Origin of the sequence: Roseateles rivi, assembly GCF_043555845.1 — a bacterium.
Classification (GTDB): domain Bacteria; phylum Pseudomonadota; class Gammaproteobacteria; order Burkholderiales; family Burkholderiaceae_C; genus Roseateles; species Roseateles rivi.
This window is the reverse complement of record NZ_JBIGHZ010000002.1, coordinates 674,917-723,004: the sequence shown is the minus strand read 5'-3', so window position 1 is coordinate 723,004 and position 48,088 is coordinate 674,917. Positions and strand designations below refer to the sequence as shown.

The following is a 48,088-nucleotide window of genomic DNA, read 5'->3' as shown; positions in this document are numbered from 1 at the left end:
CAGTGATCAGCGAAGAGGCGAGATTTTGTCTCACCATCAACTTCTTGTCAAGCACTTTTTGAAAATTCTTTTTCAAAACTCGGCAGCTCTTGCAAACCACCTCTCGCCTGACCTTCCGTCAGCCGCCAAACACATCAGTGATCAGCGAAGACTTAGACTGTAGCACAGGCTGAGGAGGCTTTGAGGGCATATACCTACGCGCGTTCGCCAATCGCACCGAATGCGCTGGCATGAGCGAGGCAGCCGGCAGCCTCCTGCGGGGAGTCGCTTTGCAGCACCTGGGGCAAAACTTCCGCCAGACGCGCAGTGTCAGCGCGCAGGATGCGCTGCTTGACGGATGGGATTTGCGACGGGTGCATGGAGAACTGGGTCAGACCCATGGCCAGCAGCAGCTCAGTGAATGCGGTGTCACCGGCCATCTCGCCGCAGACGCTCACCGACTTGCCTGCTGCACGCGCTTGAGAGATGACCTGCGCGATGAGTTGCAGCACGGCTGGGTGCCAAGGGTCGTAGAGGTGCGCCACAGCCTCGTCGGCGCGATCAATGGCCAAGGTGTATTGAATCAGGTCATTGGTGCCGATGGACACAAAGTCGACTTGGCGCAGCAGCAGCGGCAGCATCAGGGCGGCGGCTGGCACTTCAATCATGACGCCGAGTTCGATATTGGTGGCCAGAATGCCTTCGTCGGCGAGCTGCTGGCGCACGCTGCGAATGGCTTCTTGTATCTGACGCACTTCAGACAAGTGCGCCACCATGGGGATAAGCACGCGCACTTTGCCAAAGGCGCTGGCCCTGAAGATGGCTCGCAGCTGTTGGCGAAACATATGGGGCTCGGCCAGGCTCCAGCGAATGGCGCGCAATCCCATGGCGGGATTGAGGGTGTGCTCGTGGCGCAGCTCAGCCAGCGTCAGACGTTCGAGTGGCTTGTCGGCGCCAACATCCACGGTGCGAATGGTGACGGGAAGGCCTTGCATGCCCTCCACGGCTGTCTTGTAGGCGCGGAACTGTTCTTCCTCGTCAGGCAAGCGGCCGCCGCGGTTCATGAAAAGGAACTCAGTACGAAATAGCCCTACACCGGTGGCGCCTGCGGCCAAGGCTGTCGAGGCGTCGTCGGGCAGTTCGATATTGGCGTGCAAGTCAATGCGCACGCTATCGAGGGTGATGGCCGGTGTGTGCCGCAGGCGCGCCAAACGTGCGCGCTCAAGCTCGGCTTGGCGCTGCCGGAACCGATATTCCTCCAGGATGATGGGGGACGGGTTGACGATGACCACGCCCGCATCACCGTCGATGACGACCCAATCGTCTTGCTGGATCAGGCGCGAGGCCTCGCGCGTGCCGACCACGGCAGGGATGTCCATGCTGCGCGCCACGATGGCAGTGTGCGAGGTCTTGCCGCCGATGTCGGTGATAAAGCCTTGGAAGACGCTGCGTTTGAACTGGATCATGTCTGCCGGAGAGATGTCCGCAGAGACCAGCAGCAGCGGGTCTTCGCCCGCAAAGTCGCGCTCGGCCACACCCAATGCACCGGCGTTGTTCTCGTCCGTCAAGGCCGAGAGGATGCGCTCCACGACTTGTTCCAAGTCGGCCTTGCGCTCGCGGAGGTAGTCGTCCTCCATCTCGTCAAACTGGCGCGCCAACACCTCCAGCTGCGCAGACAGGGCCCATTCGGCGTTGTAGTGCCGCTCGGAAATCCACTGCTGGGCAGCGCCGATGAGTGCATCGTCTTGCAGCAGCATGAGGTGAACATCCAGCAAGGCTGCGAGCTCATGCGGCGCATCGTCGGGGAGTTCGTTCTTGAGCGTCTCGAGCTCATGGACCACCGCATCGCGTCCGGCCTCGAGGCGGCGACGCTCAGGATCGACATCGTTGGCGGCAATGAAATAGTGGGCGACGTCCACGCGGCTGGACGCCACCAACACGGCGCGCCCGATCGCGACACCCTTGGATACGGCAATGCCAAAGACTTGGAAGCTCATGCGAAGCAAATGTAGCAGCGCGCTGCACCCACTTCCGCCCCGCCTCGCTGTCAAGCGAGGGGATGTCATCAAGCGGTCATGACTCAGACATGGGGAAGTCACGCAGTGAGCCGAACATGCCCAGCACTATGACCAGTGAGGCCTCCATGCGGGATGTTCCGACTCCGACCTTCGCACTGCACGACTTGCCCTCCACCCCTCGAGCCTTGGGCGCATTTGGGCGTCTCAGCCGCCCCCAAAAGGGCACGAGCGGATGGCGCGTGGACTGGGCACAAAGCGAGGCTGACGTCCGGCTCGCGCAGCGGCTGCGCTACCGCGTCTTTGCCGAAGAACTGGGAGCCCGACTGAGCCCCCCACCCAACACGCCTGCGGGCTTGGATGTTGACACCTTCGACCCCTTTTGCGAGCACCTGCTGGTGCGCTTGGAAGACGAAGACGGCAAGCCCGGAGAAGTGATTGGCACCTACCGCGTGCTGACCCCGGCAGCAGCCAAACGCGCTGGCGGCATGTACAGCGAAACAGAGTTCGACCTGACGCGCCTGCGCGCCATGCGTGGCAGCTTGGCGGAGCTGGGGCGCTCTTGTGTGCACCCGGACTACCGCCACGGCGGTGTGATCCTGGCGCTGTGGAGTGCCTTGGCTTCCTTCATGCAACGCAACCAGCTCGAGGCCATGTTGGGCTGCGCGAGCATGAGCATGCGCGATGGCGGCCACATGGCAGCCAGCGTGTGGACCCGACTCAAAGACAGCCATCTGGCGCCAATTGAAAGCCAGGTGCGACCGCGCCTGCCGCTGCCAGTCGAAGCCCTGCAGCAAAACCTGCAGGTCGACCCGCCAGCCTTGATCAAAGGCTATTTGCGCTGCGGCGCCAAGATTTTGGGCGCTCCGGCCTGGGACCCCGACTTCAACACCGCCGATCTGCCCATGATGCTGCGGCTCAAAGACCTGCCAGCGTCTTACCGGCGCCACCTGCTGGCGCCCTGATCGAACTTAGATGGCGAGGGCTACTGGCCTTCGCCAAACTTGTCGTTCACCAAGTCGGTGAGCGCCTGAGTGGCCAGCGCTTCGTCCTCGCCCTCGACTTCCAGCTCAATCTGCGTGCCCATGCCCGCAGCCAGCATCATCACCCCCATGATGCTTTTGGCATTGACGCGCCGACCGGCACGGGTCAAAAACACCTCGGACTTGAAGCTGCCCGCAAGTTTGGTGAGCTTGGCCGAGGCGCGCGCATGCAGGCCCAGTTTGTTGCTGATGAGTAGTGTGGTCTTGATCATGGCAAAGAGGGTGAGGCCGCCTGTGCCGCATCGATGCCCCGATGTCCGCCTTCGGACGCGCGCGTCCACAACTCATCCAGCGAGAGACCTCGATAGCAAAGCGTGCGCCACAACATCGGCACGTTGACGCCGGAAAGCACCCTCACGCGCGGGTGGGTCTGGGTGGCCAGCTGCAGTGCGGCATTGCAGGGCGTGGCGCCGAACACATCGCACAACACCAGCCATTCGTCCTGAGGCACCGAGGCCATCAGTGCGGCAGCGGCAGCAGCCACCTCGTGAACATCCTGCTGAGGCAAGACATCCAGGGCCATCAGGTCCAGTGTGCACTCCGGATAGGTGTGCTGGGCCACTGACTTGAGCGCCGTCGCCATGGGGGCGTGGCAGAGGAGAAGCAATCCGGACATGGCACTCATTATCTGCGCGCCAGCGACCCTCAGCTGCGGGGCAGCACGCGCAGTGCGCCGCCGAAATGCAACCAGTGCTCACGAGCCTGCTCCCAGTCGCTCCCGCCCAGCAGGGTCACTTGGTAGACACGCAGGCCATAGGCAAAGCTGGCCACGGCGGCAAACGCCTCGCCCTGGGCTGGACCTGGCTGTGCTCTCAATTCCCATTGCAGGGCTTGCTCATGAGGTGTCGCGCCAGCCACCTCAAATGGACGACGACGCTCGGGCGCGCGGTGCAGCTTGTCGCTGAAGGCCTGGCGCACGGCTGCCAGCGCTTCTGGAACCCGCCGAGGGTCGTCCAAATCCACCCACGACACGCTGAAACGTTGTCCTTGCTGCTCGCAGCTGAGCAAGCCCATCGCGACCGACCGACCACCCGGCGCGGGCAGGGTTTGTGTGGCCAAATCCGGTCGACAGGGAAAGGCCAGATGCAGGCCTGCCGCCGAGGAATCCATCTCCCGCCAATCCAGCGGCGCACTACAAGCAAGCAGCACGCAAGCTGTTGCAAGTGCACCAAACCGGCGCAGCGGGTAGACCAGTTCGGTAAATTTCCTCAGAGATTGCATGGTTTGCACAAGCCGGTTTTGCAGGAATTGTCCCGACACGGGCCTGCCGCCCACAATGTTGGCATGAACACGACTGCCGCTGCCTCCTCACTTCCCCCTGGCGCCCTCGCGGGCGTGCGCGTGCTTGACCTCTCCCGTGTGCTGGCCGGCCCTTGGTGCACCCAAACGCTGGCAGATCTGGGTGCAGATGTGATCAAGATCGAGCGCCCTCCCACCGCACGCCACCCAGGCGGGGATGACACCCGGCGCTGGGGCCCGCCCTACCTAAAGGACGACGCGGGCACTGACACCACCGAAGCCGCCTACTTTCTGGGCACCAATCGCAACAAGCGCTCGGTGGCCATTGACCTCGCCCACCCCGAGGGTCAGGCCCTGATCAAACAACTGGCGCTGCAGGCCGATGTGCTGGTAGAAAACTTCAAAGTGGGCGATTTGGCGCGCTATGGCCTGGGGCCCGAAGACATGGCACAGATTCACCCGCGATTGGTGTACTGCTCCATCACCGGCTATGGGCAAGACGGCCCCTACCGCGAACGGGCTGGCTACGACTACGCCATCCAGGGTCTGGGTGGACTGATGAGCGTGACGGGGGAGCGTGACGACCTGCCCGGCGGTGGCCCGCAAAAAGTGGGCGTGGCCGTGGCCGATCTGTTCACGGGCATGTACGCCACGGTGGCCATCTTGGCCGCACTGCGCCACCGCGACCTCACCGGGCAAGGGCAGGCCATCGACATGGCGCTGCTGGATGCTCAAGTGGCCATGCTGGCCAATTTGAGCGCCAACTACCTGTGCTCGGGCCAAGCGCCCAAGCGCATGGGCAACGCCCACCCCAACATCGTGCCCTACCAGGTGTTCCAGGCCTCAGACGGGTTCTTCATCGTCGCGGTGGGCAACGATGGGCAGTTCGCCAAGCTCTGTGAACTGGTGGGCCACCCGGAATGGGCCATCGACCCGCGTTTTGCCACCAACAGCGCGCGCGTGAAGCACCGCGATGAGCTGACCCCCATGCTCGCGGCCGTGTTTCCCGCCCACCCGCGCCAGCACTGGCTCGAGGCCATGCACGCGGCGCAAGTGCCGGGCAACCCCATCCAGGATTTGCAAGAGCTGTTTGAAGACCCCCACGTGCAGGCGCGCGGCCTGGTCGAGCACATCCCCCACCCCTTGAGCGATCAGCTCAAACTGGTGGGCAGCCCGATCAAGCTTTCGCAAACACCAACCCGCACGCACCGCGCACCACCCCTGCTGGGCCAACACACCGATGAGGTGCTGCACGCGCTGGGTCACGCGCCTGAGCAAATCGAGCGCTGGCGCCGCGACGGCGTGGTGGGGTAGAGCGAGCCGCAACGGTCGACGCTGTGAAAAGTTCACGCGCCCCGCCACGAACAGCGCTCAGCCCCCTTTGCTAGGGATGGACTCCAAGCGCCTGACCCTCAAGGATGAGGGAATTGATGTGCCAACGCCTTGCACCTACCCCGCCCATGAGTTTTCTTGACCCCACCCAAACCAAGGCCGTCCCTGACGCCCAGAGCCGTTGGGCCGAAACCCGTTGGGGCGGCTTGATCCAGCAACTCGGGCAAGAGGTTGCCTCCCCGTTGGGTGACGCACTTGAACGCATCCAGCACATGGTGCAGACCGGCAAGATCGACCGGCGCGGCCTGCAGGCCCTCAAAGCCGATGTACGCCGGGCTCGCGAAGCTGGGCGCGTAGGTCAACAACTGGGGCGCTTGGCCTGTGGACGGCTGCCCGTGAGCCATGACACGGTCAACCTGCAACCCCTGGTGAAGTCCGTGCTTGATCAGCGCGACGCCGAGTACCGCGCAGCAGGCATTGTGGTGACCGAGCATTTGCAACCGCTCAGTGTGGATAGCGATGGAGCACGGCTCTACGACCTGCTGCACACCGCCATGGATTGGCTGCTGCCACGTTGCCGCTCGCACCTTGAGGTGAGGCTGGAGCAGGACCCGATGGCTGGGTGCGCGCGACTGCACTGGACTTACGCCCCACAAGTTGGCGCCGAGGCTGACGCCAGCCAAGGCGGCCCTGGCGCGCCCATCGTTTGGCATTTGCTCGACTACACGACGCGCGCCCTGGGCATCCCACTACAGCACCAACGCGAAGGCATGCGGCTGCGCTTGACGCTGAGTTTTGAACACCTGGTCGCAGCCCCGCTGTTGGAGCCCGACAGCGGACTGGCGCCCTGGGACGCCCCCAGTTCGGCCCACGCCAAGCCACTGGCGGGATGCCAGGTGCTGGTGGTCAGTGCCAACGACAGCGTGCGTGCCAACATCGCCGCCGTGGGCACCGCGATGGGCTTGATCATTGATTGCGTGGCAGACATGAACGAAGCGCAGAGCTTCTGCGCTGATGGTCTGCCTCACGCCATCGTCTACGACGCAGCGCAGCGACAGCCCCCCTTTGACGTTCTGCGCCATCGCTTGCTGAGCGAGGCCTCCGGCCTGTGTTTCATTGAAATTTCAGACCAAGATCGGCCTTCGCAACTCTCCACGGCAGCAACCGACAGGATTGCGCGGCTGAGCAGTCTGCGCCTGGCCGACGCACTGCCGGCCATGCTGCTGTTCGAGCTCTCACGCGCCCTCTAAGCCCAAGCCCCACACCTACACTAGCGGCATGAAGCTGTCACCTTGGATGATGCGCGCCGCTGCGGTGGCGGCCCTGCTCTTGGCCGCTGGAGGGCTTTACTGGTCGCTCAACGAGCGCCCACAAGCCCCCGCAGTCACCTACACCCTGCTCGACGGCAGCCGCCACAGCTCGGCAGACTGGGCCGGCAAGGTGGTGCTGGTGAACTTCTGGGCCACCTCCTGCAGCTCCTGCGTGGCCGAAATGCCCGAGCTCAAAGCCACCTACCAGCGCTTCAAAACACGCGGCTTTGACACCGTGGCCGTGGCCATGAGTTACGACCCGCCGGCCTATGTGTCGCAGTTTGCGCAAAGCCGCCAACTGCCTTTTGGCGTGGCCATCGACAACACCGGCGAGGTGGCCAAGAGCTTTGGCAAGGTGCAGCTCACACCCACCACCTTTGTCATCGACAAAAAAGGCCGCATCGTGAGCCGCTATGTGGGGCCGCCGGACTTTGCGGCCCTGCACCAGCAGATCGAACGTCTGCTCAGCGAGGGCTGATGCTCCGGGGCCTCAGGCCCCCACCACGCCCGCGTGCTCGGCCTGCTTGTCCGCGTGGTAGCTGCTGCGCACCATGGCACCCACGGCGGCATGGCTGAAGCCCATCTTGTAGGCCTCGGCCTCGAACATCTTGAAGGTGTCGGGGTGCACATAGCGGCGCACCGGCAGGTGGTGGCCGCTGGGCGCGAGGTATTGGCCGATGGTCAGCATGTCGATGTTGTGCTCGCGCATGTCGCGCATGACCTGGAGGATTTCCTCGTCAGTCTCACCCAAGCCCACCATGATGCCGCTCTTGGTGGGCACGCCGGGCACTTCTTCCTTGAAGCGCTTGAGCAGGTTCAGGCTGAACTGGTAGTCCGAACCCGGACGCGCCTCTTTGTACAGACGCGGTGCGGTTTCGAGGTTGTGGTTCATCACATCGGGCGGTGCGGCCTTGAGGATGTCCAGCGCGCGGTCCATGCGGCCGCGGAAATCAGGCACCAGCACCTCGATCTGGGTCTGGGGGCTGAGCTCGCGCACCTTGGTGATGCAGGCCGCAAAGTGGCCCGCGCCACCGTCACGCAAATCGTCACGGTCCACGCTGGTGATGACCACGTACTTGAGCTTGAGCGCCGCAATGGTCTTGGCCAGATTCTCGGGTTCGTTCACATCCAGCGGATCGGGGCGGCCGTGGCCCACATCGCAAAACGGGCAGCGGCGCGTGCACTTGTCGCCCATGATCATGAAGGTGGCCGTGCCCTTGCCGAAGCACTCGCCGATATTGGGGCAGGACGCTTCCTCGCAGACCGTGTGCAGCTTGTGCTCGCGCAGGATTTCCTTGATCTCGTAAAAGCGCGTGCTTGGTGAGCCGGCCTTGACGCGAATCCACTCCGGCTTTTTGAGCGTTTCCGCCGGAACGATCTTGATGGGGATGCGCGCCGTTTTGGCTTGCGACTTTTGCTTAGCAGTGGCGTCGTAGTCGGCGCCGCTCTTGGCTTCGTGGGTGGTGTTCTGGGTGGACATGGCGCGCATGCTGCCAGGAAGGCACTCAGGGCGTCAGCAAGGCCTGCAGGCGCTCACCCAGCCGCTGCGCCACTTCCGGCCAATCGGTCAAAACCCCAAGTGTAGCGAGGTCCACCGTCTCCAGCCCGGCATAACCGCATGGATGGATACCTCTGTAGGGTGCTAAATCCATGGCCACATTCAATGCCAGCCCGTGGTAAGTGCAGTGGCGCGAGACCTTGATGCCCAGCGCCGCAATCTTGCCCAAGCCCGCAAAGGGGTCGTCCGGGCGCGCCGGGCCGCTGAGACGCGCATGGGCGCTGGGGTCTTGCAAGCGCACATAAATGCCCGGCGCACCCGCCACACGCAGGCCGGTGACGCCATAGCCCGCCAGGGTTTGGATCACGGCCGTCTCCAGCCGGAACACATACTCTTTGACAAAAATACCCTGGCGCTTGAGGTCCAGCAGCGGGTAAGCCACCACCTGTCCAGGCCCGTGATAGGTCACCTGCCCGCCACGGTTGGTCTGCACCACCGGAATGCTGCCGGGCTGCAGCACATGCTGGGCTTGGCCGGCTAGACCTTGCGTGTAGGTGGGCGGGTGCTCGCACAGCCAGAGTTCATCGGGCGTGTCCGCAGCGCGTGCTTCGGTGAAGGCGCGCATGGCCGCTTCAGTCGGCGCGTAGTCCACACGCCCCAGGGTGCGTATCAGCATGGCGGCAGCCGCTCAGAGCACCACTTTGACCATGGGGTGCGTGGTCAGGGTGCGGTAGAGCTCGTCGAGTTGCTCGCGGCTGGTGGCGGTGATGGTCAGCGTCAGACCGAGGTAGTTGCCCGCTTTGCTGGGGCGCTGCTCGATGGTGGCGGCGTCGAATTCGGGGTCGAAGTTGCGCGCCACGGCGGCCATGGCTTCGACAAAGCCCTCCACGCGCGCGCCCATGACTTTGATGGGAAAGCGCGAGGGGTATTCAATCAGCGAGGCTTCGGGGGGGATGTGTGGGTTCATGAAGGTGTGAATTCAAACAGGCGCTCACAACAGCGGCTGGCGTTTGTGCTGTTGGTAGGCCTCGTACAAACGGGCGTAAACGGGGCCGGGCTTGCCGCGCAAAGCGCCGTGGCCCACCGGCTCGCCGTCCAGGGTGGTGACCGCCAAAACTTCTTTGGTGGCGGAGCTCAACAGCACCTCGTCGGCGGTGGCGAGTTCGCGCTCGGGAATGGGGCGGCGGTTGAAGCCCAGGTGCAGTTCCTCGCACAACTCAGCCAGCAGCTCGACGCGCACGCCTTCGAGCAAGTGGTGGCTGGCGGGCGGGCCGATCAGGGCGCCGTCTTGAACAATCCAGACATTGCTGGACGAGGCCTCGGTGAGGTAGCCCTCGCGCACCATGATGGTTTCGTAAGCGCCCTGGTCCACCGACATCTGCCGCGCCAGCACATTGCCCAGCATGGAGATGCTTTTGATGTCGCCGCGCTCCCAGCGGAAATCGCGCGCGGTCACGCAGCTCACGCCGCGATGGCGCACTTCGCTGGGCACGGTCGGAAAGGGCATGGCGTAGGCGAACACCGTGGGCGGCACGTCGATGGGCATGGCGTGCTGGCGCATCGCCACGCCGCGCGTGACCTGCACATAGAGGCATTGATCGGCATGGTCTGGCAGCCGTGCCACCAAGCCGTGCAGCAAGGCCGCCCAGCCCGCGCGGCCCAAGGGATCGTTGAGACGCGCCGCCGCCAGGCTGCGCGCCAAACGGGCCAGGTGCGCCTCCAGGCGAAAGGGCCGCCGGGCATAGACCGGGACGACGTCATAGACGCCATCGCCAAAAAGAAAGCCCCGGTCCATGACCGAGACCTGGGCGCACCCCAGGGTGGTTTCTTGGCCGTTGAGCACGCAAGGCAGGTCGGTCCAGGTCGTCATCAGACGCTCCTCAACTACATCCGCATGCTGCACTGTACGCCCCTCAAGCGCGGCTGACCATGCCAGAGCGCACGCGCTATGGGCTTACTGAATCCACAGCCGCATGGCGTCCCAGGCGCGGCCGACGATGCCTGCCAGCGGCACAGCCTCTTGCACCACCAGCGGCACTTCGGCCACAGGAGCGCCCGCGGCGTTGCGCACCTTGAGCGTGCCCACGCGCTGGCCTTGCGCCAGCGGCGCGACCAGCGGGTCGGTGCGCTGCACCTCGGTTTGCAGCTTGCTGCCCTCGCCGCGCGGCACGGTCACGTAGATGGCACCCAGCGCGCCGAGCTTGGCCTGGTCTGCGGAGCCCTTCCAGACCTTGACCTGGGTGACGGCTTGGCCCTTGTCGAAGAGGCGCACGGAATCAAAGGCGGCGTAGCCCCAGTTCAGCAGCTTCTGGCTTTCGTTGGCGCGGGCTTCTTTGGAGGCCGTGCCCATGACGACGCTGAGCAAGCGGCGCTTGCCGTTGGGGAAGTCACGCTGGGCGCTGGCCACGAGGCAATAGCCCGCGGCATCGGTGTAGCCCGTCTTCATGCCGTCCACGCTGGCATCGCGCCCCAGCAGCAGGTTGCGGTTGTGCTGGCGGATTTTGTTGAAGGTGTATTCGCGCTGCGAGTAGTAGCGGTAGTACTCGGGGAAATCAAGAATGATGCGCGTGGCAATGACGGACAGATCGCGCGCGCTGCTCTTGTGCCCGGGCTCAGTCAGGCCGGTGACGTTGCTAAAGCGCGTGTTCTTCAGGCCCCAGGCCTGGGCTTGGCGGTTCATCATGCTGACAAACTGCTCCACCGTGCCGCCCACGGCCTCGGCCAGCGCCACGGTGGCGTCGTTGCCCGACTGCACGATCATGCCCTTGAGCAGCTCGTCCACCTTGGGGCGCATGGTGGTGTCGATGAACATCAGCGAGGGGTCGCCCTTGCGCTCATCCCACGCGCGCTGCGACACCGCCACGGGCTGCTCCAGCGTCAAGCGCTTTTCTTTGAGCGCGTTGAAGACCAGGTAGGCCGTCATGAGCTTGGTCAGCGAAGCGGGGTCGTTGGGCACATCGGCGTCACGCTGCGCCAGCAGCTGGTTGGAGCTGAGGTCCACCAGCACATAGCTGCGCGCCGCCACTTCCGGTGGCAGCGGCGCCTGGGCCCAAAGGCTGGAAGCCAGCGCCAGGCTGACCACGGAGACAAGTACTCGTTTCATACGTCTGTGAAGCAGTCTCAAGAGATTGACGCTGCCGTGTGCCAACTGCGCACGACCAGCGTTTTGAGCAGCGGCAGCTGCCCGTGGAAAAAATGTCCGACCCCCGGCACCACCGTCACAGGCAGGGCCTGTGGGCGGGCCCAGTCCAGCACCGCAGAGAGCGGCACCACATCGTCGACTTCGCCGTGAATGACCACGCTGTCTGCGGCCACGGTGGTCATGCCAAAGCGGCTGGCCGCCGGGCCCACCAGGCACAGGCGTTCCACCGCAACACCCTCGGCCGCCAGGCGTTGCGCAGCATGGCTGCACACATAGCCGCCGAAGGAAAACCCCGCCAGCGCCAGCGGCAGCCCCTCTTGGCGAAAGGCCTGAGCCACGGCCACAGCGTCGTCCACCTCACCCCGGCCTTCGTCCCAACTGCCCTCAGAGCCCCCCACGCCACGGAAGTTAAAGCGCACCGCCCGGTAGCCCAGCTGCACAAAGGCCCGCGCCAGCGTCTGCGCCACTTTGTTGTCCAGCGTGCCGCCCTGAGTAGGGTTGGGGTGGCAAATCACGGCCACGCCGCGCAGGGGCATGCCGGTGGGTTCATCAACAGCACAAGCCAGCGCTCCGGCTGGCCCAGGCAGCATCTGCCTCAAGGTCTGGGCATTCATCGCAGTGTTGTTTGGAGATGGGAGGGGCGAACGGCGCTCAGCGCCCGACGCTGTCGGGCAGCACCAGACGCTCGACCACGCGGCCTTGTTGCAGGTGCTGATCGACGATCTCGTCGATGTCGGCCTGGTCCACAAAGGTGTACCACACGGCCTCGGGGTAGACCACCGCCACCGGCCCGCCAGCGCAGCGGTCCAGGCAACCGGCCTTGTTCACGCGCACACCGCCTTTGCCTGCCAGCGCCAGCGCTTTCACGCGCGCCTTGCAATGGTCAAAAGCGCTCTGAGCCGCCAGCTGCGCACAGCAAGCCTCGCCGTTGTCGCGTTGATTGAGGCAGAAAAAGATGTGGCGCTGGTAATAGCTCATGCGCCAGATTGTAGGCGTCGCGCTTCAGGGGCGCGAAGCGGTCTGGGCACGGGACTCAGCCTGCGTCACGCCCCACATCAACCACGTCAGCGCCGCAAACGGCCAGCACAAACCCAGCCACTGCGCCAGCCCATACATATTGACAAAGCGCCCCTGCTCCCAGGCCTGCATGGTCTGGCGCAAAAACGGGTCGGCCGGCGCCTGGCTGACCAAGGCAATCAGCGCCGACAAGCTCACCAGCCCCCAGGCCGCACAAGCACGGCGCGACAGACAGGCTGCCACCAGGGCCAAGGCCCCACCCAGCGCAAAGCCCGGCCAGACCGTGGGCGTCACCCAGGCCCAGGCGTGCTCCGGACCAAAGTTGAAGAGCGCCGCAGCCAACAGCCCGCCCAGCCCCAAGCCCATCAAGACCGCCACCAGCAAGCCGCGCCGCCAGCCGCGCCGCGCCACCGACAGCACCAGCAAACAAGGCGAGAGCAGCCCCAGCGCGGTGGTGAGCAACTCCAGCTCCGGCGGCCAAGCCAGGGGCACGGCCTCCAGCGCCGCTTCGCCAGCACTCGCCAAGGCCCAGGGCGTGTCCTGCAAAGCCAGCACCACCAGCGGCTGCAGACGCGGCAACAAATAGCCCACACCCAGCGGCACCGCTGTGGGAAAGAGCAAGGCCAGCGGCCACAGCGCCACCAGGGCCAGCGCGCCAGCGCTGTCGGGCACAAACCAGCGCTCGCGCCAGCCTTCCCAGGGTGCCAACCAGCCCAACCTTGCCACCGAGCAACCCACCACCATGCCCAACGCAGCACCGGTGCAATTGAGCACCCAGTCGGCACTTGAAGGCACGCGCCGCGGCAAGGCGTGCTGCAGCACCTCCATGCTCAAGGACAGCAGGCACAGCCCCAGCGCTGCCAGAACATAGGCCGCCCAGTGCCGCACGGCACTGCGCGCCAGCGCCACAGCCAGCAGCAATCCCAGCGGGAAATAGCCCACGGCATTGGCCCAGACGTCAAAACGCCCCCAATAACGCGGCCAGGGCAAATAAATCAGATTCGGCCAACCCAAGCCGGGCGGCCAATTCCAGGGCACAAAGGGGTAGAGGCTGGCGTAGACCACCAGCGCGGCATAGGCAGCAGCCAGCCAGGTTGCAGAGCTGCGCCGCCTCGTCATGATCAGAAGGGCTTGACCACGACCAACACCACGATGCCCGCAAAGATGAACACGGAAACCTCGTTGAAGACGCGGAACCAGCGGTGCGAGCGCTGCGGCACTTGGCGCTCAAAGCCGCGCAGGAAGCGGCGGCACACGTGGTGATAGCCCACGGCGGCCAGCACCAGCGTCAATTTGGCGTGCATCCAGCCGTTGCCAGGACCCCGGCCAATGCCATAGCCCAGCCACAGATACAGCCCCAACCCCAGGGCCAGCAGCATGAGGCCGGTGCTGAATTTGTAGAGCTTGCGCCCCATCAGCAGCAGGCGCTCGCGCTCGGCCACGCTGTCGGCCGGCACCTGGGCCAAATTGACCAAGATGCGCGGCAAATAGAACAGGCCGGCAAACCATGCGGCCACGAAGACGATGTGGAAGGCCTTGATCCAGAGCATGCGTCATTATCCCGCCCAGACAGGGCTGGGCACTGCTGCGTCAAATCAGGATACGCTCACGCGCCGGGCAAAAAAAACCCCGGCAATCACTGCCGGGGTGGTAAAGCCTTACCGCTGTCATCACGTTAAGGCTCCTGCTCAGGGAGGAAAAGCAGGGAATGACCACCCATCGGGCTATCATTCAGAATCAAGTTTAACAGAAGTGTCGTCTTTGCAAGTTTGAGCACCCAGCCCACCCCATATTTACGGGGTATCCACTGTCGCTTCAGCATGTTCCATATTCCACCCTTCCCCACCAGTCGCCCACGCCGCCTGCGCCGCGATGCATTCACCCGAAATCTAGTCAGAGAGCATCATCTGCGCCCATCTGACTTGATCTTGCCGGTATTCATTCACGAGGACAGCACCCCCCACGCCATTGATTCCATGCCTGGCGTGTCGCGCCTACCGCTGGATCACCTGCTGCGCACGGCGGAGGAAGCGGTGGCGCTGGGAATTCCGGTACTGGCACTGTTCCCAGCGATAGACCCAAAGCTCAAGACGGTCGACGGCGCCGAGGCCTTCAACCCAGAAGGCCTCATCCCCCGTGCGGTGCGCGCCCTCAAAGCGCGTTTTCCGCAGCTGGGTGTGCTCACCGATGTGGCGCTAGACCCCTACACCAGCCATGGTCAGGACGGTTTGCCGGACGACACCGGCTACCTGCTCAACGACGCCACGGTGGAGCTGCTGGTGCGCCAAGCCCTCACACAAGCAGAAGCGGGCACCGATATGGTGGGCCCCAGCGACATGATGGACGGCCGCATTGGCGCCATCCGGCGCGCACTGGACAGTGCGGGCCACATCCACACGCGCATCATGGCCTACAGCGTCAAGTACGCCAGCAGCTTCTATGGCCCTTTCCGCGACGCGGTGGGCTCCAAGGGCGCGCTGGGCAAGGCTGACAAAAACACCTATTACGTCGACCCTGGCAATAGCGACGAAGCCTTGCGCGAAGTGGCGCAGGACTTGGCCGAAGGCGCAGACATGGTCATGGTCAAACCCGGCATGCCTTACCTGGATGTGGTGCAGCGCGTGAAGTCGCAGTTTCACGTACCGACCTTCGCCTACCAAGTCAGCGGCGAGTACGCCATGATCCAAGCCGCCGCCGCCCAAGGCTGGCTCAACCGCGATGCGGTGATGATGGAGTCTCTGCTGGCCTTCAAGCGCGCGGGAGCCGACGGCATCCTGAGCTACTTCGCACTGGACGCCGCACGGCTGCTCAAGCAACAGAGCTGATGCGCGTCTTACACATCACCGATCAGCACCTGGCGGAACTCAGCGAACTGCCCGACGCCCTGCCCGCGGGCGGCTTTGTCTGGGTGGGTCTGACGCGCCAGGAGCTCAGCGAGTGCCTGCCCTCGGTGCAGGGCTGGCTCATGCGCCAGGGCTGCGGCGCGGTGATGGAGCTGCACGTCTCCGATTTGCTCAACCCCCAGCTGCCTTCGCATTTCGACACCACCAGCCTCTACGACATCCTGGTCTTTCGCCGCCTGGCGACGGCGCAAACGCAGGCAAGTGCCGAGCCCGACGCTGTGACGCACGAGCACCTGGAGCGGCGCATGGACACCAGCCCGGTGGGCATGGTGGCTTTCGATCGGGTGCTGCTGTCTGTCCACCCGCAGGACTGTCTGGTGCGCGACTACTTCGCCGCCAAGATCGAGGCGCTGCAAAACCAGCACGATGTGCGCGGGGTGAGCCGCATGCCGTCGAGCCCGGCGGACCTGATGCTGCGCATGGTCAACCACATGGTCGACAGCTATCTGGACCTGCGCCGCGTGCTCACGCGGGATCTGACGGCGCTGCAACATGTGCTGCTCAATCCGCGCGGCCAATTCCGCAACTGGAACCTGCTGCTGGCCGCACGCGATGCGCTACACCGGCTGGAAGAACTGTGTGAGGACCAGCGCAGCGCCGTGCAAGAGTGGCTGGACGCCATGAGCGAGTGGCCCGTGGGCGACGAGGGCTCGGAGCGCGAGCGCGAACTGCTGCGGCTGCGCTCACGCGATGTGATCGAGCATGTCGAGCGCGTACTCAGCCATGTGCGGCGCTTGGAGAGCACCACGGAGTCGGCCATTCAGATGCACTTCTCACTCACGGGCGAGCGCACCAACAACATCATGCGCACGCTCACGGTGCTGACAGCCATCTTCCTGCCGCTGAACCTCATCACCGGGGTTTTTGGCATGAACTTCGACGCTCTGCCCCTGATCCACAGCGCCGTGGGCTTTTGGATTGCCGCTGCCCTCATGGGCGGCGTGGCCGTGACGCTGGGTTGGTATTTCTGGCGCAAACGCTACCTGGGCACGCAACAACCGCGCTGAAGGGCGCAAGCCGGCAGCTTCAGCGCGCCGCGTAGGGGTCGGCAAAGCCCAGGGCCAGCAGAATCTCGCTCTCGCGCGATTCCATCAGCTCAGCTTCGTCGTCCTCTTCATGGTCATAGCCCTGGGCGTGCAGCACGCCATGCACCAGCATGTGGGCGTAGTGCTCGGCCACGTCCAGGCCCTGCTGTTGGGCCTCCTGCTCCACCACTTCGGCGCAGATCACCAAGTCCGCCACCACCACGGGCTCGTGGCTGTAGTCGAAGGTCAGCACATTGGTGGCGTAGTCTTTGGCGCGGAACTCGTGGTTGAGGGCGCGGCCTTCTTGCGCATCAACAATGCGCACGGTGATCTCGCCCGGCAGCTCCAGCGCCGCACGCATCCAGCGCAGCACCTTGTGGCGCGGCAGCAGGGCTTTGTGCCGAGGGTCGGCAAACTGCAGCGACAAACTCAGATCCGGGCGGCTCATGGGGCACTCCCTTCTTGCGCGTCACGCGCCGTCTGTCTGGCCTCGTAGGCGGCGACGATGCGTGCCACCAGCGGGTGGCGCACCACGTCTGCCGGCGTGAAGTGCGTCATGGCCACGCCGGGCACGCCTTGCAGCACGCGCTGCGCATCCACCAAGCCGCTGGTGGTGCCACGCGGCAGGTCCACCTGACTGACATCGCCCGTGACCACGCATTTGCTGCCAAAGCCCATGCGCGTGAGAAACATCTTCATCTGCTCGGGCGTGGTGTTTTGGGCTTCGTCCAGAATCACAAAGGCGTGGTTGAGCGTGCGCCCGCGCATGAAAGCCAGCGGGGCAATTTCCAGCAGGCCTTTTTCGAAGGCCTTGGTGACGCGGTCAAAACCCATGAGGTCGTACAGCGCGTCGTACAGCGGGCGCAGATAGGGGTCGACCTTTTGCGCCAAATCGCCCGGCAAAAAGCCCAGGCGCTCACCAGCCTCCACGGCTGGGCGCGTGAGGATGACGCGCTGCACGCTGGAGCGCTCGAGCGCGTCCACCGCGCAGGCCACCGCCAAAAAGGTTTTGCCCGTGCCTGCCGGGCCAATGCCAAAACTGATGTCGTGGCTCAGGATCTGGCGCAGGTACTGGTGCTGGTTGGGCGTGCGGCCCGCCAAATCCGCACGGCGGGTGTGCAGCGCCACGGCAGGCGCGGTCTCAGCACCGTCGGCAGGCACTGGGCTCAAGCCCCCGGCTTCCACCAAGGACAGCTGCAATTGCTCGGCGGTGACAGGGCGTGAAGCCAGGCCGTAGAGCTTGTCCAACAAGGCCACAGCGCGCTGCACCGCTTCTTTGGCGCCCTCGATTCGGAAGTTTTCTGAACGCCTGCTGATGCGCACGGTCAGTGCAGCTTCAATGTGGCGGAGATGCGCGTCCATGGCGCCGCACAAATGCGCCAGCCGCTGGTTGTCGCATGGTGCGAAGGTGTGTCTGTATATCAAGTGGTAGGTGCCCAGGGCTTTTTCACGTCACCCCCCATTTTCGCGCGGGTTGCCGCACACCGTGAAACCAAAGGGCTACTGCACAATCTGCGGCCATGACCACTCCCTGGGACCGTCGTGCCCCGACGCTTTGGTTCGTCCTGCTCCTGCTGGCCGCCTACCTGTCTTGGCATTCAGCTGCGGCAGCGGCTACGGCAGAGGCAAATTGGCTGCAAGCCCCACCGGGCGCGGGGTCTGCCAGCGCCCGGTTGACCCTGTTCTCGCAGGCCCTGCTGCTGGGGCTGGGCATTGCGCTGGTGGTGCTCAACCGCGGACGCAACGCTACGGGACAGACACCCTGGTTGGTGATCTCGCTGTGCGGTTGGGTAATGCTGCCCTACCTCTACCACCTGCCCTGGTTTTTGCCTGCGCTCAACACCTTCGGCACCACCGCAGTAGGCTACGCCTGCCTGCGCTACATCTTGATCGAGGCCCGCATTCAGGCCTCAACCACGTTGTGGCTGCTGACAGCACAAGTCCTCATTGCCTGCTTGCAGGTGACGGTGTGGCCCGACTCGGCGCCCACCTGGGTGTGGATCGTCGGCATCGAATTGTTGCTGGCGCAAACTTGGCTGGTGGTACAGCGCTGGCGTGCTTTGCAGCTGCTGGAACGCGACTGGCCCTTGCCGCGCATCGAAGCCGCACTGCAAGTCCTGACCTTGTTGCTGGGGTTGCTGGGGCTGTGCATCCACCCCTGGCAGCCCAGTTTGGCCGTGGTGTTGGCGTCCTTGGCCATCCTCACGCAATGCAGTTTGCAGATCTACCGCATTGGGCAAAGCCTGCAAGTCGCGGAGTACCAGCGCGTGCAGGCCGAACTGCGCCTGCAAGAGCGCATTGCTGAGGTCGAGCAGTACTACAGCCAGCAGGCTGAGACACGGCTGGAGCAGGTGACGGAGCGCGAGCGCAAGCGCATCGCAGCTGACTTGCATGACGACCTCGGCGCCAAGCTGCTCACCATCGTGCACACCAGTGACTCCGAGCGCATCTCCACACTGGCGCGTGAGGCGCTGGAGGAGATGCGCTTGTCCGTGCGTGGGCTCACCGGGCGCCCGGTGCAGCTCATGGACGCCATCGGCGATTGGCGCGCCGAAGTGGTGTCGCGCCTGGCGCAAGCCAATATCAATGCGGAGTGGAAGTCCCCTGCCGAGGAGGTTCAGCACACCTACCCGGCACGGGCCTATGTACAAACCACTCGCATCATCCGCGAAGCAGTGAGCAACATCATCAAGCACAGTGCCGCCACCAACTGCGTGGTCACCTGCGGCGTGCAGGCGGGCTACTTCAGCGTGGTCATCAAAGACAACGGCCAAGGCATTGCCATGGACGTGGAAGGCCGCCTGGACCGTGGCCACGGCATGGCCAGCATGAAGGCGCGAGCCAAACAACTGCTGGGGCAATGCTTGGTGGAGTCCGCCGTCGGCCGTGGAACCGTGATCCGCCTCACGGTACCGCTGTAATTGTTGGCAACCCAAGTACTCAGGGGATGGTGCTTTGAGCGGTTCGACGCTACTGTCGGCGGCAAGTGTCTCTACGCATCAACGGGCGCCACACCGCCCGCCGCCTTATGAACCATATTTTGTTGTTGGAAGACATCCCGGAAATTCGGGCCTGGCTCAAGGCACTGATTCGGCAGGTCTTCGCCAATGCTGTCATCACGGAATGCTCTCGAGTGCAGGACGCCCTGCTGCAGGTCAACTCTCAGCGCTTCACGCTGGCATTGCTGGATCTGGGTCTACCTGACGGCTCCGGTGTTGACGTCGTGGCTGCGTTGCGTGAGAAGCAGCCGGAGGTCCAGTCCGTGATCGTCACCATCCACGACGACGACGAACACCTCTTCCCCGCCCTGCAGGCCGGCGCTTTTGGCTATTTGCTCAAAGAGCAGTCTCGCGAGCTGCTGGTGGAGCACTTGCAGCGCATCAGCCAGGGTGAGCCGCCACTGTCGCCATCCATCGCGCGCAAAGTCATCGCCTACTTCGCCTCGCAGCGCCGCCCGCAGGCCACAGTGCCACTGCACGAGGTGTCGCTCACCGACCGCGAGTCCGAAGTGCTGCTGCGTGTGGCCAAGGGCTTCACGCTGCCAGAGATTGGCGTGCAGCTGGGCCTGTCGCGCCACACCATTGCCGACTATGTGAAGCAGATCTACCGCAAGCTCAACGTGAGTTCGCGCGCAGAAGCCGCACTGGAGGCTCAGCGACTGGGTCTCTTCAGCCGCAACTGAAGCCGCCACACACGGCCATGGGTCCGCCACGCCGCACGGATAATGTGGCCCCATGATCGGCAGACTCACAGGCGTCATCGCGGAGAAATCGCCCCCGCAACTCCTCATCGACGTGCAGGGCGTTGGCTACGAGGTCGACGTCCCGATGAGTACCTTCTGCAATCTGCCCAGTCTGGGTGAGCGCACCACCTTGCTCACCCATATGGTGGTGCGCGAGGACGCGCAGCTGCTCTACGGCTTTTTGACCAGCGGCGAGCGCGATACCTTCCGTCTGCTGATCAAAATCAGCGGCGTGGGGGCCCGCACCGCACTGGCCATTCTCTCGGGCCTGCAAGTCAGCGAGCTGGCCCAGGCCGTTGCCCAGCAAGAAGCTGGGCGCCTCGTCAAAGTGCCCGGCATTGGCAAGAAGACCGCCGAGCGCCTGCTGTTGGAACTCAAAGGCAAGCTGGGCCCCGACCTGGGCCTGCCCCAACACCCCACCAGCGACCACCACGCCGACATCCTCCAGGCCCTGCTGGCCCTGGGCTATAGCGACAAGGAAGCCGCCGCTGTCCTCAAAACCCTGCCTGCCGAGGTTAGCGTGAGCGATGGCATCAAGCTGGCCCTCAAAAACCTGAGCCGCTGAGCCCCCCATGAGCATCCAAACCGATGACTTCGGCAAAACCGCCCCCCGGGTGGTCGCCGCCGCCACCAGCTCACCCCAGGAAGAGGCGCTGGAGCGCGCCCTGCGCCCCAAACAGTTGGACGACTATGTCGGCCAGACCAAGGCGCGTGAACAGCTGGAAATCTTCATCGGCGCGGCCAAGAAGCGCAACGAGGCCCTGGACCACGTGCTGCTGTTTGGCCCCCCAGGGCTGGGCAAGACCACGCTATCGCACATCATTGCGGCCGAGCTGGGCGTGAACCTGCGCCAAACCAGCGGCCCCGTACTTGAAAAGCCCAAAGACCTGGCCGCCATCCTGACCAATCTCGAGAAGAACGATGTGCTGTTCATCGACGAGATTCACCGCCTCTCGCCCGTGGTCGAGGAAATCCTCTACCCCGCGCTGGAGGACTACCAGATCGACATCATGATTGGCGAGGGCCCCGCCGCACGCTCCATCAAGCTCGATCTCCAGCCCTTCACCCTGGTGGGCGCCACCACGCGCGCAGGCATGCTCACCAACCCGCTGCGCGACCGCTTCGGCATCGTGGCGCGCCTGGAGTTCTACTCCGACGAAGAGCTGCAGCGCATCGTCACCCGCTCCGCGCAGCTGCTGAATGCGGCTATTGCCCCTGAAGGCGCGCTGGAAATTGCACGGCGCTCCCGCGGCACCCCACGCATTGCCAACCGGCTGCTACGCCGCGTGCGCGACTACGCCGAGGTCAAGGGCGATGGGCTCATCAGCAAGCTCATCGCCGACAAAGCCCTGGCCATGCTGGACGTGGACCCACGCGGCTTTGACCTCATGGACCGCAAGCTGCTCGAAGCCGTGGTGCACCGTTTCGATGGCGGGCCGGTGGGCTTGGACAATGTGGCCGCAGCCATCGGCGAAGAGAGCGGCACCATCGAAGACGTGATTGAGCCCTACCTCATCCAGCAAGGCTTTTTGCAGCGCACCCCGCGCGGGCGCATCGCCACGCTGGCCGCTTACCGCCACCTCGGCGTCACGCCACCAGCCAAAACCAGCGGCACCTTGTTCGACGAATAAGGACCGCCCACGCGCAGCACCAAGCAGCCCGCGCTATTCATACACCCAAAGAAAAAGCGGCCCGAAGGCCGCCTTTGCTGAACGAAAGGGCACCAGGCCCTTGGTCGATCAGAAGTTGTGACGCACGCCCACAGCCAGGGAGCTGAAGTCGTGTGCATTCTTCTTGGCGTTGATTTCCGTCAGGAAGGCGTACAACTTGGTGCGCTTGCTCAGGTTGTAGTTGTAGCCCAGGGTCAGCTGAGTGGGCTTGGAGCCATAGCTGGCAAAGTCGTTGGTACCGGAGCTCACGCCGTAGTTGATGTGGAACTCGGAAGCGTCCAGGGTGTACATGCCCGACAGACGAACCACCTTGCGCTTGGAACCACCCACAGACTCCTGCTGGTAGTAGCCGCCGAAGGTGAAGGCACCCAACTCGTACAGACCACGCAGGGCCCACTGGTTGGCGTTGTCTTGCTTGCTGTAGCCAGCACCCAGGTGCAGAGCGCCCAGATCGTAGTTCAGGGCCGCATCCAGACCACGCTTCTCTTGGCCTTCGCCCAGATGGATAGCCACTTCACCGGTCACACCAGCGATGGTGGGCAGGAAGTAACCGATCTTGTTGGTCTCGGTGAAGCCGGCACCAGAGTACAGCGCGTCGGACGACGTGCCGGTATCGTGGTTATGCAGGGACACGTAGTCGGCCGTGGCGAAGTAGGAGCCAGGGGTCCAACGGCCCAGACGCACAGCGCCGAAGTCGCCGGCCAGCTGGATGCTGGCTTGGCGGTTCCAGAACGCGGTGTTGGTTTGCTTGCCGGTATCGGCATCAAAGCCATGCTCCAGCTCGAAGCTAGCCTTCAGGCCGCCACCGAGGTCTTCCACGCCCTTGAGGCCCAGGCGCGAACGGTTGTCTTGCACCACAACCTTGCGGTCGCCCGTGCCTTCCTTCTGGCTTTCCACCGAGGTATTCACACGGCCCCACAGGGTGACGGAGCTTTGAGCAAATGCAGGTGCGGCGAGGGCAGCAACAGCAGCAGCAATAGCGAGCTTTTTCATTTTTGGAACCTTTTCAAAAGGGTTGTCAGCCCATACAAGCGTGCGCGTTCAATGCACATTTGTGCGCCTGATGGATCGATTCAGTATAGAGACGGCATCTGCCTCGGCCTGCATGGCGACGCGTATTTGCAACACCCCCGTCTCTGGGGCGCGCATCGCGGGGGGCGACGCACCGGACCCCGTCTCCACCGAGGGGCGCTGCGATACTGCCGCCCATCAATCGATACCACGGAGGCAAGGTGGATACCCTGATCATGCACACAGATGCGCGCGGTGTAGCACGCATCACCATGAATCGCCCGGAGCGGTTCAATGCGTTCAACGAAGCCATGATTGGCGAGCTCGATGAAGCCTTCACGCAGCTCGCAGCGGACCCCGCCGTCCGCATCATCGTCCTGGCAGGTGCGGGCAAGGCCTTCAGTGCGGGGGCCGATTTGCAGTGGATGCAGCGGGCGGCCCAGGCCACGCAGGAACAAAACCTGGCCGATGCGCGCCGCTTTGCCAGCATGCTCGGGCGCATCAACGCCTGTCACAAACCCACCATTGCGCTGGTTCATGGCTTGGCCTTGGGCGGCGGCGTGGGCCTGACAGCGGCCTGTGACATTGCCCTGGCCAGCGACAACGCACAGTTCGCCATCAGCGAAGCCCGTTTTGGCATCCTGCCAGCGGTCATCGGCCCCTATGTGGTGCAAGCCCTGGGGCAGCGCCAGGCCCGTCACCTGGCGCTGACTTGCGCTCGCATCAGTGCCCAGCGCGCGGCTGAGCTGGGCTTGGTGCAGCAAGTGGTGGCGACAGAAGAGCTCGAAAGCGCCTTGAGCCAGATCGTTGACCAATTGCTCGAAGGTGCTCCTGGGGCGCAGGCCGAAATCAAGGCACTGTTCGCGCAGCTGCCCGTGGGTGACGTGAGTGCTGAGGTGCGCGAACTCACGGCGCAAACCATTGCCCGCGTGCGCATGGGTGAGGAAGCCCGCGAAGGCTTTGCTGCCTTCCTGGCCAAGCAACCCGCGCCCTGGGTGCCCAAGGGGCAGGCATGAGTCCGTCGACTTCCCCCTGGCGCATCGCCCATGCACCGGCAGCACAAGCCCCGGTGGCCGTGATCGGCGCTGGTGTCATGGGCGCAGGCATTGCACAGGTGGCCGCCCAGAGCGGGCACCCGGTTCGCCTCTATGACACCCGCCCCGAGGCGGCACAGCTGGCCATCCAGCAAATTGGCGCAGCCTTAGATAAGTTGGTCGAAAAAGGGCGCCTGGCAGCCAACGAGCGCGACAGCACCCTGGCGCGGCTGCAGCCCGCTGCCGCGCTGGAAGAGCTCAGCGATGCCGCCCTGGTCATTGAGGTGATTGTCGAAAAGCTCGAGCCCAAGCGGGCGCTGCTGCAATCCTTGGAGAACCTGCTGGGCGCCGACGCCCTGCTGGCGAGCAATACCTCCTCCATCAGCATCACCGCGCTGGCCAACGGCATGCGGCGGCCTGACCGGCTGGTGGGCATGCATTTCTTCAACCCCGTACCGCTGATGAAATTGGTGGAAGTGGTGCGTGGCGCGGAGAGCGACCCCGGTGCAGCAGAGGCGGTATCGGCCTTGGCGCAGCGCTGGGGCAAGACGCCGGTCTATGCGGCCTCCACGCCAGGCTTTATCGTCAACCGCATTGCGCGGCCCTATTACGCCGAAACCTTGCAGCTGCTGCTGGAGCAAGCCGCAGCCCCCAGCGGGCTCGATGCGGCCCTGCGCAGCGCAGGCTTTCGCATGGGGCCCTGTGAGCTGACCGATCTGATCGGCCAGGACACCAACTACCTCGTCACCCTCTCGGTGTTCGAGGCCAACAATGGCGACAAGCGCTACCAGCCCTCGCTGGTGCAAAAAGCGCTGTTCGACGGCGGGCGGCTGGGTCGCAAGGTCGGCAAAGGCTTTTACGACTACCCCACGCCCGCAGCAGCTCCGCCGCTGACGCCCCAGGCGCGCAGCGCCCATGCGCCCACGCCTGTGCTTTGCGGTGAGCACCCCATGCACGCGGTTTTGGCCGCAGCCCTGCAGGCACAAGGTCAGGTCTTTGAACAAAGGCCCGATGCGGACTGGGCCGGTGTGCAGCTCGGGGACTTGCAACTGCATTGGACCGACGGCCGCTGCGCCGCCGAGCTGGCTCAGCAGCGTCAACATGCGCAAACGGGCGTGCTGGACTGGCCGGTCCAACCTGTTGGTGGTGCCACGCTGGCCGTGGCCATGGGTCCGCGCGCCAGCCAAGAGAACCACACCGCCTTGAGAGAGTGGCTGGCCAGCTTGGGCTGGCAGGCCCTGCAGCTGCGTGACACGCCTGGGTTGGTGGTAGCACGCACGCTGTCCATGCTCATCAACGAAGCGGCCGACGCCGTGTGGCAAGGCGTTTGTGACGAAGAGGCGGCCGACACGGCCATGAAGCTGGGGCTGAACTACCCCGCGGGGCCTTTTGAGTGGCTGCAGCAACTGGGCCTGGCGCCCGTGCTGTCGGTGCTGGAGGGGCTGGACCGCGTCTATCGCGGGGAGCGTTACCGCATCAGCCCCCTGCTGCTGCATAAGCGCTGGGCGGGCTGAGGTCAGCGCCACGTCCAACCGGGGTGCGCGGACACCCCGGTATTGGGCTGAGCCTTAGAGCAGCATGCGCAGATGCGCTTGGGCGTGCAGCAAGGGCGGCAGGCAGTGCTCGACCAGCTGGTCCATGCCCACGCGCGTGGCGTGCACGCTGATGGACAGGCCCGCAACGGTGTCACCCTTGTAGTTCTTCAGCGGCACAGCCAGCGTGCGCAGGCCCTGCTCCATTTCCTGGTCCACCAAGGCATAGCCCAGCGCACGCGCACGCGCCACCTCGATGCGCAAGCGCTCGGGGTGCGTGATGGTGTTGGCGGTCAGCGCCGTGAGTTCCTGACGCGCAATAAAGGCATCGGACTCCTGCGGTGTCATGGCCGCCAGCATGACGCGCCCATTGCCGGTGCAGTAAGCGGGCACGCGAGCACCCGGCTGCAAGGTTGGAGACACCACGCGCCCGGCGCTGCTGGCCGAGATGCAGATGACGTCATTGCCGTCCAGCACACCCGCCGAGGCCGCCTCTTTCATGGAGTAAGCCAGCTTGTGCAGCTCGGGCTCGATGATGCGCGGCAGGCGCGCCGAGTGCATATAGCTCTGCCCCAAGCGCAGCACCTTGGGCGTGAGCGAGAACATCTTGCGGTCCTGCGACACAAAGCCCAGATGGGTCAGGGTCAGCAAGTAGCGACGTGCCGCGGCACGGGTCAGTCCGGTGCGGTTGGCCACCTCGCTGATGGTCAGGCGCGGGCGCTCCTGGTCGAAAGACTCGATCACAGCCAGGCCTTTTTCAAGCCCAGCCACAAGATCACGCTTGAGCGGGGAACTCGCCAGCGATTCAGCGGCCATGGGTGGCGGCGCCGACACCAATTCATCAAATGCGCGTTCAGCAGACATACGACAACAAATGCTTCTGCGCGGGGTTTTTGGCCCCGGCATTTGGTTGCAGGGATAGCGGGTGGTCTGTTGGACCTCACGGATCAACCTGGCTGGACCCATGACACGCACTCGTTGTGGCTTTCACCTATCGGCTGCGCTCTGGTGCGTTTGATTGGTGGGAGCACGCGGCCGTTGCGAGCCCGACAACACCCCATCAATCAAGGGATTGACATACCAGGCAATCGCTAACAACGAGTATCGCACGTGCTCTATGCGCCCAAGCTGTCACATTCCCGTCATGCCTTGCGAAAAAGCAGAAGCCCTGCTTCGAGAAACCACGCCTAAACGCGCTCGATCACCAGCGCAATACCCTGCCCCACACCAATGCACATGGTGCATAGCGCGTAGCGTCCGCCCTTGCGTTGCAGCTGGTACATGGCCGTGGTGACCAAACGTGCGCCACTCGCACCCAGGGGGTGACCCAGGGCGATAGCACCGCCTTGGGCATTCACGCGCGGGTCATCGTCGGGCAGTCCGAGCTGACGCAACACCGCCAGGCCTTGTGCGGCGAAAGCCTCGTTGAGTTCGATCACGTCCATCTGGTCCAGACTCAGGCCGGTCTGGCGCAGCACTTTTTGCGTCGCGGGCGCGGGGCCAATGCCCATGATGCGCGGCTCCACGCCGGCCACGGCCATGCCCAGCACGCGGGCACGCGGCGTGAGGCCATGGCGCGCCACAGCCGCCTCGCTGGCCAGCAGCAGTGCGCAAGCGCCGTCATTCACGCCCGAGGCGTTGCCGGCGGTCACGCTGCCGTCCGGGCGCACCACGCCTTTGAGCTTGGCCAGCTGCTCCAGCGAGGTTTCGCGCGGGTGTTCGTCTTGGCGCACCCAGACAGGCTCGCCCTTGCGCTGAGGCACGGCCACGGGGCAGATTTCCGCGTCAAACCACCCTGCGCGCTGCGCCGCCAAAGCCCGGGTCTGGCTGGCCAGCGCCATGCGGTCCTGGTCCTGGCGGGAAATGCCGAACTGCTGCGCCACGTTCTCCGCCGTTTCGGGCATGGAGTCGACGCCGTAGCGCGCCTTCATGAGCGGGTTGACGAAGCGCCAGCCGATGGTGGTGTCATAGACCGCGTTCTGCCGCGAAAAGGCGGCATCGGCCTTGGGCATGACAAAGGGCGCGCGGCTCATGCTCTCCACCCCACCGGCGATGAGCAAATCGGCCTCACCGCAGCGAATAGCGCGTGCCGCTGTGCCGACGGCATCCAGGCCCGAGCCGCAAAGGCGGTTGAGTGTCGAGCCCGGCACGGCCAAGGGCAAACCGGCCAGCAAGGCCGACATGCGCGCGACGTTGCGGTTGTCTTCGCCCGCTTGGTTGGCGCAGCCGTACACCACGTCTTCCACGGCTTGCCAGTCCAGCTGGGCATGGCGGGCCATCAAAGCCTGGATAGGCACGGCACCCAAATCGTCGGCCCGCACCGCGGCCAGAGCGCCGCCATAGCGGCCAAACGGTGTGCGCTGGGCGTCACAAATGAATGCGTGCATCTTGCCTGTCCCTTAAGAAGTTTTATGTCGCGTCGACATGACGCGTATGGCGCCCCGCGCAGCCTCGGCGCCATGCTGGTTTGAGCAACGCACAGGCGGGGCAAATCGCGGGGGATGGGGCCCGAATCATAGACGTCGCCCCTCTAAACTTGTGAATTGCTACGCAGCGCCTTCACTCAGGCCGAGCGCCTCTCGCCCGCCCCCTTGCCAAGAGCCTCAAGTTACCGGCATCTTTGGCCGAAGCCATCCGTATCAAGCGCCTTGTGCAGCCAGAGTGGAGCAATGAAGGATCGAGCGGCAGAACACCTGATTGACGTCGAAGAGCTCAAAGTGGGTATGTTTATTCACTTGGATCTCGGCTGGATGTCGCACCCGTTTCCGTTGAGCAGCTTCAAGCTGGCTTCGGAGGATCAGCTATTGATATTGCGCCGTCTCGGGTTGAAGAAGGTGCGATGGAACCCGGACAAAAGTGACGCACCTTTCGATCCCACCTTGCCCGAACCCGTCGCAAGCCCAGACACCAGTGCCACGCCGCCCCCGGCCCCAAGTCCAGACGCCGCTGCAGAGGCCGCACTGCGCGAGGCCCTGAAGGTCCAGCGGGAGAGTCTGCAACTGTGTGAGCGTCAATATGCCGAGGCCTCGCAGGCGCTCAAGGAGCTGACCGATCTCATCCCCATACAGCCCGAAACCGCGCGTGACCAATCGCAAGCGCTGTCGCAGGCGCTGCTGGACAAAATGCTGGTCGAGGGCGATTTGTCGATACGCCTGCTGACCGAAACCACCGGCGACCGTGCCACCGCCCATGGCCTGAATGTGGCCATCATCTCGCTACTGCTGGGCCGGGCTTGCGGTCTGAGCGTGGACGAACTGGCGCAGCTGGGCGTCGGCGCCCTGCTGCACGACATCGGCAAGATGGAACTGCCCATGCGCTTTCGCCAGCGCGACGAGAGCTTCACCGCCGCCGAAATGCAGCTCTACCAGCAGCATGTGGCCAAAGGCGTCGCTCTGGGGCAGAAGATGGGCTTGGCCAGTGGCCCGCTGCTGGTGATTGCCCAACACCACGAGCACATCGACTTCAGCGGGTTTCCGCAGCGCATTGGTGCGGAGAAGATGAGCGTTGGCGCACGCATCGTGGCTTTGGTCAACCGCTTTGACGGGCTGTGCAATCCAGCCGTGGCCGCCAAAGCCCTGACCCCGCACGAGGCGCTGTCTTTGCTGTTTGCTCAGGGCCGCAGCCGCTTTGACGCCACCATGCTCAATGCCTTTATTCGCATGATGGGCGTGTACCCACCAGGCTCAGCCGTGCAGCTCACCGACGACCGCTATGCACTGGTGGTGGCGGTGAATTCATCGCGCCCGCTCAAACCGCGCGTGATGGTGCATGACGCGAAAGTACCGCGCGATGAGGCCCTGCTGCTCAACCTCGAAGAACTGCCCGAACTGGGCATACGCCGCAGCCTCAAACCCCAGCAACTGCCCATGGCGGCAGCGGACTATCTCAGCCCGCGCAGCCGCGTGGCCTACTTTTTTGAACCCAGCGTGCCGTCGCCTCGAAGCCAGCTGGCGGCGTGATCATGACCCAAGCACAAGCCCTCTGCGGCGCCCCCCACCAGAACCTGATCGACACCCTGCAAGAGGCGGTGTGGCTGGTGGACGCGCAGACGCTGTGCATCGTGGCGGTGAACAACGCCGCCACTCGGCTGCTGGGTCATCCGCCAGCGAGTGTGCTCGGCCGAGCCGTCGACAGCTTGGCCAGCACCCCGGAAGACGCTCTGTTCTGGATGGACGCTGCAGAGGGTCAGCGCGACAGCCTGCACACCGACACCATGATGCGCCACGTCGAGGGGCAGATGCTGTGGGTGTCGCGCCGCATCAGCCACCTCCCCAACGGCGAGGGGCCCGGGTACTGGATGGTGAGCATGCGCGACCTCAGCGCGCTGCGTCGCCACGACGAGGAACGCGAGGCCCTGCTGGCAGAGCTGCGCGCGGCACTGGAATCCACCGCCGATGGCATTCTGGTCACCGATCTGGCTGGGCGCATTCGCAACTTCAACCAGCGCTTTGCCACGCTCTGGGGCATTCCCGACGACCTGCTGGCGGCACGCAACGACGACGCCGTGCAGACCTGGATGCGCCGCAGCGTGGCCGATGCGCCGGGCTACACCGCGCGCCTGAGCACGCTGATGGACGCTCCCCTGCTGCAAAGCAGCGACGACTTGCGGCTGATCGACGGGCGCGTGCTCGAACGCGTCTCACTGCCGCAGTGGTGCCGCGGCCGCCCCATCGGGCGCGTGTTTTCGTTTCGCGATTTGAGTGAAAAGCTCGCCGCGCACCAGCGCATTGAAGAGCTCTCGCACACCGATTTGCTCACCGGTTTGCCCAACCGGCGCGCGCTGATTGAGCGCATTGAATACGCCCAGGCCTTTGCGCGGCACGAAGGCGCGGGCTTTGCGGTGCTCAATGTCGACGTGGACCGCTTCAAGCAGATCAACGAAACCCTGGGCCATGCCTACGGCGACCGCGTGCTCAAAGAGGTGTCGCTGCGCCTGGGCCAAGCCATGCGTCAGGTCGACACCGTGGCGCGTTTGTCCAGCGACGAATTTGCCGTGCTGGTGCACCAAGCCGATGCGCGCAGCGCCGAGGCCTCGGCACGCCGTGTGCAGGAGGTCATGTCGAGCCCGTTTGGCTTTGACATGCTCAGCTTCACCGTGACGTGCAGCATTGGCGTGGCCCTGTTCCCGGGCGACGGCGCCAACGCTGAGGAGTTGCTCGCCAGCGCCGAGCGCGCCATGCACTGGGTCAAGGAAAGCGGGCGCTGTGGCTTTCGCTTCCACCTGCCGCGCAAAGACGTGGACCTGCTGGCGCGCATGCGCCTGGACCACGCCATGCGCCAGGCGCTCAACGACCAACAATTCCGCCTGCACTACCAACCGCAGCTGGACCTGCACAGCGGCGAGGTGATTGGCGCCGAGGCCCTGATCCGCTGGCGCGACCCGCTACGCGGCGACATCTCGCCCGGCGAGTTCATCCCCGTGGCCGAAGAAAGCGGCTTCATCATTGCCATCGGCAACTGGGTGCTGCATCAAGCGGTACAGCAAGCCGCGCGCTGGCGCGCCATGGGCTGGAACCTGCCTGTGGCGGTGAACGTTTCGGCGCTGCAGTTTCAGCAGCCGCAATTCCTCGACACCGTGGCCCAAGTGCTGCGCGACGCGCAGCTGCCACCTGCCCTTTTGGAGCTGGAGCTGACCGAATCCATCCTGCTGCGCGACGCGCAAGACGCGCTGCAGCGCCTGCAAGCCCTGGCCGAGCTGGGCGTGACCATGTCGATCGACGACTTTGGCACGGGCTACTCCAGCCTGAGCTACCTCAAGCAATTCCCCATCCAGCGGCTCAAGATCGACCGCAGCTTTGTGCGCGGCCTGCCCGGCGACGCCAGCGACGCAGGCATCGTCACCGCCATCGTCCACATGGGCCGGGCGCTGACACTCAAAGTCATTGCCGAAGGCGTGGAAACCGAGAGTCAGCGTGCCTTTTTGCAGCACTGCGGCTGCCACGAATTCCAAGGCTTTTTGCACGCCCCAGCGCTGGACCCCCATGCCTTTGAGCAGCGCCTGCGCAGCAATGGCAAACCCAATATCCGGCTGCTGCGCAGCCAAGCCTGACCCAGGCATTCTGGAGATTCACTGCCATGCTGTGTCTGCCCGCACGACGCCAGGTCGCACAATACCCCTCAGCCACAACGCACAGCGAGGGACATGTGATCTACCGCTTCCACTCCAAAGCCGGGGCTGATGTCGTCATGCTGCCCCAGCATGGTCAATCGGTGCTCGAAGCTATGGGCAAGCAAGCCGATGGCCAGGGCATTCTGCTCAACGAACGCTTGCCAGGCTTGATCAGCACCCTAGAAGCCACCATCAGTGGCGAAGAACAGCATTGGCTGGAACTGGAAGCCCAGGCGCAAGCACGGGGCGAGCCCGTCCCGCAGCGGCCTGAGGTGATGCTGCGCCAACGCGCTTGGCCGCTGCTGCAGCTCATGCGTGCCGCGCAAAGCTCAGGGGCCGACATCGTCTGGGGCGTCTGAATGCTGGAACCCTGCCACCTGCTGTTGGTGCGCCACGGGCAAACCGCATGGAATGTCGACGGGCGCATGCAAGGCCACCTGGACATCCCGCTGGACGCCGTAGGTCGCGCCCAGGCTCTGGCCGTGGCGCAAGCCCTGGCTGATGAGCCCGTTGCCGCCGTCGTCAGCAGCGACCTGCTGCGCGCGCGCCATACGGCCGACGCCATTGCCGCCACCCACGGCCTGCCTGTCCTGAACGAACCGCTGCTGCGCGAGCGGCATTTTGGCGTCTACCAAGGCCTCTTGTGGGAAGAGGTTCAAGCCCGCTGGCCCCAAGACGCCCAGCGCTGGAGCCACCGCGACCCCGACTTTGCCCCCGAGGGCGGCGAGAGCCTCACGCAGTTTTCACAGCGCTGTGTTGAAGCCGTGACGCGCCACGCCCAAGCTTGGCCCGGCCGCACCCTGGTGCTGGCCACGCATGGCGGGGTGCTGGATTGCCTCTACCGCGCCGCCACGGGCCAGAGCCTGCAAGCACCGCGCAGCTGGATGCTCGGCAACACCGCCGTGAACCGCCTGCTGTGGAATGGCGAAGGCCTGAGTCTGGTGGGATGGAACGACACCCGGCACCTGGAAACCGCAGGCGCCGCGCTGGACGACAAGCAGCAGGCCTGAGCATCGCACCGCTGCTGGCGTGGCGGCTTGGGCCATTGCGCCAGCAGACTTGGCGGAACCCAACACCGAATCGAACGCGTGAAGGACACGTAAAACGATCGCGCCAAACGAAGAAGGCCAGCACTTGCGTGCTGGCCTTTCGTGTTTGGTGCCCAGGAGAGGACTCGAACCTCCACGGAGTTACCCGCTAGTACCTGAAACTAGTGCGTCTACCAATTCCGCCACCTGGGCTTACTTCGCTGCACCGACCAATCATTCGTTGCTGCGAAGACTTGGACTATAGCATGGATTTTGCGAGGCTCAAGCAAATTCCTTGCTCAAGCCTGGCGCAAGCCGCCATGCGCACCGCCTCAAGCCGGCGTGGTCATCTTGAAGATGGCCGTGGCGTTGCCCGCGTCAAAGCTCAGATCGAGCCGGCCGCTGGCGTCCACGGGCTCACGCTGGATGAGTTCATGGAAGGAGCCAGGCACCTCCAGCACCACGGTTTGGCCATCGCTGCGGAACTCACGCTGCACCTGTGCGGCACGGAAAGCCGTCTGGAACACCCGGCCGGAACGCGAGACTTCGATGTGCTCCTTGATCGGGCGCCCCTTGGCGCGCTGCTCGTCCGAGACGGTCTGCAAGTCGGTGACGCGGTCCGTGGCGTGGTTGAAGGCGTTGCCCTCGGTGGAGATCCAGGCCATTTCGGCCGACTCGGCCAACAGGGTCTGGTAGTCCTCCAGCTCGAAGACGCCGTGGTGGCGACCAAAGCAGGCCAACAGCTTGGGCAGCAGAGCCAGGCCGTCGGCCAGGGGCAGACGGCGCTGATGCTCCAGCGCGTCGAGCAGATCCAGGTCCGCCAAGCTCAGCGGGTCTTTGCTGCGGTCCAGCACGCGGCTCACAGCAGCCTGGAAGGCCGGCGAGAAGCGCTCGGGATGCAGCTCGGACACAAAGAACTGGGCGATGTCCTCGGGGTGCTCGCGATGCACCCAGGCACGACCCGTCATGCGCAGACGCTCCAGCGGGTAGGTGGCCGCCAGCTCAAAGCCCAGCGGACGCAGCACGCGCGTGATGGCGGCTTGGCCCGGCGGCAGTGCGCCGCAAGGCCAGGCCACGGTGCGCAGCGCGCCGTGGTCAAACACCAGCGGCTCGCCCCGATCTTCCAGGTCGGCCACATAGGCTTGCGCCGAGGGCACGCGCTGGATGACGTCGCGAAACAGCAGCATGTTCAGGGCCTGCGCCATCTCGGTCTGAGAGACCGAATCGGACACAGGCACAAAGAGCTGGGGCAAGACGTACAGCTGTGCAAACAGTTGGCGAGCCTGGGCTTGCCCAATCTGTGAGCACACCAGCCCGAATAGGCCGCTGCCTTCGATCACTTCTACTTCCATGACAACACTTCTCCGCTCAAACGTCGAAACGCACGCCTTGGGCCAGGGGGAGCTCACGCGAGTAGTTCACCGTGTTGGTGGCGCGGCGCATGTAGTTCTTCCACGCATCCGAACCCGATTCACGACCACCGCCGGTTTCCTTCTCGCCACCAAAAGCACCGCCAATTTCCGCCCCCGAGGTGCCGATATTGACGTTGGCAATGCCGCAGTCAGAACCCGCGGCGCTGAGGAACTGCTCGGCCTCGCGCACATCGTTGGTGAAGATGGAGGACGACAGGCCCTGGGGCACGTCGTTTTGCAGCGCGATGGCCTCTGACAGCTCGTTGTAGCGCAGCACGTAGAGGATGGGCGCGAAGGTCTCGTGGCACACCACTTCGGTTTGCGCGGGCATGCGCACCAGCGCGGGCTCCACGTAATAGGCCTGCGGGAAGCGGTCTGCCAAACGGCGCTCACCACCGGTGACCACACCGCCTTGCTCGCGTGCACGCTGCAGTGCGGACTGCATTTGCTCGAAGGAGGCTTGGTCGACCAGGGGGCCGATCAGGGTGCCCTCTTCCAGCGGGTGGCCGATGCGCAGCTGGGTGCGGGCCTTTTCCAGACGCTCAACGAGTTGGTCATGCACGCTGGCGTGCACGATCAGGCGGCGCGTGGTGGTGCAGCGCTGACCGGCAGTGCCGTAGGCGCCAAACAAAATGCCGCGCAGCGCCAGGTCCAGATCGGCACTGGGGGTCACGATGATGGCGTTGTTGCCGCCCAGCTCCAGCAGCGAGCGGCCAAAGCGTGCCGCCACGCGCGGACCCACGGCACGGCCCATGCGGGTCGAACCCGTGGCCGAGACCAGCGCCACCTTGGGGCTGTCGACCAGGGCTTCGCCCAGGTCGGCACCGCCATTGAGCAGCTGCGCCAGGTTCTCGGGCAGCGCCATGCCAGCGGCGCGCACGCGCGCCACGGCCTTTTCAAACAGCGCCTGAGTGGCCAGGGCCGTGAGCGGCGTTTTCTCGGAGGGCTTCCACACCACGGGGTCGCCGCAGACCAGCGCCAGGCAGGCGTTCCAGGCCCACACGGCCACGGGGAAGTTGAAGGCCGAAATCACCCCCACCACACCGATCGGGTGCCATTGCTCCATCATGCGGTGACCAGGGCGCTCAGACGCGATGGTCAGGCCGTAGAGCTGGCGCGACAAGCCCACGGCGAAGTCGCAGATGTCGATCATCTCCTGCACTTCGCCCAGGCCTTCGCTGGCGATCTTGCCGGCCTCGAGAGACACCAGCGCGGCCAGCTCAGACTTGTGCTCGCGCAGCACCTCGCCAAAGACCCGCACCAGTTCACCGCGCTTGGGCGCGGGCACCACACGCCAGGCCACGAAGGCCTGGTGCGCACGCTCGATGGCCTCGTGCATATCGGCCGCGACGGCCTCGTGCACATAGCCCAGCACAGCACCGTCCACGGGCGAGCGCACGGCACGCCCGCCGTTCTGGGTCACGCCCAGCGCTTTGAGCAATTGATCAGCTTGATAGTTCATGGCATTGCGTCCTGAATGACTGCGGTTCTTGGGGGTACCGCCGCGTCAGCCGATGGACTCCACTTGACGCGACTGTTGGTAGGCCTTGCCAAAGCGGTTGGCCAGGAAGTCCGGCAGCGACACTTGCTCTTGGCGGATGAAGCCCTTCTGCGGCAGCTTACCTTCGCGGAACAGATCCACAGCGGCGCAGATGCCCGCAGCGGTGGTGATCTGGATGGCGGAGATGGCTTGGCCTTCGCGCTCAGCAAAGATCTTGCGAGCGAACACTTCCTGCACCAGGCTGCCGTTCTTCATGCCCGAGACGGTCACGAACACCAGCACCACGTCCTGCATGGTGGTGGGCATGGAGCGGCGCATGATGGACTTGAGCGCTTCCTGATCGCTCTTGAGCTGCAGGTCACCCAGCAGGAACATCATCAGGTCGCGGTGACCGGGGTAGCGCACGGTCTTGTAGTCGAGGTTCTTGACGCGACCGTCCAGGGTTTCGCACAGGGTGCCCAAACCGCCGGAGGTGTTGAAGGCCTCGTACTCCACGCCGTCCAGCGAGAAGTGCTCCAGGCCTTCGAGCGGCAGAGCCGAGATCGTGCGGCCGTCATGGATGGCTTCGCAGGGATGGCAGTACTCGTTGATCAGGCCGTCCACGCTCCAAGTCAGGTTGTACTTGAGGGCGTTGGTGGGGAAGGCCGGCAGAGCACCCACGCGCATCTTCACGTCGTGCAGGGTGTCAAAGCCCTTGGCCAGGTGGTGCGCCACGATGCCGATAAAGCCAGGGGCCAGGCCGCACTGGGGCATGAAGGCGGTCTTGGCGCCTTCAGAAATGCGCATGATTTCCTTGGTGGCGGCCACGTCTTCGGTCAGATCGAAGTAATGGCAGCCGCACTCCAGCGCGGTGTGGGCTGAAGGAATGGCCAAGTGGTAGGGCAAGGCATTGACCACCACGTCCTGGCCCTTCATCACCGTGGCCAGCTGGGCGCGGTCTTCGGTTTGCACGACTTGCGTCTTCACGCCCGGCACGCCCAGCGCTTGCAGCGCGCGCTCGCTACGGTCCACCACCGTGACTTGATAGTCGCCGCTGCCCTGGAGCAGACGCGCGATTGTTTGGCCAATGTGACCAGCACCCAGCAACAACACCTTCATGGTTTACCTCTTGGAATAGATGGAATGGATGGAGAGGAGAGTGATCGGCAGTCTAGGGAGGGGTCACGACGAAATAAAGGGCCAAATCGTCGATACAGAGTCGTGTTTCGCCGAAACGGCGGCACAATCTTTCAAACCGACGAAAACAAGGGTTTTTCATGAGCACCCGAAAGGCAGGAGTCTCCACACCTGACCCCCAATCACCATCGCATGGTGGCGCCAGCGCTCTGGATTGGGGGCTGCGCGATCCGGTGGACCGTGCATTGGTCACGCTGCTGCAAGCCAACGCGCGCGAAAGCACTGCCAGCCTGGCACGCAAGCTGGGGGTGGCGCGCACCACGGTGGTGGCCAAACTGGCAAGACTTGAAACCGACGGGCTGATTGCCGGCTATACCGTGCGCCTGGGTGGCGAGGCTGTGGCCCGCGGGGTGCAGGCCTATGTGGGCATCACCGTGCAGCCGCGCGCCGGGCGCGACGTGGTGCGCCGCTTGGCACAGCTGCCGGAGCTGCGCCAGCTCGCCTCAGTCAGTGGCGAGTACGACTACATGGCCCTCATCCACGCCGAAAACACCGCCAGGCTGGACGCGCTGCTGGACGACATCGGCGAGATCGAGGGCGTGATCAAAACCCACAGCTCGGTGCTGTTGGCCCTGCGGGTGGACCGCAGTGGCTGAGAAGCCTGGCGCCTAGGCCTTGGCGGCGCGCGCTGCCAAGGCTTTGCCCAGCACCAGCACCGTCAGCGCGCCCAGCACGCCGCAGCCGTAGTAGAGCAGTGGCGCCACCGCGCCCGGCTTGGCCCCTGCGGGCACCCAGGCAGCCAGCGCTTGATCGCCCACCATCATGGTGCCGGCAATCCAGCCCAGCAACATCGCGCCCAGCACGATGACCACGGGGAAGCGGTCCATGAGCTTGATCACCAGCTGGCTGCCCCAAACAATGATGGGCACCGACACCAGCAAACCGAAGATGACCAGGGGCATTTGATGCCCGCCGCCTGCGCCTTCAGCCGCACCGGCAATGGCGATGACGTTGTCCAGGCTCATGACGAAGTCCGCCACGATCACCGTGCGCACCGCCGCCCACAGCTTGGCGCTGGCCTGAATGCCCGCGTGCTCATCGTCGCCTTCGGGCAGCATGAGCTTCACGCCAATCCACAGCAGCAACAAGCCCCCCACGAGCTTGAGAAAGGGCAGCTTGAGCAGGGTCAGGGCAAAAAAGATCAGCACCACGCGCAGCGCAATGGCCCCGACCGTGCCCCACAAAATGCCCAAGCGGCGCTGCTCGGGCGGCAACTTGCGACACGCCAGGGCAATGACAACGGCGTTGTCCCCCCCGAGCAAGATGTCGATCATGATGATCTGGCCAACGGCCAACCAGAACTCCGGACTGCTGAACATTTCCATGGCTTGAATCAGTGTGTGCGGTGCAGTGTTCGGGGCGGCGGTCTGACAGGCAATTGACAGCCGACTCAAAAACGATCAAAGGGGCCGCAGCCCCTTTGACGTGGTGTGAGCGTGGCGCCACAAGACTGGCGCCACAGGCCTCAAGCTCAGATCAAGCTCTTGAGGATGCGGCCCATCTCGGAGGGGTTGCGCGTCACTTTGAAGCCGCACTCTTCCATGATGGCGAGCTTAGCATCGGCCGTGTCAGCACCGCCGGAAATCAGCGCGCCCGCATGGCCCATGCGCTTGCCCGGAGGGGCAGTCACGCCAGCGATAAAGCCCACCACAGGCTTCTTCATGTGCTCTTTGCACCAACGCGCGGCTTCCGCCTCGTCCGGACCACCGATCTCGCCGATCATGATCACGGCATCGGTTTCGGGGTCGTCGTTGAAGGCGCGCATCACGTCGATGTGCTTCAGGCCGTTGATGGGGTCGCCACCAATGCCCACAGCCGAGGACTGGCCAATGCCCAGCTCGGAGAGCTGTGCCACAGCTTCATAGGTCAGCGTGCCGGAGCGGCTCACCACGCCGATGCGACCCTTCTTGTGGATGTGGCCGGGCATGATGCCGATCTTGATTTCGTCGGGCGTGATCAGGCCGGGGCAGTTGGGGCCCAGCAGCAGGGTCTTCTTGCCACCGGCGGCTTCCTTGGCGCGCATTTTGTTGCGCACTTCCAGCATGTCCCGAACGGGGATGCCTTCGGTGATGCAGATGGCCAGGTCCAGATCGGCTTCCACGGCTTCCCAGATGGCTGCAGCAGCACCTGCGGGCGGCACGTAGATCACCGACACAGTCGCGCCGGTCTGAGCCGAAGCTTCCTTGACGGTGGCGTAGATTGGAATGTCGGAGAACTTCTCGCCGGCCTTCTTGGGGTTCACGCCCGCCACAAAGGCGTTCTTGCCGTTGGCATAGGCTTGGCAGCCCAGGGTGTGGAACTGGCCAGTCTTGCCGGTGATGCCCTGGGTGATGACCTTGGTGTCTTTGTTGATGTAAATGCTCATGATTCTTTCCTTGGCTGGGTCAGCAACTCGCAGGGATTACTTGACGGCGGCCACGATCTTGGTAGCAGCCTCCGCCATGGTGTCGGCCGAGATGATGGGCAGGCCGGATTCGGCCAGCATCTTCTTGCCCAGCTCTTCGTTGGTGCCCTTCATGCGCACCACCAGCGGCACGGACAGGTTCACGGCCTTGCAAGCGGTGATCACGCCTTCGGCGATGGTGTCGCACTTCATGATGCCGCCGAAGATGTTGACCAAGATGCCCTTGACGGACTTGTTCTTGAGCATGATCTTGAAGGCTTCCGTGACCTTCTCGGCCGTGGCGCCACCGCCCACGTCGAGGAAGTTGGCAGGCTCGCCACCGAAGAGCTTGATGGTGTCCATGGTGGACATGGCCAAGCCAGCACCGTTGACCAGGCAGCCGATGTTGCCGTCCAGCGAGATGTAGGCCAGATCGAACTTGGAAGCTTCGACTTCAGCCGGATCTTCTTCGTCCAGATCGCGGTAGGCCACGATTTCGGGGTGACGGAACAGGGCGTTGGCGTCGAAGTTGAACTTGGCGTCCAGGGCCATCAGGTTGCCCTTGGAGTCGCAGTTCAGCGGGTTGATTTCCACCAGCGACGCGTCCGTGTCCATGTAGCACTTGTAGAGCTTGGCGAACAGGTCGATGGCTTGGTCCACGGAGTGGCCGGTCAAGCCAATGGCTTCAGCGATCTTCTTCGATTGCTCGGTGGTGATGCCCACCAGCGGATCGATGTACTCGGTGATGATCTTCTCGGGGGTCGAGTGCGCGACCTCTTCGATGTCCATGCCGCCTTCGCTCGAGGCGATGAAGGCCACCTTTTGCGTGCCGCGGTCGGTCACCAGCGAAACGTACAGCTCGTTCTTGATGTCGGCGCCGTCTTCGATGTAGAGGCGGCGAACCTTTTGACCTTCCGCACCGGTTTGGTGGGTGATCAGTTGCATGCCCAGAATCTTTTCAGACAGGGCTTTCACATCGTCCAGGGTCTTGGCGACTTTCACGCCACCGCCCTTGCCGCGGCCGCCAGCGTGGATCTGAGCCTTCACCACCCAAACCGGACCACCCAGCTTTTGCGCTGCTTCAACGGCCTCTTGCACCGTGAAGGCGGGGATGCCGCGCGGCACAGGCACGCCGAACTGGCGCAGGATTTCCTTGCCCTGGTACTCATGAATCTTCATAGGGATCTCGCTCGATGGATAGTCTGGAAAGGGACGCAGCGATGCAGGCTCGGGCCATCAGGCGCCGGCACTGGATTGGTACGGCGCGACACGCGTCGCCCGTCGCCCCCAAGGCGACAGCGAACGGGTCAGCAACAACCGCCAATGTAGCATGGTGCGGCGCATCAAGGCTTGCATCCAGCTGTCGGCTTGAGCGGTGCAGTCGGGCATACGGCACTGATTCGGGGCTTCAGCCCTCAGCCGCCTCGCGCCAAAGGCGCTGCAGCAGCCCGGGCTCAAAGCCACGTGCAGCCATGAAGCGCAGCTGCCGGGCGCGCTCGCGCTCGTCTTGCGGCGGCGTGCCAAATTTGCGCTGCCAAAGGGCGCGAGCACGGTCCAGCTCCGTCGCGCGCAGCTCGGCGCGCTGCTGTGTATCCAACTCCAGGCCATGCTGAGCCAACTCCTGGCTGATGCGTCGCTCACCCCAGCGCGAAGCACGGGTGTGCAGTCGCGAGGCCACAAAGCGCTCTTCGCTGAGATAGCCGCGCTCTTGCAGCCAGACAAGCAGCGCATCCACTTGCGCGGACGCGTCTTGCGCGTTGCCGCCTTCTTGCGCCTCATCGGCTGCGTCGGCGGTGTCTTCTGCACTGCGCTGCGCCAAGCGCAGCAGCTTGGTGCGCAGCTCGCTGGCGCTGTGTTCGCGCTGCGCCAGCCAGGTGAGCGCACGCATCTTGAGGTCTGGCGCGCGGCGGCTGCGCGGTGTCATGGCAAGCACGGCACGAGCGGCGCTCAGTAGCGCTCGACCTGCGCCCAGGCACGCTGGGGCGCCGCGTAGGGCTCGGGCCAGTAGTCGAGGATGCGCGTGATCAGACCATCGCGGATGTCAAACACGGTAAGACCCTCCTGCATTTGGCTTCGGTCTTGCCGCTGCGGATAGAACGCAATGCGCGAAAAAGCGCGTTCGCCATCCGCGATCACATCCAAGACCTCGGCGTCCCAGTCCGAGGGCCAGCCTGCGTTGAAGGCCACGTAGGCCTGGCGGCCACGCACCCGTTCGCGCGTCTGCGGCACTTCGTAGACCACATCGCTATCAAGCAGTGCCGCGAAGGCGGCCCAGTCGCGCGCCTGGGCGCTGGCCCAATAGCGCTCAATCAGGGCCGCGCTGGCATTCACTCGCGGGCCTCAATAGCGCCGCCCTGCAGCGGGATGCCCAGCGATTCGCGCACTTTGTTTTCGATTTCCAAGGCAATGTCGGGGTTCTCGCGCAGGAACTCGCGGGCGTTGTCCTTGCCCTGGCCAATTTTTTCGCCGCTGTAGGCATACCAGGCGCCAGACTTGTCGACCACCTTGGCGGCCACACCCATGTCGATGATTTCGCCCTCGCGGCTGATGCCCTCGCCGTAGAGGATGTCGAACTCGGCGGTTTTGAAAGGCGGCGAGACCTTGTTCTTGACCACCTTGACTTTGGTCTCGGAGCCGATGACTTCCTCGCCCTTTTTGATGGAGCCAATGCGGCGGATGTCCAGACGCACCGAGGCGTAGAACTTGAGCGCATTGCCGCCCGTGGTGGTTTCGGGCGAGCCGAACATCACGCCAATCTTCATGCGGATTTGGTTGATGAAGACGACCGTACTGTTTGTTTTCTTGATGGTTGCCGTGAGTTTGCGCAGGGCCTGGCTCATCAGTCGGGCTTGCAAACCGGGCAGCGCATCGCCCATCTCGCCTTCGAGTTCGGCCTTGGGGGTGAGCGCCGCCACCGAGTCCACCACGATCAGGTCGACCGAGCCGGAGCGCACCAGTGCGTCGACGATTTCGAGCGCCTGTTCGCCGGTGTCGGGCTGGCTGATGAGCAGATCTTGCAAATTCACGCCAAGCTTTTGGGCGTATTGCGCGTCCAGCGCGTGTTCGGCATCGATAAAGGCGCAAACGCCACCGATTTTTTGCATCTGCGCGATGACCTGCAGGGTCAGCGTGGTCTTGCCGGAGGACTCCGGGCCGTAGATTTCAATCACGCGGCCACGCGGCAAGCCCCCCACGCCCAGCGCGATGTCCAGACCCAGCGAGCCGGTGGACACCACCTGAATGTCTTCAATCTTTTCGCCCTCGCCCAGGCGCATGATGGAGCCCTTGCCGAACTGCTTTTCGATTTGCGCAAGAGCGGCCTGCAAGGCCTTGGCTTTTTCGGTGTTTTGCTTGGTTGCTTCCATCTGCAATCTCCTGTGAGGCGAGCGCGCATTATGGCGCAAGCTGGATGTTTGTACAGTGTTTTGAATTTGACTCGGCCCTTGTCTCGCGCTCCCTACAATGACTTGCAGCCGCAAGCCACCAAAAGAAGGCGGGGGAAACAAGTATGCGCATCCTGATCGCAGAAGATGACCAAGTTTTGGCCGACGGCCTGTTGCGCACCCTGCGTGCCAGCGGCTATGCCGTGGACCGCGTGGCCAGTGGGACTGAGGCCGATGCCGCCCTGACAGCGCACGAATTTGACCTGCTCATTCTGGACCTGGGTCTGCCCAAGCTGCATGGGCTGGAGGTGCTGAAGAAGCTGCGCGGGCGGGGCTCATCCATGCCGGTGCTCATCCTCACAGCGGCCGACAGCATTGAGGAGCGCGTCAAAGGCCTGGACCTGGGTGCCGACGACTACATGGCCAAGCCCTTCTCGCTGCAAGAGTTGGAGGCGCGGGTGCGTGCGCTGACACGCCGTGGCCTGGGCACTGCCAGCAGCGTCATCAAGCACGGACCGCTGTCTTTTGACGCCACCGGGCGCGTGGCCTATTTGAACGACCAGATGGTGGAGCTCTCTGCGCGCGAGCTGTCCTTGCTGGAGGTGCTGCTGCAGCGCGCCGGGCGTCTGGTGAGCAAAGACCAGCTGGTGGACCGCCTGTGCGAGTGGGGCGAGGAAGTCAGCAACAACGCCATCGAGGTCTATATCCACCGCCTGCGCAAGAAGATTGAGCACGGGCCCATACGCATCGCCACGGTGCGCGGCCTGGGCTACTGCCTGGAAAAGATTCCGGGCTGATGGCCGCCGAGCCCACCCATCGCTCGCTGTTTGGCGAGATCTTGGATTGGATGCTGGCGCCCTTGCTGGTGATTTGGCCCATCAGCGTGGCGCTGACCTGGCTGGTGGCCCAGGGCATTGCCGCCAAACCCTATGACCGCGAGCTGGGCGAAATTGCCCGCTCGCTGGGCCTGCAAGTGGCCGCCGAGTTCACGCGTGTCGGCGCCCGCTCGGGTGAAGGCCGCTACGCGCTGGCGCCCGAAGCTGCGGCCTTGCTGCGCGCGGATGAGTCTGACACGGTGTTCTTCCAGGTGCGAGGCCCCACCGGCGAGCTGCTGGGCGGCGACCGCGCCCTGCCCATCCCCGAAGTCGCCCCCGATCACGCCATCCAGCCCTGGGAGCTGAACTACCGCGATGACGACATCCACAGCGACACGGTGCGTGTGGCCTATTTGTGGGTGGTGCCCGAGGGCATGGCGGGCAGCGATCAGGCGCTGCTGGTGCAGGTGGCCGAAACGCTGGGCAAGCGCTCGCGCCTGACCAACGAAATCATCAAGGGCGTGATCCTGCCGCAGTTCGTCATGCTGCCGCTGGCCGTGCTGCTGGTGTGGTTGGCACTGGCGCGCGGCATTGCGCCACTCAACGAGCTGCAGCGGCGCATACGCTCGCGCGAGAGTGCTGACCTCAGCCCCATCGAAGAAGCGCGCATTCCCGAAGAAGTGGCACCACTGGTGCGCGCCATCAACGATTTGCTGCAGCGCCTGGATTTGTCGCTGCGCACGCAAAAGCACTTTTTGGCCGATGCCGCGCACCAGCTCAAAACGCCGCTGGCCGGGCTGCGCACCCAGGCCGAGCTGGCGCAGCGCGAGATCGACGCGGGCAGCTACTCGCCCGCTGAACTCAAGCGCTCGCTGAAGCACATTGCCTTGTCCAGCCAGCGTGCGGCCCATATGGTGAACCAGCTGCTGGCCATGGCGCGTGCTGAAAACGCCGAACAGCTGCGCCAACGCGAACCCGTCAACCTGGCCGAGCTGGCCATGGAGACGGTGGCCGACTTCTACCCCCGAGCGCGTGAGCGCCAGCAGGACTTGGGCTACGAAGGGCCCACGGCTCCCACGCGCCTACAGGTGCTGGGCCAGCCCTTGCTGGTGCGCGAGCTGATTCGCAACCTGGTGGACAACGCCCTGCTCTACACCCCAGCGGGCGGCACGGTGACGGTGCGGCTGATGGACGACCCCTTCGGGCAGGTGTGCGTGCTGCAGGTGGAAGACAGCGGCCCCGGCGTGGCTGCGGCCGAGCGCGAAAAGATCTTTCAGCCCTTCTACCGGACACTGGGGACCAACGTCGATGGCTCAGGCCTGGGGCTGGCCATCGTGCGCGAGATCGCCCAAGCCCATGACGCCGAGGTCAGCGTGGAAGACGTGCGCGCGCGCCGCAGCGACGAACCCCTGGCCCCGGTGGGTGCGCGCTTTACCGTGCGCTTCCCCGCGCACAACACCAGCACCCCGGCGCAAGAAGCTGACGCGCCCAGCATCGATTGATGCTTTGCCGGAGCTAGGGCTTAGCGCTGCACCGAGCCGCGGCTGCGCGCAATCGACATCAACATGCCCAGCGCCAAACCCAGGCTGACCATGGCCGTGCCACCGTAGCTGATGAAAGGCAGTGGCACGCCCACCACCGGCAAGATGCCGCTGACCATGCCCATGTTCACGAACACATAGGTGAAGAAACTCATGGTGATGGCGCCCGCCAGCAGGCGTCCAAACAGCGTGGGGGCGTCAGAGGCGATGATGAGCCCACGCATGATGAGCGCGGTAAAGCCTGCCAGCAGCGCCATGGCGCCCAGAAAGCCAAACTCCTCGCCAAAGGCCGCGAAGATGAAGTCGGTGGTGCGCTCGGGAATGAACTCCAGGTGGGTTTGCGTGCCCTGCATAAAGCCCTTGCCCGTGAGCCCGCCAGAGCCAATGGCAATTTCGCCCTGGATGATGTGGAAGCCCTTGCCCAGCGGGTCTTTGTGCGGGTCCAGCAGCGTGCAGACCCGGTTCTTCTGGTACTCGCGCATGGGCCATTCAACATCAGGTTGGCAGATCTTTTCCTCGCTCGCCACCAGGGCCGTGATGCCGACCAAGGCCACCACCATGACGGGAATGATGAGCTTCCAGGACAACCCGGCGAAGAAGATGATGTAGAGCCCCGCCCCCAACACCAGCAGCGAAGTCCCAAGGTCAGGCTGTTTGGCCACCAGCATCACGGGCAGGGCCAGCAGCACAAAAGCCACGATGAAATCCAACAAGCGCAGCGAACCCTCGCGGCGCTGGAACCACCACGCCAACATCAGCGGCATGGCGGTTTTGAGCATTTCTGAAGGCTGAAGCGTCACCACCCCCACATCCAGCCAGCGGGTGGCGCCCTTTTTGGTGATGCCAAACAGCGCCACGGCCACCAACAACACCACCCCGGTTACATACAGCGGCACCGCCACGCGCATGAGCTTTTGCGGCGGCACCTGCGCCACCACAAACATCACACCAAAAGCCAGCACGAAATTGCGGGCATGGTCCACAAAGCGCGTGCCGTGGTCATAGCCCGCCGAGTACATGCACAGCAGCCCCACCCCGGTCAGCCAGGCAATGGCCAGCATGAGCGGCCCATCAAAGCCGCGGAAAAAGGGCCGCAGACGCTGCGACAGGCTAGGACCGCTGAGCACCGCACTCATGGGCGAACTCCTGATGCCACACCCGAAGCCGGGGCGGCGGATTTGGCCGCACCAGAGGCGGGCGCAGAGGCGGCCGACGCCGCGCTGGCAGGGGCATCTGCGCCCGGCAGCGGAATGTCGGCCACGCGCCGCGGCACACCCACCGGGGCGGCGCTGCGGCCTTGGCGTGTCAAGGCGATGTCTTCCTCGCTGGGGTAGGTGCCCGTGAGCAAATAGTCGAACACACGCCGCGCGATGGGCGCAGCTGCCGTGGAGCCAAAACCCGCGTTCTCCACAATCACCGCCAGCGCCACGGTGGGCTGGTCCACCGGCGCGAAAGCCACATACCAGGAGTGGTCGCGCTTGCGCTCATCGGCCTTGATCTGGCTGTACTTCTCGCCCTGACGCAAGCCCACAGCCTGGGCCGTGCCGGTCTTGCCGCCGCTCTGGTAGGGCGCCCCCAAAAAGACAGCCTTGGAGGTGCCTTCCAGAGCCACCCCCTGCATGGCGTTGCGAATCACGCGCACATGCTCGGGCTTGTAGACCAGGGGCTCCAGCGCATCACTGGAGAGGCGACGGCGCTCGTTGGTGACCGTATCGACCACCTCCTGCACCAGACGCGGCCGATAGCGCTGCCCACCCGTAGCCAGGGTGGACATGGCCGTGGCCATTTGCAGCACAGTGAAGTTGTTGTAACCCTGGCCAATGCCCAGCGAGATGGTTTCGCCCGCATACCAGCGCTGGTGCTCAGGGCGGCGGAATTTCTTGCGCTTCCAGGCCGTAGAGGGCAAATCCCCCGTGACCTCGCCTTGCAGATCAATCTCGGTCTTGCGGCCAAAGCCAAAGGGTTCAAGCTCGTCGTGGATGAGGTCCACACCCATCTCATTGGCCAGCGAATAGAAGTAGACGTTGGAGGAACTGACGATGGCCGCGCGCATGTCTTTGGGCCCGGGCCGGTCGGACTCGGGGCTGCCAAAAGTGCGGCCGCCAAAGCTGTAGGTCAGGTTGTCCATGATGACGGTGCTGGCGGCACGCTTGCCACTGTGCAACGCCGCCATGGCCATGAAGGGCTTGTAGGTCGAGCCCGGCGGGTAGGTGCCGCGCAGCGCGCGGTTGAGCAGGGGCTTGTCGATGGACTCGTTGAGCTCTTTCCAGCTCTCGACATCAATGCCGTCGACAAAGAGGTTGGGGTCGAAGGTGGGCACGGACACAAAAGCCAGCACCTCGCCGTTGCGCGGGTCCATGGCCACCAGAGCGCCACGGCGCTCGCCAAAGAGTTTCTCTACCAGAGCTTGCAGCTTGACGTCCACCGACAGCACCAGCGTGTTGCCGGGTGTGGGCGAGCGGTGGTCGATGCGCCGCACGGCACGGCCCGCGGCACTGGTCTCCACGCGCTCAAAGCCCGTGGTGCCATGCAGCTCGCGCTCATAAGCTTGTTCCAAACCGAGCTTGCCGATGTATTCGGTGCCGCGGTAGTTGGCCACGTCCTCGTCGCTCCAGTCCTCCATGGCCTTTTTCTCGGCCTGGTTGATGCGTCCGATATAGCCCAGCATGTGGCTGCCCACCTCGCCCAGCGGGTAGTTGCGGAACAGCCGCGCCTTGATCTCCACGCCCGGGAAGCGATAACGCTCGGCGGCAAAGCGCGCCACCTCGGCGTCGGTGAGCTTGGTGCGGATGGGCAAGGACTCGAAATTCTTGCTCTCGTCCATGAGGCGCTTGAAGCGGCGGCGATCGCGCGGCGTGATCTCCAGCACCTCGTTGAGTTCGTCCAGCGTGGCCTCCAGATCGAACACCTTGGAGGGGGTGATCTCCAGCGTATAGGCCGAGTAGTTGCTGGCCAAAATCACGCCGTTGCGGTCTTGAATCAAACCGCGATTGGGCACGATGGGCACCACGGTGATGCGGTTGAGCTCGGCCTGCTCGGCCAAAGCGTCGTGCTGGATGATTTGCAAATACACCAGCCGCGCCACCAGCAGCGCAAAACAAAACAGCACAAAGCCTGCAGCCGCCAGCAGGCGCACGCGAAAGCGCGCCAGCTCCTGATGCAGGTTTTTAAGAACAGTGGTGCTCATGGGCGCGCAAGGGGCATGAGGCGCTCAAAGCGGGCGGTGCGCATCGGGGTCCGGTGCACGG

49 protein-coding genes and 1 tRNA gene (1 of these 50 cut by a window edge) are annotated in these 48,088 nt (G+C 64.3%); 19 read left to right on the top strand and 31 right to left on the bottom strand.

Going from position 1 to position 48,088, the window contains the following annotated elements:
- Positions 1–194 precede the first annotated feature (194 nt).
- Complete coding sequence (gene ptsP / locus ACG0Z6_RS07305) at positions 195–1,976, bottom strand: phosphoenolpyruvate--protein phosphotransferase (protein WP_394459968.1); 1,782 nt, start codon at positions 1,974–1,976, stop codon at positions 195–197.
- A 146-nt stretch (positions 1,977–2,122) separates the two neighbouring features.
- On the opposite strand from ptsP, the gene ACG0Z6_RS07300 reads away from it, so the two are divergent.
- Entirely contained in the window at positions 2,123–2,959 is an 837-nt protein-coding gene (locus tag ACG0Z6_RS07300; protein ID WP_394459998.1) for a GNAT family N-acetyltransferase, read from the top strand.
- A 20-nt stretch (positions 2,960–2,979) separates the two neighbouring features.
- Here ACG0Z6_RS07300 and ACG0Z6_RS07295 read toward each other — a convergent pair whose 3' ends face one another.
- The 3 genes from ACG0Z6_RS07295 to ACG0Z6_RS07285 are packed head-to-tail and all read right to left on the bottom strand — an operon-like array spanning position 2,980 to position 4,147.
- Positions 2,980–3,249 (bottom strand): HPr family phosphocarrier protein, encoded by a 270-nt coding sequence (locus ACG0Z6_RS07295; protein ID WP_394459967.1) that lies wholly within the window; start codon positions 3,247–3,249, stop codon positions 2,980–2,982.
- Positions 3,246–3,653, bottom strand: coding sequence for a PTS sugar transporter subunit IIA (locus tag ACG0Z6_RS07290; protein ID WP_394459965.1), 408 nt, complete (start codon positions 3,651–3,653; stop codon positions 3,246–3,248). Before ACG0Z6_RS07290 ends, ACG0Z6_RS07295 begins: the two co-directional genes overlap by 4 nt.
- A 29-nt stretch (positions 3,654–3,682) precedes the next feature.
- Positions 3,683–4,147, bottom strand: coding sequence for a hypothetical protein (locus ACG0Z6_RS07285; protein WP_394459963.1), 465 nt, complete (start codon positions 4,145–4,147; stop codon positions 3,683–3,685).
- A 174-nt stretch (positions 4,148–4,321) separates the two neighbouring features.
- Between ACG0Z6_RS07285 and ACG0Z6_RS07280 the strand changes: the two genes are divergently transcribed.
- From ACG0Z6_RS07280 to ACG0Z6_RS07270, 3 genes are all read left to right on the top strand, one after another.
- The gene (locus ACG0Z6_RS07280) at positions 4,322–5,590 is read left to right on the top strand and encodes a CaiB/BaiF CoA transferase family protein (RefSeq protein ID WP_394459961.1); all 1,269 of its coding nucleotides are present in this window, start codon (positions 4,322–4,324) and stop codon (positions 5,588–5,590) included.
- A 146-nt stretch (positions 5,591–5,736) separates the two neighbouring features.
- Positions 5,737–6,858, top strand: coding sequence for a hypothetical protein (locus ACG0Z6_RS07275; protein ID WP_394459959.1), 1,122 nt, complete (start codon positions 5,737–5,739; stop codon positions 6,856–6,858).
- A 28-nt stretch (positions 6,859–6,886) separates the two neighbouring features.
- Positions 6,887–7,396 (top strand): TlpA family protein disulfide reductase, encoded by a 510-nt coding sequence (locus tag ACG0Z6_RS07270; RefSeq protein ID WP_394459957.1) that lies wholly within the window; start codon positions 6,887–6,889, stop codon positions 7,394–7,396.
- Positions 7,397–7,408: 12 nt separating this feature from the next.
- On the opposite strand, the gene lipA is transcribed toward ACG0Z6_RS07270, so the two are convergent.
- The 9 genes from lipA to ACG0Z6_RS07225 all read right to left on the bottom strand — a co-directional run bounded on the left by lipA (position 7,409) and on the right by ACG0Z6_RS07225 (position 14,125).
- Positions 7,409–8,398, bottom strand: coding sequence for a lipoyl synthase (lipA, locus tag ACG0Z6_RS07265; RefSeq protein WP_394459955.1), 990 nt, complete (start codon positions 8,396–8,398; stop codon positions 7,409–7,411).
- Between the two features lie 25 nt (positions 8,399–8,423).
- Entirely contained in the window at positions 8,424–9,092 is a 669-nt protein-coding gene (gene lipB, locus ACG0Z6_RS07260) for a lipoyl(octanoyl) transferase LipB (RefSeq protein ID WP_394459953.1), read from the bottom strand.
- A gap of 12 nt (positions 9,093–9,104) precedes the next feature.
- The gene (locus ACG0Z6_RS07255; RefSeq protein ID WP_394459951.1) at positions 9,105–9,383 is read right to left on the bottom strand and encodes a DUF493 family protein; all 279 of its coding nucleotides are present in this window, start codon (positions 9,381–9,383) and stop codon (positions 9,105–9,107) included.
- 24 nt (positions 9,384–9,407) lie between these two features.
- Positions 9,408–10,286 carry an aminotransferase class IV gene (locus ACG0Z6_RS07250; protein WP_394459950.1) on the bottom strand — a complete coding sequence of 293 codons (879 nt, stop codon included), beginning with the start codon at positions 10,284–10,286 and terminating at the stop codon, positions 9,408–9,410.
- Positions 10,287–10,370: 84 nt separating this feature from the next.
- Positions 10,371–11,519, bottom strand: a complete 1,149-nt coding sequence (locus ACG0Z6_RS07245; RefSeq protein WP_394459948.1) for a D-alanyl-D-alanine carboxypeptidase family protein — start codon at positions 11,517–11,519, stop codon at positions 10,371–10,373.
- A gap of 17 nt (positions 11,520–11,536) precedes the next feature.
- Entirely contained in the window at positions 11,537–12,172 is a 636-nt protein-coding gene (locus ACG0Z6_RS07240; RefSeq protein WP_394459946.1) for an alpha/beta hydrolase, read from the bottom strand.
- Positions 12,173–12,209: 37 nt separating this feature from the next.
- Positions 12,210–12,536, bottom strand: coding sequence for a (2Fe-2S) ferredoxin domain-containing protein (locus ACG0Z6_RS07235; protein WP_394459944.1), 327 nt, complete (start codon positions 12,534–12,536; stop codon positions 12,210–12,212).
- Between the two features lie 24 nt (positions 12,537–12,560).
- Positions 12,561–13,694, bottom strand: a complete 1,134-nt coding sequence (locus ACG0Z6_RS07230; protein WP_394459942.1) for a VanZ family protein — start codon at positions 13,692–13,694, stop codon at positions 12,561–12,563.
- A gap of 2 nt (positions 13,695–13,696) precedes the next feature.
- On the bottom strand, positions 13,697–14,125 hold the full coding sequence (locus tag ACG0Z6_RS07225) for a CopD family protein (protein ID WP_394459940.1): 429 nt from the start codon (positions 14,123–14,125) through the stop codon (positions 13,697–13,699).
- 270 nt (positions 14,126–14,395) lie between these two features.
- On the opposite strand from ACG0Z6_RS07225, the gene hemB reads away from it, so the two are divergent.
- Both hemB and ACG0Z6_RS07215 read left to right on the top strand, forming a co-directional pair.
- On the top strand, positions 14,396–15,400 hold the full coding sequence (gene hemB, locus ACG0Z6_RS07220; protein WP_394459938.1) for a porphobilinogen synthase: 1,005 nt from the start codon (positions 14,396–14,398) through the stop codon (positions 15,398–15,400).
- The gene (locus tag ACG0Z6_RS07215; protein WP_394459936.1) at positions 15,400–16,485 is read left to right on the top strand and encodes a magnesium transporter CorA family protein; all 1,086 of its coding nucleotides are present in this window, start codon (positions 15,400–15,402) and stop codon (positions 16,483–16,485) included. Before hemB ends, ACG0Z6_RS07215 begins: the two co-directional genes overlap by 1 nt.
- Before the next feature lie 19 nt (positions 16,486–16,504).
- On the opposite strand, the gene ybeY is transcribed toward ACG0Z6_RS07215, so the two are convergent.
- Entirely contained in the window at positions 16,505–16,951 is a 447-nt protein-coding gene (ybeY, locus tag ACG0Z6_RS07210; protein WP_394459934.1) for an rRNA maturation RNase YbeY, read from the bottom strand.
- Positions 16,948–17,928 (bottom strand): PhoH family protein, encoded by a 981-nt coding sequence (locus tag ACG0Z6_RS07205; RefSeq protein ID WP_394459932.1) that lies wholly within the window; start codon positions 17,926–17,928, stop codon positions 16,948–16,950. The genes ybeY and ACG0Z6_RS07205 overlap by 4 nt, the downstream gene beginning before the upstream one ends.
- A gap of 95 nt (positions 17,929–18,023) precedes the next feature.
- On the opposite strand from ACG0Z6_RS07205, the gene ACG0Z6_RS07200 reads away from it, so the two are divergent.
- From ACG0Z6_RS07200 to ruvB, 4 genes are all read left to right on the top strand, one after another.
- Complete coding sequence (locus tag ACG0Z6_RS07200) at positions 18,024–19,424, top strand: sensor histidine kinase (RefSeq protein ID WP_394459930.1); 1,401 nt, start codon at positions 18,024–18,026, stop codon at positions 19,422–19,424.
- Between the two features lie 107 nt (positions 19,425–19,531).
- The gene (locus ACG0Z6_RS07195) at positions 19,532–20,185 is read left to right on the top strand and encodes a response regulator (protein ID WP_394459929.1); all 654 of its coding nucleotides are present in this window, start codon (positions 19,532–19,534) and stop codon (positions 20,183–20,185) included.
- Positions 20,186–20,237: 52 nt separating this feature from the next.
- Positions 20,238–20,810: a Holliday junction branch migration protein RuvA gene (gene ruvA / locus ACG0Z6_RS07190; RefSeq protein WP_394459927.1), complete on the top strand. Its 573-nt coding sequence runs from the start codon at positions 20,238–20,240 to the stop codon at positions 20,808–20,810.
- 7 nt (positions 20,811–20,817) lie between these two features.
- The gene (gene ruvB / locus ACG0Z6_RS07185) at positions 20,818–21,876 is read left to right on the top strand and encodes a Holliday junction branch migration DNA helicase RuvB (protein ID WP_394459924.1); all 1,059 of its coding nucleotides are present in this window, start codon (positions 20,818–20,820) and stop codon (positions 21,874–21,876) included.
- A 108-nt stretch (positions 21,877–21,984) separates the two neighbouring features.
- On the opposite strand, the gene ACG0Z6_RS07180 is transcribed toward ruvB, so the two are convergent.
- Positions 21,985–22,908: a porin gene (locus tag ACG0Z6_RS07180; RefSeq protein ID WP_394459922.1), complete on the bottom strand. Its 924-nt coding sequence runs from the start codon at positions 22,906–22,908 to the stop codon at positions 21,985–21,987.
- Positions 22,909–23,162: 254 nt separating this feature from the next.
- On the opposite strand from ACG0Z6_RS07180, the gene ACG0Z6_RS07175 reads away from it, so the two are divergent.
- Both ACG0Z6_RS07175 and ACG0Z6_RS07170 read left to right on the top strand, forming a co-directional pair.
- On the top strand, positions 23,163–23,942 hold the full coding sequence (locus ACG0Z6_RS07175; RefSeq protein ID WP_394459996.1) for an enoyl-CoA hydratase-related protein: 780 nt from the start codon (positions 23,163–23,165) through the stop codon (positions 23,940–23,942).
- On the top strand, positions 23,939–25,474 hold the full coding sequence (locus tag ACG0Z6_RS07170) for a 3-hydroxyacyl-CoA dehydrogenase (RefSeq protein WP_394459920.1): 1,536 nt from the start codon (positions 23,939–23,941) through the stop codon (positions 25,472–25,474). The genes ACG0Z6_RS07175 and ACG0Z6_RS07170 overlap by 4 nt, the downstream gene beginning before the upstream one ends.
- Before the next feature lie 54 nt (positions 25,475–25,528).
- On the opposite strand, the gene ACG0Z6_RS07165 is transcribed toward ACG0Z6_RS07170, so the two are convergent.
- Both ACG0Z6_RS07165 and pcaF read right to left on the bottom strand, forming a co-directional pair.
- Positions 25,529–26,308, bottom strand: coding sequence for an IclR family transcriptional regulator domain-containing protein (locus ACG0Z6_RS07165; protein WP_394459994.1), 780 nt, complete (start codon positions 26,306–26,308; stop codon positions 25,529–25,531).
- Positions 26,309–26,679: 371 nt separating this feature from the next.
- Complete coding sequence (gene pcaF / locus ACG0Z6_RS07160) at positions 26,680–27,879, bottom strand: 3-oxoadipyl-CoA thiolase (RefSeq protein WP_394459918.1); 1,200 nt, start codon at positions 27,877–27,879, stop codon at positions 26,680–26,682.
- A 282-nt stretch (positions 27,880–28,161) separates the two neighbouring features.
- Between pcaF and ACG0Z6_RS07155 the strand changes: the two genes are divergently transcribed.
- Genes ACG0Z6_RS07155 through ACG0Z6_RS07140 form a run of 4 tightly spaced genes read left to right on the top strand, consistent with a single transcriptional unit; the run spans position 28,162 to position 32,611 of the window.
- Positions 28,162–29,451 (top strand): cyclic di-GMP phosphodiesterase, encoded by a 1,290-nt coding sequence (locus ACG0Z6_RS07155; protein WP_394459916.1) that lies wholly within the window; start codon positions 28,162–28,164, stop codon positions 29,449–29,451.
- Between the two features lie 2 nt (positions 29,452–29,453).
- Positions 29,454–31,541, top strand: coding sequence for a putative bifunctional diguanylate cyclase/phosphodiesterase (locus tag ACG0Z6_RS07150; protein WP_394459914.1), 2,088 nt, complete (start codon positions 29,454–29,456; stop codon positions 31,539–31,541).
- Between the two features lie 26 nt (positions 31,542–31,567).
- Entirely contained in the window at positions 31,568–31,960 is a 393-nt protein-coding gene (locus tag ACG0Z6_RS07145; protein WP_394459912.1) for a DUF1840 domain-containing protein, read from the top strand.
- The gene (locus tag ACG0Z6_RS07140; protein ID WP_394459910.1) at positions 31,961–32,611 is read left to right on the top strand and encodes a histidine phosphatase family protein; all 651 of its coding nucleotides are present in this window, start codon (positions 31,961–31,963) and stop codon (positions 32,609–32,611) included.
- 146 nt (positions 32,612–32,757) lie between these two features.
- On the opposite strand, the gene ACG0Z6_RS07135 is transcribed toward ACG0Z6_RS07140, so the two are convergent.
- The 4 genes from ACG0Z6_RS07135 to ACG0Z6_RS07120 form a co-directional block, all read right to left on the bottom strand.
- Positions 32,758–32,842: transfer RNA gene (locus tag ACG0Z6_RS07135), tRNA-Leu, on the bottom strand.
- A 119-nt stretch (positions 32,843–32,961) separates the two neighbouring features.
- Positions 32,962–33,834, bottom strand: coding sequence for a 2-oxoadipate dioxygenase/decarboxylase family protein (locus ACG0Z6_RS07130; protein ID WP_394459992.1), 873 nt, complete (start codon positions 33,832–33,834; stop codon positions 32,962–32,964).
- 163 nt (positions 33,835–33,997) lie between these two features.
- Positions 33,998–35,503, bottom strand: coding sequence for an L-piperidine-6-carboxylate dehydrogenase (gene amaB, locus ACG0Z6_RS07125; RefSeq protein ID WP_394459908.1), 1,506 nt, complete (start codon positions 35,501–35,503; stop codon positions 33,998–34,000).
- A gap of 45 nt (positions 35,504–35,548) precedes the next feature.
- Entirely contained in the window at positions 35,549–36,640 is a 1,092-nt protein-coding gene (locus ACG0Z6_RS07120) for a saccharopine dehydrogenase family protein (RefSeq protein WP_394459906.1), read from the bottom strand.
- Positions 36,641–36,798: 158 nt separating this feature from the next.
- On the opposite strand from ACG0Z6_RS07120, the gene ACG0Z6_RS07115 reads away from it, so the two are divergent.
- On the top strand, positions 36,799–37,314 hold the full coding sequence (locus ACG0Z6_RS07115; protein ID WP_394459904.1) for an Lrp/AsnC family transcriptional regulator: 516 nt from the start codon (positions 36,799–36,801) through the stop codon (positions 37,312–37,314).
- Between the two features lie 12 nt (positions 37,315–37,326).
- On the opposite strand, the gene ACG0Z6_RS07110 is transcribed toward ACG0Z6_RS07115, so the two are convergent.
- The 6 genes from ACG0Z6_RS07110 to recA all read right to left on the bottom strand — a co-directional run bounded on the left by ACG0Z6_RS07110 (position 37,327) and on the right by recA (position 42,466).
- Positions 37,327–38,043 carry a TerC family protein gene (locus ACG0Z6_RS07110; RefSeq protein WP_394459902.1) on the bottom strand — a complete coding sequence of 239 codons (717 nt, stop codon included), beginning with the start codon at positions 38,041–38,043 and terminating at the stop codon, positions 37,327–37,329.
- Between the two features lie 146 nt (positions 38,044–38,189).
- Positions 38,190–39,083, bottom strand: a complete 894-nt coding sequence (gene sucD, locus ACG0Z6_RS07105; protein ID WP_394459900.1) for a succinate--CoA ligase subunit alpha — start codon at positions 39,081–39,083, stop codon at positions 38,190–38,192.
- A 36-nt stretch (positions 39,084–39,119) separates the two neighbouring features.
- The gene (gene sucC, locus ACG0Z6_RS07100; protein WP_394459898.1) at positions 39,120–40,280 is read right to left on the bottom strand and encodes an ADP-forming succinate--CoA ligase subunit beta; all 1,161 of its coding nucleotides are present in this window, start codon (positions 40,278–40,280) and stop codon (positions 39,120–39,122) included.
- 229 nt (positions 40,281–40,509) lie between these two features.
- On the bottom strand, positions 40,510–41,025 hold the full coding sequence (locus ACG0Z6_RS07095) for a regulatory protein RecX (RefSeq protein ID WP_394459896.1): 516 nt from the start codon (positions 41,023–41,025) through the stop codon (positions 40,510–40,512).
- Between the two features lie 23 nt (positions 41,026–41,048).
- The gene (locus ACG0Z6_RS07090; protein WP_394459894.1) at positions 41,049–41,432 is read right to left on the bottom strand and encodes a nuclear transport factor 2 family protein; all 384 of its coding nucleotides are present in this window, start codon (positions 41,430–41,432) and stop codon (positions 41,049–41,051) included.
- A complete protein-coding gene (recA, locus tag ACG0Z6_RS07085) occupies positions 41,429–42,466 on the bottom strand; it encodes a recombinase RecA (protein WP_394459893.1) in 1,038 nt (345 codons plus the stop codon). The genes ACG0Z6_RS07090 and recA overlap by 4 nt, the downstream gene beginning before the upstream one ends.
- A 143-nt stretch (positions 42,467–42,609) precedes the next feature.
- Between recA and ACG0Z6_RS07080 the strand changes: the two genes are divergently transcribed.
- Complete coding sequence (locus tag ACG0Z6_RS07080) at positions 42,610–43,281, top strand: response regulator (RefSeq protein WP_394459891.1); 672 nt, start codon at positions 42,610–42,612, stop codon at positions 43,279–43,281.
- A complete protein-coding gene (locus tag ACG0Z6_RS07075; protein WP_394459889.1) occupies positions 43,281–44,801 on the top strand; it encodes a sensor histidine kinase in 1,521 nt (506 codons plus the stop codon). The genes ACG0Z6_RS07080 and ACG0Z6_RS07075 overlap by 1 nt, the downstream gene beginning before the upstream one ends.
- Before the next feature lie 20 nt (positions 44,802–44,821).
- Here ACG0Z6_RS07075 and rodA read toward each other — a convergent pair whose 3' ends face one another.
- The 3 genes in view from rodA to mreD are tightly spaced (at most 24 nt apart) and all read right to left on the bottom strand, a layout consistent with a single transcriptional unit that may run on beyond the window.
- Entirely contained in the window at positions 44,822–45,976 is a 1,155-nt protein-coding gene (gene rodA / locus ACG0Z6_RS07070) for a rod shape-determining protein RodA (RefSeq protein WP_394459888.1), read from the bottom strand.
- Positions 45,973–48,027 carry a penicillin-binding protein 2 gene (gene mrdA / locus ACG0Z6_RS07065; RefSeq protein WP_394459886.1) on the bottom strand — a complete coding sequence of 685 codons (2,055 nt, stop codon included), beginning with the start codon at positions 48,025–48,027 and terminating at the stop codon, positions 45,973–45,975. The genes rodA and mrdA overlap by 4 nt, the downstream gene beginning before the upstream one ends.
- A gap of 24 nt (positions 48,028–48,051) precedes the next feature.
- Positions 48,052–48,088, bottom strand: the final stretch of a protein-coding gene (mreD, locus tag ACG0Z6_RS07060) for a rod shape-determining protein MreD (protein WP_394459884.1). Its footprint extends 485 nt past the window's final position; the window shows 37 of its 522 coding nt (coding positions 486–522); its start codon lies beyond the right edge, outside the window; the stop codon is at positions 48,052–48,054.

Coding starts and splice junctions, on each gene's coding strand:
- ACG0Z6_RS07290 (WP_394459965.1), bottom strand. CDS start 3,653: ATGTCCGGATTGCTTCTCCTCTGCCACGCCCCCATGGCGACGGCGCTC.
- ACG0Z6_RS07225 (WP_394459940.1), bottom strand. CDS start 14,125: ATGCTCTGGATCAAGGCCTTCCACATCGTCTTCGTGGCCGCATGGTTT.
- ACG0Z6_RS07075 (WP_394459889.1), top strand. CDS start 43,281: ATGGCCGCCGAGCCCACCCATCGCTCGCTGTTTGGCGAGATCTTGGAT.
- ACG0Z6_RS07145 (WP_394459912.1), top strand. CDS start 31,568: ATGCTGTGTCTGCCCGCACGACGCCAGGTCGCACAATACCCCTCAGCC.
- ACG0Z6_RS07175 (WP_394459996.1), top strand. CDS start 23,163: ATGCACACAGATGCGCGCGGTGTAGCACGCATCACCATGAATCGCCCG.
- ACG0Z6_RS07275 (WP_394459959.1), top strand. CDS start 5,737: ATGAGTTTTCTTGACCCCACCCAAACCAAGGCCGTCCCTGACGCCCAG.
- ruvB (WP_394459924.1), top strand. CDS start 20,818: ATGAGCATCCAAACCGATGACTTCGGCAAAACCGCCCCCCGGGTGGTC.
- ptsP (WP_394459968.1), bottom strand. CDS start 1,976: ATGAGCTTCCAAGTCTTTGGCATTGCCGTATCCAAGGGTGTCGCGATC.
- ACG0Z6_RS07170 (WP_394459920.1), top strand. CDS start 23,939: ATGAGTCCGTCGACTTCCCCCTGGCGCATCGCCCATGCACCGGCAGCA.
- ruvA (WP_394459927.1), top strand. CDS start 20,238: ATGATCGGCAGACTCACAGGCGTCATCGCGGAGAAATCGCCCCCGCAA.
- ACG0Z6_RS07200 (WP_394459930.1), top strand. CDS start 18,024: ATGACCACTCCCTGGGACCGTCGTGCCCCGACGCTTTGGTTCGTCCTG.
- ACG0Z6_RS07285 (WP_394459963.1), bottom strand. CDS start 4,147: ATGGATTCCTCGGCGGCAGGCCTGCATCTGGCCTTTCCCTGTCGACCG.
- ACG0Z6_RS07250 (WP_394459950.1), bottom strand. CDS start 10,286: ATGACGACCTGGACCGACCTGCCTTGCGTGCTCAACGGCCAAGAAACC.
- ACG0Z6_RS07280 (WP_394459961.1), top strand. CDS start 4,322: ATGAACACGACTGCCGCTGCCTCCTCACTTCCCCCTGGCGCCCTCGCG.
- ACG0Z6_RS07195 (WP_394459929.1), top strand. CDS start 19,532: ATGAACCATATTTTGTTGTTGGAAGACATCCCGGAAATTCGGGCCTGG.
- amaB (WP_394459908.1), bottom strand. CDS start 35,503: ATGAACTATCAAGCTGATCAATTGCTCAAAGCGCTGGGCGTGACCCAG.
- ACG0Z6_RS07080 (WP_394459891.1), top strand. CDS start 42,610: ATGCGCATCCTGATCGCAGAAGATGACCAAGTTTTGGCCGACGGCCTG.
- pcaF (WP_394459918.1), bottom strand. CDS start 27,879: ATGCACGCATTCATTTGTGACGCCCAGCGCACACCGTTTGGCCGCTAT.
- sucC (WP_394459898.1), bottom strand. CDS start 40,280: ATGAAGATTCATGAGTACCAGGGCAAGGAAATCCTGCGCCAGTTCGGC.
- ACG0Z6_RS07295 (WP_394459967.1), bottom strand. CDS start 3,249: ATGATCAAGACCACACTACTCATCAGCAACAAACTGGGCCTGCATGCG.
- ACG0Z6_RS07245 (WP_394459948.1), bottom strand. CDS start 11,519: ATGAAACGAGTACTTGTCTCCGTGGTCAGCCTGGCGCTGGCTTCCAGC.
- ACG0Z6_RS07215 (WP_394459936.1), top strand. CDS start 15,400: ATGCGCGTCTTACACATCACCGATCAGCACCTGGCGGAACTCAGCGAA.
- ACG0Z6_RS07240 (WP_394459946.1), bottom strand. CDS start 12,172: ATGAATGCCCAGACCTTGAGGCAGATGCTGCCTGGGCCAGCCGGAGCG.
- ybeY (WP_394459934.1), bottom strand. CDS start 16,951: ATGAGCCGCCCGGATCTGAGTTTGTCGCTGCAGTTTGCCGACCCTCGG.
- ACG0Z6_RS07165 (WP_394459994.1), bottom strand. CDS start 26,308: ATGGCCGCTGAATCGCTGGCGAGTTCCCCGCTCAAGCGTGATCTTGTG.
- sucD (WP_394459900.1), bottom strand. CDS start 39,083: ATGAGCATTTACATCAACAAAGACACCAAGGTCATCACCCAGGGCATC.
- recA (WP_394459893.1), bottom strand. CDS start 42,466: ATGGAAGCAACCAAGCAAAACACCGAAAAAGCCAAGGCCTTGCAGGCC.
- hemB (WP_394459938.1), top strand. CDS start 14,396: ATGTTCCATATTCCACCCTTCCCCACCAGTCGCCCACGCCGCCTGCGC.
- ACG0Z6_RS07115 (WP_394459904.1), top strand. CDS start 36,799: ATGAGCACCCGAAAGGCAGGAGTCTCCACACCTGACCCCCAATCACCA.
- ACG0Z6_RS07110 (WP_394459902.1), bottom strand. CDS start 38,043: ATGGAAATGTTCAGCAGTCCGGAGTTCTGGTTGGCCGTTGGCCAGATC.
- ACG0Z6_RS07235 (WP_394459944.1), bottom strand. CDS start 12,536: ATGAGCTATTACCAGCGCCACATCTTTTTCTGCCTCAATCAACGCGAC.
- rodA (WP_394459888.1), bottom strand. CDS start 45,976: ATGAGTGCGGTGCTCAGCGGTCCTAGCCTGTCGCAGCGTCTGCGGCCC.
- ACG0Z6_RS07255 (WP_394459951.1), bottom strand. CDS start 9,383: ATGAACCCACACATCCCCCCCGAAGCCTCGCTGATTGAATACCCCTCG.
- mrdA (WP_394459886.1), bottom strand. CDS start 48,027: ATGAGCACCACTGTTCTTAAAAACCTGCATCAGGAGCTGGCGCGCTTT.
- ACG0Z6_RS07300 (WP_394459998.1), top strand. CDS start 2,123: ATGCGGGATGTTCCGACTCCGACCTTCGCACTGCACGACTTGCCCTCC.
- ACG0Z6_RS07140 (WP_394459910.1), top strand. CDS start 31,961: ATGCTGGAACCCTGCCACCTGCTGTTGGTGCGCCACGGGCAAACCGCA.
- ACG0Z6_RS07230 (WP_394459942.1), bottom strand. CDS start 13,694: ATGACGAGGCGGCGCAGCTCTGCAACCTGGCTGGCTGCTGCCTATGCC.
- lipA (WP_394459955.1), bottom strand. CDS start 8,398: ATGTCCACCCAGAACACCACCCACGAAGCCAAGAGCGGCGCCGACTAC.
- ACG0Z6_RS07155 (WP_394459916.1), top strand. CDS start 28,162: ATGAAGGATCGAGCGGCAGAACACCTGATTGACGTCGAAGAGCTCAAA.
- ACG0Z6_RS07180 (WP_394459922.1), bottom strand. CDS start 22,908: ATGAAAAAGCTCGCTATTGCTGCTGCTGTTGCTGCCCTCGCCGCACCT.
- ACG0Z6_RS07270 (WP_394459957.1), top strand. CDS start 6,887: ATGAAGCTGTCACCTTGGATGATGCGCGCCGCTGCGGTGGCGGCCCTG.
- ACG0Z6_RS07130 (WP_394459992.1), bottom strand. CDS start 33,834: ATGGCGCAGGCCCTGAACATGCTGCTGTTTCGCGACGTCATCCAGCGC.
- ACG0Z6_RS07120 (WP_394459906.1), bottom strand. CDS start 36,640: ATGAAGGTGTTGTTGCTGGGTGCTGGTCACATTGGCCAAACAATCGCG.
- ACG0Z6_RS07095 (WP_394459896.1), bottom strand. CDS start 41,025: ATGACACCGCGCAGCCGCCGCGCGCCAGACCTCAAGATGCGTGCGCTC.
- ACG0Z6_RS07150 (WP_394459914.1), top strand. CDS start 29,454: ATGACCCAAGCACAAGCCCTCTGCGGCGCCCCCCACCAGAACCTGATC.
- lipB (WP_394459953.1), bottom strand. CDS start 9,092: ATGCTGATACGCACCCTGGGGCGTGTGGACTACGCGCCGACTGAAGCG.